General features: G+C 48.1%; 35 protein-coding genes, 1 pseudogene and 1 riboswitch (1 of these 37 running past the window's edge). Of the genes and pseudogenes, 16 read left to right on the top strand and 20 right to left on the bottom strand.

Annotated features, from left to right (window positions below):
• Window positions 1-519: 519 nt before the first annotated feature.
• From QNM19_RS11705 to QNM19_RS11690, 4 genes are all read right to left on the bottom strand, one after another.
• Window positions 520-1,491, bottom strand: a complete 972-nt coding sequence (locus QNM19_RS11705; protein ID WP_284026732.1) for a transposase — start codon at window positions 1,489-1,491, stop codon at window positions 520-522.
• 680 nt (window positions 1,492-2,171) lie between these two features.
• Window positions 2,172-2,651, bottom strand: a complete 480-nt coding sequence (locus tag QNM19_RS11700) for a hypothetical protein (RefSeq protein ID WP_049866199.1) — start codon at window positions 2,649-2,651, stop codon at window positions 2,172-2,174.
• Window positions 2,645-15,136 (bottom strand): glycoside hydrolase family protein, encoded by a 12,492-nt coding sequence (locus tag QNM19_RS11695; protein ID WP_284026731.1) that lies wholly within the window; start codon window positions 15,134-15,136, stop codon window positions 2,645-2,647. The genes QNM19_RS11700 and QNM19_RS11695 overlap by 7 nt, the downstream gene beginning before the upstream one ends.
• Window positions 15,137-15,138: 2 nt before the next feature.
• Window positions 15,139-16,377: a hypothetical protein gene (locus QNM19_RS11690; RefSeq protein WP_284026730.1), complete on the bottom strand. Its 1,239-nt coding sequence runs from the start codon at window positions 16,375-16,377 to the stop codon at window positions 15,139-15,141.
• Window positions 16,378-16,748: 371 nt separating this feature from the next.
• On the opposite strand from QNM19_RS11690, the pseudogene QNM19_RS11685 reads away from it, so the two are divergent.
• Together QNM19_RS11685 and QNM19_RS11680 are read left to right on the top strand one after the other, a co-directional pair.
• Window positions 16,749-16,937: pseudogene (locus QNM19_RS11685) on the top strand (EAL domain-containing protein); the annotation flags it as partial.
• Between the two features lie 164 nt (window positions 16,938-17,101).
• Window positions 17,102-17,305 carry a hypothetical protein gene (locus QNM19_RS11680; RefSeq protein ID WP_010383280.1) on the top strand — a complete coding sequence of 68 codons (204 nt, stop codon included), beginning with the start codon at window positions 17,102-17,104 and terminating at the stop codon, window positions 17,303-17,305.
• Window positions 17,306-17,372: 67 nt separating this feature from the next.
• Here the strand turns inward: QNM19_RS11680 and QNM19_RS11675 are convergent, their stop codons facing one another.
• From QNM19_RS11675 to QNM19_RS11640, 8 genes are all read right to left on the bottom strand, one after another.
• Window positions 17,373-18,293 (bottom strand): hydrogen peroxide-inducible genes activator, encoded by a 921-nt coding sequence (locus tag QNM19_RS11675; RefSeq protein WP_284026729.1) that lies wholly within the window; start codon window positions 18,291-18,293, stop codon window positions 17,373-17,375.
• A gap of 77 nt (window positions 18,294-18,370) precedes the next feature.
• Window positions 18,371-19,639: an inorganic phosphate transporter gene (locus tag QNM19_RS11670; RefSeq protein WP_010383282.1), complete on the bottom strand. Its 1,269-nt coding sequence runs from the start codon at window positions 19,637-19,639 to the stop codon at window positions 18,371-18,373.
• A 50-nt stretch (window positions 19,640-19,689) separates the two neighbouring features.
• On the bottom strand, window positions 19,690-20,367 hold the full coding sequence (locus QNM19_RS11665; RefSeq protein WP_010383283.1) for a TIGR00153 family protein: 678 nt from the start codon (window positions 20,365-20,367) through the stop codon (window positions 19,690-19,692).
• A 303-nt stretch (window positions 20,368-20,670) separates the two neighbouring features.
• The gene (locus QNM19_RS11660; protein WP_156202153.1) at window positions 20,671-20,823 is read right to left on the bottom strand and encodes a hypothetical protein; all 153 of its coding nucleotides are present in this window, start codon (window positions 20,821-20,823) and stop codon (window positions 20,671-20,673) included.
• 94 nt (window positions 20,824-20,917) lie between these two features.
• Window positions 20,918-21,619, bottom strand: a complete 702-nt coding sequence (gene phoU / locus QNM19_RS11655) for a phosphate signaling complex protein PhoU (protein ID WP_010383285.1) — start codon at window positions 21,617-21,619, stop codon at window positions 20,918-20,920.
• Window positions 21,620-21,705: 86 nt separating this feature from the next.
• Window positions 21,706-22,533 (bottom strand): phosphate ABC transporter ATP-binding protein PstB, encoded by an 828-nt coding sequence (pstB, locus tag QNM19_RS11650; RefSeq protein WP_010383287.1) that lies wholly within the window; start codon window positions 22,531-22,533, stop codon window positions 21,706-21,708.
• A gap of 29 nt (window positions 22,534-22,562) precedes the next feature.
• A complete protein-coding gene (gene pstA, locus QNM19_RS11645; RefSeq protein ID WP_049863217.1) occupies window positions 22,563-24,212 on the bottom strand; it encodes a phosphate ABC transporter permease PstA in 1,650 nt (549 codons plus the stop codon).
• Window positions 24,213-24,227: 15 nt separating this feature from the next.
• Window positions 24,228-26,462, bottom strand: coding sequence for an ABC transporter permease subunit (locus QNM19_RS11640; RefSeq protein ID WP_284026728.1), 2,235 nt, complete (start codon window positions 26,460-26,462; stop codon window positions 24,228-24,230).
• A gap of 453 nt (window positions 26,463-26,915) precedes the next feature.
• On the opposite strand from QNM19_RS11640, the gene QNM19_RS11635 reads away from it, so the two are divergent.
• The 3 genes from QNM19_RS11635 (at window position 26,916) to QNM19_RS11625 (ending at window position 31,214) form a co-directional block, all read left to right on the top strand.
• A complete protein-coding gene (locus QNM19_RS11635) occupies window positions 26,916-27,419 on the top strand; it encodes a glycine cleavage system transcriptional repressor (protein ID WP_049863216.1) in 504 nt (167 codons plus the stop codon).
• A gap of 209 nt (window positions 27,420-27,628) precedes the next feature.
• The gene (gene ppk1, locus QNM19_RS11630; RefSeq protein WP_049863215.1) at window positions 27,629-29,716 is read left to right on the top strand and encodes a polyphosphate kinase 1; all 2,088 of its coding nucleotides are present in this window, start codon (window positions 27,629-27,631) and stop codon (window positions 29,714-29,716) included.
• Between the two features lie 10 nt (window positions 29,717-29,726).
• The gene (locus QNM19_RS11625) at window positions 29,727-31,214 is read left to right on the top strand and encodes a Ppx/GppA phosphatase family protein (RefSeq protein ID WP_049863214.1); all 1,488 of its coding nucleotides are present in this window, start codon (window positions 29,727-29,729) and stop codon (window positions 31,212-31,214) included.
• A gap of 24 nt (window positions 31,215-31,238) precedes the next feature.
• On the opposite strand, the gene QNM19_RS11620 is transcribed toward QNM19_RS11625, so the two are convergent.
• Window positions 31,239-32,516, bottom strand: coding sequence for an EAL and HDOD domain-containing protein (locus QNM19_RS11620; protein ID WP_040644771.1), 1,278 nt, complete (start codon window positions 32,514-32,516; stop codon window positions 31,239-31,241).
• A gap of 149 nt (window positions 32,517-32,665) precedes the next feature.
• Between QNM19_RS11620 and QNM19_RS11615 the strand changes: the two genes are divergently transcribed.
• Entirely contained in the window at window positions 32,666-33,469 is an 804-nt protein-coding gene (locus QNM19_RS11615; RefSeq protein WP_049863213.1) for a substrate-binding periplasmic protein, read from the top strand.
• 3 nt (window positions 33,470-33,472) lie between these two features.
• Here the strand turns inward: QNM19_RS11615 and QNM19_RS11610 are convergent, their stop codons facing one another.
• On the bottom strand, window positions 33,473-34,309 hold the full coding sequence (locus tag QNM19_RS11610; RefSeq protein WP_049863212.1) for a 23S rRNA (adenine(2030)-N(6))-methyltransferase RlmJ: 837 nt from the start codon (window positions 34,307-34,309) through the stop codon (window positions 33,473-33,475).
• Between the two features lie 223 nt (window positions 34,310-34,532).
• On the opposite strand from QNM19_RS11610, the gene QNM19_RS11605 reads away from it, so the two are divergent.
• Genes QNM19_RS11605 through QNM19_RS11575 form a run of 7 tightly spaced genes read left to right on the top strand, consistent with a single transcriptional unit; the run spans window position 34,533 to window position 39,669 of the window.
• Window positions 34,533-34,760 carry a cell division protein ZapB gene (locus QNM19_RS11605; protein ID WP_010383296.1) on the top strand — a complete coding sequence of 76 codons (228 nt, stop codon included), beginning with the start codon at window positions 34,533-34,535 and terminating at the stop codon, window positions 34,758-34,760.
• Window positions 34,760-35,047, top strand: a complete 288-nt coding sequence (locus tag QNM19_RS11600) for a cell division protein ZapA (protein WP_049863211.1) — start codon at window positions 34,760-34,762, stop codon at window positions 35,045-35,047. Before QNM19_RS11605 ends, QNM19_RS11600 begins: the two co-directional genes overlap by 1 nt.
• Window positions 35,048-36,013 carry a hypothetical protein gene (locus QNM19_RS11595; RefSeq protein WP_284026727.1) on the top strand — a complete coding sequence of 322 codons (966 nt, stop codon included), beginning with the start codon at window positions 35,048-35,050 and terminating at the stop codon, window positions 36,011-36,013.
• Between the two features lie 49 nt (window positions 36,014-36,062).
• A complete protein-coding gene (locus QNM19_RS11590; RefSeq protein ID WP_284026726.1) occupies window positions 36,063-37,556 on the top strand; it encodes a transglycosylase SLT domain-containing protein in 1,494 nt (497 codons plus the stop codon).
• 41 nt (window positions 37,557-37,597) lie between these two features.
• Window positions 37,598-38,092, top strand: a complete 495-nt coding sequence (locus QNM19_RS11585; RefSeq protein WP_049863208.1) for an FKBP-type peptidyl-prolyl cis-trans isomerase — start codon at window positions 37,598-37,600, stop codon at window positions 38,090-38,092.
• A 9-nt stretch (window positions 38,093-38,101) separates the two neighbouring features.
• Window positions 38,102-38,830, top strand: a complete 729-nt coding sequence (locus QNM19_RS11580; RefSeq protein WP_049863207.1) for an SDR family NAD(P)-dependent oxidoreductase — start codon at window positions 38,102-38,104, stop codon at window positions 38,828-38,830.
• Complete coding sequence (locus tag QNM19_RS11575) at window positions 38,827-39,669, top strand: amidohydrolase family protein (protein WP_049863206.1); 843 nt, start codon at window positions 38,827-38,829, stop codon at window positions 39,667-39,669. The genes QNM19_RS11580 and QNM19_RS11575 overlap by 4 nt, the downstream gene beginning before the upstream one ends.
• On the opposite strand, the gene QNM19_RS11570 is transcribed toward QNM19_RS11575, so the two are convergent.
• From QNM19_RS11570 to QNM19_RS11550, 5 genes are all read right to left on the bottom strand, one after another.
• On the bottom strand, window positions 39,656-40,381 hold the full coding sequence (locus tag QNM19_RS11570; protein ID WP_049863205.1) for a YggN family protein: 726 nt from the start codon (window positions 40,379-40,381) through the stop codon (window positions 39,656-39,658). The genes QNM19_RS11575 and QNM19_RS11570 overlap by 14 nt on opposite strands.
• 176 nt (window positions 40,382-40,557) lie before the next feature.
• Complete coding sequence (locus tag QNM19_RS11565) at window positions 40,558-41,097, bottom strand: Lcl C-terminal domain-containing protein (protein WP_049863204.1); 540 nt, start codon at window positions 41,095-41,097, stop codon at window positions 40,558-40,560.
• Window positions 41,097-42,782: an Lcl C-terminal domain-containing protein gene (locus QNM19_RS11560; RefSeq protein WP_284026725.1), complete on the bottom strand. Its 1,686-nt coding sequence runs from the start codon at window positions 42,780-42,782 to the stop codon at window positions 41,097-41,099. The genes QNM19_RS11565 and QNM19_RS11560 overlap by 1 nt, the downstream gene beginning before the upstream one ends.
• 141 nt (window positions 42,783-42,923) lie before the next feature.
• The gene (locus QNM19_RS11555; protein ID WP_010383311.1) at window positions 42,924-43,256 is read right to left on the bottom strand and encodes a hypothetical protein; all 333 of its coding nucleotides are present in this window, start codon (window positions 43,254-43,256) and stop codon (window positions 42,924-42,926) included.
• A gap of 12 nt (window positions 43,257-43,268) precedes the next feature.
• Window positions 43,269-43,985, bottom strand: a complete 717-nt coding sequence (locus QNM19_RS11550; RefSeq protein ID WP_049863223.1) for a DUF2982 domain-containing protein — start codon at window positions 43,983-43,985, stop codon at window positions 43,269-43,271.
• 245 nt (window positions 43,986-44,230) lie between these two features.
• Here QNM19_RS11550 and QNM19_RS11545 point away from each other — a divergent pair, with 245 nt between their 5' ends.
• Genes QNM19_RS11545 through msrA form a run of 3 tightly spaced genes read left to right on the top strand, consistent with a single transcriptional unit; the run spans window position 44,231 to window position 48,927 of the window.
• Window positions 44,231-45,280 (top strand): efflux RND transporter periplasmic adaptor subunit, encoded by a 1,050-nt coding sequence (locus QNM19_RS11545; protein ID WP_284026724.1) that lies wholly within the window; start codon window positions 44,231-44,233, stop codon window positions 45,278-45,280.
• Between the two features lie 3 nt (window positions 45,281-45,283).
• The gene (locus QNM19_RS11540) at window positions 45,284-48,394 is read left to right on the top strand and encodes an efflux RND transporter permease subunit (RefSeq protein WP_049863203.1); all 3,111 of its coding nucleotides are present in this window, start codon (window positions 45,284-45,286) and stop codon (window positions 48,392-48,394) included.
• A complete protein-coding gene (msrA, locus tag QNM19_RS11535) occupies window positions 48,394-48,927 on the top strand; it encodes a peptide-methionine (S)-S-oxide reductase MsrA (RefSeq protein WP_284026723.1) in 534 nt (177 codons plus the stop codon). Before QNM19_RS11540 ends, msrA begins: the two co-directional genes overlap by 1 nt.
• A 59-nt stretch (window positions 48,928-48,986) precedes the next feature.
• On the opposite strand, the gene QNM19_RS11530 is transcribed toward msrA, so the two are convergent.
• Window positions 48,987-50,858 carry a TonB-dependent receptor domain-containing protein gene (locus QNM19_RS11530; RefSeq protein ID WP_284026722.1) on the bottom strand — a complete coding sequence of 624 codons (1,872 nt, stop codon included), beginning with the start codon at window positions 50,856-50,858 and terminating at the stop codon, window positions 48,987-48,989.
• 38 nt (window positions 50,859-50,896) lie between these two features.
• Window positions 50,897-51,018, bottom strand: a riboswitch (cobalamin riboswitch) (it continues 60 nt past the right edge of the window).

The following is a 51,018-nucleotide window of genomic DNA, read 5'->3' as shown; positions in this document are numbered from 1 at the left end:
AATTCACACACCAATTGTGGACAATTTCAAAGTCGAAATGCAAGACTATTGAATGCCAGGCTTCCAATAGTGAAACTTGTAAGTTTAAGTATGAAATGCTGGTAAATAATCAGATTCGGACGAAAGCATTGCAGAGACACCCACCAGTAAAGTTGTCAACTGCAAGCCAATCTTGAATGGGTGTCTCTGAAAATCCTTCTATTCAACCTATTCAAAAACCCAGACTGAATGTCTAAGGTTTTGGGTGGGTGTCCTTATAACTTGTCTTCTCTATTCAACATATTCAAAAGCCTATTCATTTGGGGTGCAATTTTATTTTAAGTGACACCCACCAGTAAATTCACACACCAATTGTGGACAATTTCAAAGTCGAAATGCAAGACTATTGAATGCCAGGCTTCCAATAGTGAAACTTGTAAGTTTAAGTATGAAATGCTGGTAAATAATCAGATTCGGACAATACGAGAACATACCCAAGCCTGAGCTTGGATAAATTTAAATGGCACTAAAGGAAAAGTGTTAACCCAGTAACCGCTCGCACTGAGTCAAATTGGCTCGTCGCCTTTTGCGAAGATGTTCAGAGTAATCGGTCATCGCTTGCTTTCGCCCCACAGCACCATGAAAGACCTTCGTAAATTGCGTAGTGAGCTTGAGCCAGTTGTCTGGCTCTATTTGCAATCGTGTCAGCAATGGCTGACTATCGCTGATATAACCCCGCTTATCTGCACGCATGCATCGGCCTGTTAACTCAACCAGTTGAATATAATAAGCCAGCTCAAACGGCAGTCCTTTGGGCATGTGCTTTCTTGGATTACCTGCAAAACGCAGTAAGCTCTTGGGTTGCTTGCCTTGCTGTGCATGCTCAATACGCTTTTTAATGCTGGTGTAGTCTGACGTTTCCGGTGTCTCTGCCATTTTGGCTCTGACTGGGTTCAGGTCAACATAAGCCAGGCACGCTGCCAATGCCGCTTCATCCAGCAAGGCTTGTGACTTAAATCGTCCTTCCCAAAACCGACCTGTGCAACCATCTTCTTTATTGGCCCTGCGGGCAATGTCTTCATTAAGCACCCGCATAAACCAGCTGATGCTCGCAAGACGGTGTCTGAATTCAGCAATATCAGCTGCCAGCATACTGTACTCGGATGCACTCAGCTCATCTCCATTTATGAATTTGTGCGTCAGCCAGTTCCCTTTAAACAGTTTATGCCAGCGAAGTACGATTGCTCTGTCTGATATCCTTTGCGCTTTCTTATCATCCACATACAACACAACGTGCGTATGATTGCTCATAACCGCGTAGCCACACACATCAATGCAAAACACCTTAGCAAGGGTCAGCAATTTTTCCTCAACCCAGTCTCGCCGATGTTCATAAGACTTGCCCGTTACGCAGTCTGCGCCGCACAGAAATGCCCGGCGAACACACCGGGATATACAGTGGTAGTACTTAGTGTCTGATAAGCTGACCTGCTTCTTCCTTGCAGTTGGCATAATTTGTCATCCTCAATCCATTGAGTATCACCTAAAGGTAGACGGCGTAGCTTCCCCATGCCAGTTTAGGGTGGGTGTCCATTCAACCCCTTAGGTGGCTGTCCATTCAACTCCCAGACGGCGTAGCTTCCCCATGCCAGTTTAGGGTGGGTGTCCATTCAACCTAATCCCAACGCCGATTTCGAAGCGTCTATCTCAATCACCCACCCAAAAATCCGAACTGAATGTCTACGATTTTGGGTGGGTGTCCTTGTTAATTCTAGTTTTATTGTGCAGGATTCGACGCTATGTTCTAAATTGGTACGACAGTTTTAGCTCGGTGTCTAATCAACCGCCGTCTTCCTTGCCATTGGCATAATTTGTCATCCTCAACCCATTGAGTATCACCTAAAGGTAGACGGCGTACATTCCGTACGCCACTTTAGGGTGGGTGTCCTTATAACTTCCCTAGCATCCTCAATCCATTGAGCATTACCTAAGGTAGACGGCGTACATTCCGTACGCCAGTTTAGGGTGGGTGTCCTTATAACTGCATGGCTGGTCTGTTGTGCATGCCAGCGCTGATTTACACTGCACACCGCGCTGGCGTGATTGCACAGAAAAAAGCGCTCACTGAGCGCCAATTTTGAATGGGTGTCACCTTAAGCTATTTCTAACTGCCTTGTAACTTGTAGCTTTAGTTACTTGTTAGAATCATTTTTTCTGAGAGTATAAGCCCACCCATCAAACAAAAACAAAATTCTATCGCCAATTACTTCTAGCCTTATCAAGGGTTCATCACCAGTATCTTCAGGCTCAAAAACGCTTAGAACCTTTATTTTCTGTCGATTCAAGCCAATCCCATAGAAATTACTTAGTTTTATTTCTGGAATGTTCCCTTCCAAACTTTTTGGGTACTCTACAAATTTAAAAATAGGATTTACGATCTTAATATCCAATATACATATAACTTCATTCGAGAGAGTAGCATCAGAACCAACTCTTTTCCAAGCCTGCTGCTTAGTTGTCAGGCCACCTCCATACCTTTCTATTGATTCAACCTTGTATTTACCAAGCAATGGCGTTATCTCCTCCAATTCAACAGCGGAAAAACAATGTACAGATAAGAAAACAGAAAAATTAATAAGTAAAAAGTAAAAAGCCCTTGTCAAAATCACCATTTCTTATAAACCCCATTTGAATAAATATTCCACTCAGCATTTCTCCTATTAATTAAGCCGTTACTTTCTTTCCCCTGAGAAAATTTCCAGGCTTTCCACGCAGACTGTAATCCAGAATATTCAGTACTCGCGTTAGGGTTGTTCATCAATGCCAAAGCTGAAGAATTATAAAACCCATCCACACCTATGTTATAAGCGAGCATTACTGCCGCATCAAATTGTTGTTGAGAAAGAGGGACGACCACAGAGTCATTAACAGCAGTCACAAATTTTGAAAGATCTGCTAAGAATAAAGCTTCAGCCTGTGCAGCTGTAATACCACCTTTATATAAAGACCATTCACTTTTACTTATTAAGTGTCCATAACCAATTGTTGCCCCTTTAACCCAAGAAGTAATCGTTTCATTGGTTTGATCATCATACGGAATAAGACTTAATTCCTCTACACTTTTCAGTAGAGCTGCTCCTTTAGCACTCATAGCCATTTCACTTCGGATTCCAAATGCCGCATAAATCTCCCTAACCGACTCCCCAGCCTGATTCAACAAATACTGCATGGCCCCAGTACGAGCACCATTGGCAAATTTACCGCCCGTAATCGCCGAGACTGTACCACCAATAATCGACGAGACTACCGTGCCTTTTGCTATCTGGGTAGCACTCAGGCCTGCGCCACCTGGCAGGAACGCACCACCCGCAGCCTTGGTTATACCTGCGCTCACAAACCCATGACCAAACTTGCCGCCACTCAAAACGGAAGATACCCCCCCAACCACAGCATGCGCTGTAATTTGTGCCGCTATTTGTCCTGAGGTCAACAGATTTCCACCGAATTTTGTTAATAACCCCTTGTTTATATGCAATTTATTAAATTGGCCTAAAGCAGAAAAATGTTTGCCAATTTGATTAAAGGCCTCTGCCGTAAAAGCGGCTATTGCACCTGCTCTAAATGCTTGTGATGGAGACCCACCCATCGCACGAGTAAAGTTGTAAGACCACCATGCTGAGCCTAATGGACCGCCTGCATTATACGCAACCAAGCTACCTACTATATTTGTTAGCTCAGGACCAAATACGTCGGCAGAGGATTTCATCGCATTTCGAGTTGCAAATCCATTCGCAAGCTTAGAGAACAAATACCCACTAGGATCCGTATACGACAAAGGATTATTCAACACATAAGAATAAGCATTGTAATTCTGCAAGTTCGAAGGCGCCTGAATAAACGGATCCGCCTGCATAAAGCGTCCGGTATCTGCATCGTAGATCCGACCATTCATATGAATGATGCGGTTGTCCCCACCCAGTGAAACTGGCTCATGGCCGGTATAGCCGCGCAGGTTCGGTGGTACGGAGTTAAATACAGATAAGGTCAGGTGTAATGCAACATGCCCGCTATTGCGCTCCTGGAATGTAAAGGCCGATGTCGACTGTTTACCAAATACGTCATAGCTGAATCGTTTGAGCAGTTTATAGTACGCATTGGTTACCGCGACAATGGAACCCTGGTGATCTGTAAACAGCCACTGTAGCTTACTGGTACCTGAGCTGTAATAGATTTGCATTGCGTCATTGCCAATGTAGCGTTTAACGTAATGCTCATCTGTACTGTTGTCGACACTTAGCTCCAGCGCACCAACATAGTACACCGTTTGATGCTTATCCGTGCGTTTATAACGACGGTTGTGCGCATCGTAGGCAAATTGCACCGTCTCTGAGTTGCCCGTCACTTCGCTGACTTTATTTCTCGTCGTGTATTTCAGCGTCCGATAATCACGCGTATCCACAATCAGCCCTTCTGCTGTTTGCATCTGCGTCTGATTGCCGTTGGCATCATATTTAAAACGCTCGTAAACCGTGACCTTTCTGGGTTGTGTGAAACCACCAGCAAACGCGCTGGTTTCAGTCGCAGTGTGTACAGATGTGTTTGCTGAGCCACCGAATACACTGAAATTACTCGACGAGTGCACCTGTGCTCCACCACCAAAGGGGTTGTCTATCGGGCCACCAATACCGTCTTGCGAAACAGTTTTCTGATATTCCCGGGTCGTCAGGGCATGTTTCGCAATACCAATGCCACCATAGTGGTGTGTCCACTCTTTATTGCCATCAAGCTTGGTTGACAGGTTACCGCTGGCCGAATAACTGAAGTGCGGGCTACCATTGATATGTGTTATCCGATTAAGCTTGTCATAGCCAAAACGCTCTGTGTCCCGGTTCGTTAACGTCCGCTTGGTCAGATTGCCCAGGCCATCAAATTCATAATGCTCGTTTTGTACATAGCTGTAGTTGCCTTGTGTACTGATGCTCGCAATCATGCCATTGCTGGCATAGCCCAGTTTTACCGCGATATGCCCTTTCTCATAGCTGCTAACCTGTCCTCGTGCTGTAAGCCCGGTCAGGTTGTAATACACCTCACCATGTGTCCCTTCTCGCGCCTCCTGACGAGACTTAAGCTGGCCATATTGATAGTGGTTGCGTATACCTCTGGCTTCATAGTATCGCCCTGCCCCAGAGCGACGATAATCATCAAGCTGAATACTAACCCGACCATATTCGTCAAACGCCGTTTGCTGAATAACACACAAGCTGGTTATTGGGTTTATGAGCGGGTTGTTCGGCTCTGTTTTAAGCCTCAGGTCATTCGCCCGGGTATTGAATGTGACATGCTCATCACAGCGAGTGGTGCCCGATAACCCTGTCAGGGTTGACACCAGCCTGCCAAAGTGGTCGTAATAATAATGCTGTTTCCAGTCGTTGCCCTGGGTCGCAGTTTTAAGCTGGAAGTAAGTCTCTGCACTGCCTCCATACAGCCATTCACTGGCCCCTTCGTTGATAATATCCGTTTGCAAAAACACCGATGTTGAATCACGGTAAGCGCTGTCCGGCACAGTTTGCCACTGGCGAGTTTTACGGCCCAATGAGTCATACTCAAAATGGGTCTTAACCTGTCTGGCGTCGGTTTGTGACAGTAGTTCACCAAAGGCGTTATAGGTATAAGACCAGGTACCCAAATCAACGGTTTTTTGCTGCGTCTTACGCCCCAGTTGATCGTAACTGACTTCTGCTACCTTACTGTTGCCATCTGCTGATGAGCGGGTCCACACGCGCTGATTTAACACGTCATACCCGTAAGACAAGGTATTCCCGTTGGCATCAACAACGGATATAACCTGCCCAGACTCATTGTAGGTCGTACTACTGAACTGGCTATTTTCAGGCACATTGCCTGTCAAAGTAACCGTCGATGTCAGCCCAAACTGCTCATTTACCGTCGTAATATCTGCGTTAGGGTCTTGTACACGTGTCACTCTGTCAAAAACATCATACTGCGTGGTCACAGCCTGTTGATCTGGCGCATTGACAGTCACAGCACGGCCATATTTGTCAAAGCTGTATCGTGTGCTCAGCCAGTTGCCAAGTACTGTACGCGTTTGTGTTTCAAAGGTGCGCCCAACCCTATCGACCCTATCACGCTGAACCAACTCACCATTTACATACTTCTCAAGCTGAATATCACAGCCAGGCAAATCACAGGCAGTTGCATAGCGATAACTTTGTGCGCCCGTATTCTGATAGCTACCTATCTGGCTGCCAAAGGTGTCATAAATAAACTCCGTCCGGCTGCCACCGGGAGACTCAACGACCAGGGGCTGGCCAAATGCATTGCGCTTTGTGACCTCATCACCTGTGATTTCCAGCTGCTTGAGCGGGTCATACTCACCACTTTTGTAGTAATTCTGCTTCGTATGTTTCGGGTAGCGCTTTTCGTCATCGTAAACGGTCTCCAGATAACGTACCTGCTTGCCCTCAGTACACCCGGAGTTTTCCGTTGACACCTTTGTTGTATTGCCCACCTCATCATAGCTATAGGTTTTAGTCAGCTCCAGATGGCACCCTTGTCCCTTTGCCGTAATTGCTTTTTTGAGCATCCATGCATGGTCACTACTTTCATCGTAGTACTCAAATTCAGAGCGCCTTGTCAGTGCCGTCATCTCTGGCTGTTCATGGGTTACCTCACTTAAAATCAGACGCCCCAGCCGAAGTCCTGTGTCGCTGCTTTCATAGGTATTTACGGTTGTAACACTGGAAAGTAGAGTGGCATTCCCCCCACTGGTTACAAACCGTTCAAAATCAATATCTGAATCATACTGTGTCGTAATTGTCTGAGTAACATTGGCATATTCGTCCTGAGTAATCGACGTGGCGTTGCAGGCATAGCCGCTGATGAACATATTGCTATCGATCCGCGCGCTGCATTCTCTGCTCAATGACTGATATACCTGATGAGCACTTGCCCCGCTGGCTAACGGCGCAAAGCTTCTTACTTCATAGGTATTCTGCGCCGCAGAAATCACCTCATTCCCCTGCCACTGTTTTCGTGTACTACTTGGCATTCCGGTTAATGGAAACGCTTGATGGTACTGCGTTGTTGTCGTAAAGGTGTATGAAGTACCCGTGCTATCCGCTTTGTCCGTCGATGTCTCCAATTGCTTAAAGCCCAGCCAGCCCCGGCCACCAAACTGTACCCGTGCGCCCCGGTAATGATAATCTACCGAACTTCTCAGCAGGCTGTTGTCAGAGGCAGGGCTGTCTGAGGTAACACGCTGCACTAAAGGCATAGCCGAAATGGCTTTTGTTACCAACAACCCCTGTTGCTGAAACAAACGCGCATCTTCATCAAGTACCTCATCAAGCTCAGAGTACACCGCAGGCTCATTCATCAGCCCGTAAGTAATGTTGGTTTTATTTCCTGCGCCTTGTGTGATCTCAGCGAGCATGCCTTCATAAGGGTTTTGCGTTTGGTTAAAACGCATTTTGAGGTGCTTCTTGCTCTTGTATAGTATTTCTGCAACGCCATCCCCATTGTGATCAGCATAAAAAGCATAGTCACCTTGTTCAGGGGAGATGTCCGGAGTACTAAAGTGGTGGTCTGACTTTACAAAAGTTTGCAGCTCCGGTGACCACTCATAAGCGAACCACAGTGCACCATTATTGCTTTTGAAGTACAGTTCAACACGGCCATTTTTATCAACATCCGCGACGATGGGAGCAAACTTATCCGTTGCAAGCCCTGCACCTCCTGTGTCACTGCGTGCTTCCTGCACGAATACCGCTTCAAACTCTACTCGCTCACTGGACTGGTTAATGAGCACTTTCCAGCGTTTCACCTCCTCATCGCTGGCGCTGGTGTCCATATAAATCAGGTCTACCAAGCCGTCGCCATTAATATCAGCAGGGGTCAGGTGTTTTAATTCAGTCCCGGTGGTTACCTGACTGGCAGTAAAGGTATTGAACCAACTCAAATGATTGAGTGCAGACATGCCCTGATTGTAATGCACATAGAGGCGATTCACTTTGTTTTCATCGCAGTGAGTGAATTGGCGACATTTGAACGACACGATGTCCGCCAGACCATCAAAGTTCATATCCAACAGCACCCAGTCGCTGCCTTTTTCGGTGAAGTCGGCGTTCACACTCGTTATGTCTGCATCCAGTATTTCAGGTTTATCAAAACGTTTAGTCTGGGTGTTAAATACACTCGCGTAGATATACTGATCCGCTGCATCCTGCTCATTTTTGAACACCGCATCGGCGTATCCGTCACCATTCATATCGGCCAGCTTCAGCTCACGCATAAACCAGTTTGGTTTTTCAAAAGGTAATGTTTGCTGCTCCCAGCTGTGGTTCTCAATACCAAATTGCTGCCAGTAAGGTCGATTGATACCGTCTTTACGCGATTTAATGTTGATCAGGACACTCTGCCGCCCGTCATTGTCATGGTCGTAAATAGCAATCGCCACCGATTCATCGTGATCTTCTCTGTTTACATCCCGGCAATCTGTTTGATGCGTGCCTTCGTAGGCACACAGTACATAACGGTGTGTGGCGGTTCTGTATAGAACCACCATTTCAGGCTTGCCATCACCTTGTAAATCCGCCAGTGAAAAAGCGGCTATAGTGCTTGCCTGCCCTGCAGAAAGAAGCGTAGTGGCGCTGTCAAAGTTGAGCGCCGTCGCGGCGTCATTGTAGCGAAATTTCACGGGACGCTTGCAGATCGTTCCACGACACTGAGCCACCTCATCCAGTGTACGGCGGCCATCCGCTAAGGTACTAAATGTGAACTGATACTCTGATAGTTCATATCCATGATGGTTAAGCATCCGGATATTAGACAGCCTGGCCAGCTGGCTTGTGATCGCCGTATCGACATATGCCGAGGCTCTGACAGGCCCACTTTGATAGCCAAACTCAATACGATTGTCACTGTAGGTTATCTTAGATAAAACTGTTTCGTGATGATCATTATCAGCGATGCGTTTATAGTGATATTCAATGGCCGTTTCTTCATTTTCCAGATTGTCATACACCTTGTGTAACAACCAACTAAGCGTTTGATCATTGTCATCAGAATCTTTCAAGCGAATTTCAAGATCCGGACTTCCTCCATATTGTTTAACGGAGCCATCTTTACCCTGCACAATAAATTTAATGCCCGAATTAGTACTGATTTTCACCACTCTAATTTGGCTATCTATTTCTGTTATGTAACTGTCCAGCACAGCAAAGCCACTGTCATAGTGCTGCTTACCGGTACTGATGAGCCGCTGGCCGTCCAGGCATAACCTGTCATCTGTGTCCAGGGTAAGCCCTTTAAACTGGCCATCTTGTGCCTTTGTCTGCCTGCATCGGCTAATGGCAGACCCCGCTTCCAAACTCCAGCCAAGCGCCACATTTGAATCACCACTTTGACTACTGTAATTCAGCGATACTTGTGGAGTCACACCTGCAATCCCTTCAGGAACCATCAGTGGCAAACTATAATTCGCGGCACCGGATTCACTGACTCTGAAACTGCCTAACGTGGCGGCAAACCGGGCGCTGGCTGTCAAAACTTCGTTCGACGGCGCTGATTTACCTGCCTGGTGATAGGGCATGACTAAACTAATGGGCGCATCGACGCCACTGTTAGTTAAGTGTAAGAACTCTACGTTTGAGTAATTCAGGCTACAGTGTCTATCCTGCGCACTATTCGGCAGAGATATGCGGATACAAGCTTTGACCCTGAAACGATACTCACCATTCGCCAGCGCATAATACAGTTCACTTTGGTCGCCGGGTAAAGATGATCTGCTTGGGTGATTATCCTCTGCTTCAAAGTACCGCGTTAAATTAAAACTCTGGTTATTTACGCTTAATTCAAACTGATACTCGTCAATATCACCACTCGACTCCGCCTCAAAGACCAGGTTTCCACTGATGTTTTGAGTCAATTTCAGTGTTGGTGTTCCCAGGCCATCGGTTGGATCCAGAGGATTGCGGCCCGTTAGCAGCTCAACTTGATCATTCAGGCCATCTCCATCGCTGTCTGGATAATATGTACAACCTTTTGAGGCCAGACAATAACCATAAAAATAATACAATGAGCTATATACCACCTGGCTGTACTCGGCATTTGCAGTGTTGAGTAACAGGTAGACCAGCTGCGCTCGGGTTACCCCGGAATTCAAAGCCTGGACCCATTGTGCCTGAGTTTTGCCTCCCAAAGATAAACTGCTATCTAACGCAAGCTCATTACCGGTCAGGTACTCGAACAAACGATTCACAAACCCGGCATTATCGGTATTGGCCAGTTCAGGGTTGCCGCTGATCAGTGTAAAAATAATTTCATTTAACGGATATCCCTTGGTCAGCAGATACGTCAAAAAGCTAAGCTGCGCCTTAGTCGGCGGCCTTTGCATCAAAATATAGTAAGCTTTGGCCACAACAATCGCATTCGTATCAGATTGCCCCGGATGCCAATATAGAGATTCCCATTCAGCCAGTTCGTCTGCAAATGCTTCAGCGAGTTCATCCAGTGATTGCCACTTAATTGCATTGGCTTTGATCATGCTACGATCAATCTCATGCATGTTGCCATCGACTGTCGTCACATAGATGTGCCCGGATGCGGAGAGCTGAGGAGCCACATCAATGCCGCCGGAATAGGGAAATGCGTAATGCCAGTTCGCCAGACCCGTATCTGTATCCAGTGAATACAAAGCCTCGTCCATTGAACCAATATAGACATTATTATCAGTATCGAGCTGCGCTGGCGCTAAAATTGCTCCACGGGTCATAAATCGCCACTTTTCAAGATGTCGGTCGGCGAAGTAACCCGCATTGATTTGGTGGCGAACTTTATAAAAAGTGTGGTTTAGCGCGCCAAAATATAAATCATCAAAACCCTGGCTACTAACCACAACAGGCGTGGCCGCGACTCCCTTGATTGTATTTATCTCATTGGCTAGCTGAGGATCGGTCAGATGAGTCCATTGATGACTGAGGCCTTTGTTTTCAATCTTAAATGCTGATAACCCCATCTCAGTACCGGCATACAGAAACCCATTATTACTGACAGTCACAGAGCGCCCCATTAAATCTGAGGTTATTTCCAGGCCACTGCCGTCTAACACCGTATCTGTAATCACCTGTTCACCATTCTGGTAAACACCGTTATTCACAGCCAGATATAAGCCACTATCATGATATCCGTCGATGATATGCTGTGAGCTAATCTCAGTCTCAACTTTATTTTCGGTGACAGTCAGGCTGGCATTATTAAAGCTGTATGTTTCTCCGGTGCTGCGCAATCGCATGAACAATTCTGACGATTGGGGGTCAAAATACCGTCCATTTAGAGTGAGCGTTGCGCTCTTTTCACTATGTACCTGCAAGGTTGCCTGCTCTAACAATGGTACAACATTAGAGACGGTTATCTGATGGCCGTCACTACACAAGTCCTGAATATTGCAGGCTGAGAGCTCATAACTGAACTGACCCAGATCCGGCTTGTTAATTCGGTGCTGTAACTGCTCTTTGAATTTAACCACGGTCAATTGGTTATCATCTTTGAACTTATCCGCAACGCTCCCTTTCCAGGAGGTTACTTTGAAATATGCTCTGGCTGCATCTTCGCTGTTTTGCCAGCCCAACAGAAAGTCCCCGGCAGCCTTACCGTCTTGGGGAAAATACGTGAACCTGGGAACACCTGGGATGGGTAGTTGATGAGACACAACGGTGGAGTGACACACAGCTTTGCCCTCTTTGCGGGCATGTTCATCATACTCGATGCGTCCATTTTTAAGTATTTCACGATACCTAACTAAATAAACACACGCAGTCAGTGTTGCGCCATGATGCTGATACTTGGTTGCGACACTGTGATTGTAAGAAACGCCCTGAAACTTTATTTCAGAACCCTTAACAAGTACTTCTCCATCCATCGTTGCTTTGATGTTCAGGGCATGGGCTTTGCTCAGATTGCCTACATCTATAGAATAAACACCCACCTCAGCCTGAGTTAAGGTAATTACTGGCTCTCCGGGGTCGTCAGGCTCACCATAGTCAACGCGTTCACTTTTACAGTTTTGCTCGCCAAAAACGAGGTCTCTTTGCGCTCCGTCAATGCTATGGTAATTCACAGCTTTAACGCAGACTTCAAGCTTTTTGCTGTGGTCATGCTCAACTGTCGCTATGTCAAAACTAAGATCAGATACTGACTGCTCGGTAACAGGGATCCTGTCGGAAACGTTTATAGACACATCATCCAATGACGCAACGATATCCAGTGCTTTGGCATGCTTGAGTGCTGCGGGTCGCTTTACTGTTAACCTATACTGACCTGATTTATTGACCGGTTCGTCTAGTTCAACAGTCGGTTTATCTGGCGTTGCAGGCGCGGGATAAGTAATGGTGTAGGTGTCTGACTCCGTTGGCCCGTGTAGCTCAGTATGCCAATTTCCATCGTCTGTTTGTACGGTCTTATACCCAGCGGCCTCAACTTCCAGCTGCATCCCTTTTTGGTCGTAATGGGTGTCCAGATAGCCCGTCCACTTCCTTGTATTTTGGTCGTAGTCACTACCTGAAATGGTCACTGGCTCCCCGTCCAAGGTAGCCTGCACATTCAGACGCTCTGTATTTGCTCCACCCGTGACAGTAACATTCACTCTGTTCCAGTTTTTTTGATCTCCCTGAATGGCAATATCAGGCTTGCCTGGCGCGCCTGAAGTAAATTTTTCAGGGTCTTGCACAATTTTGTTGGCACACTGTTGCTCACTGAAAGTCGCCTGAAACTGCTTACCGTCTTCAGGATGATAGTTTCTGCCTTTAACACATACGGACAGCTTCTTACCATGAGATCGGGCAAGGTCTACTCTGATTGTGTCTGAGAACAGCTCATTGCCAGTGACCACTTCTTTGCTAGCAGGCCTGTAAAGTACTGTCTCGGTTTCAGCAATTTCCTCAAAAATGAGCTCTTTCGTATCACTGTGCTCTACAGTTAACACGTACTGACCCGGCGTGCTGCTGTCTTCTCTGAGCGCAACTGAAACCTGTGACTTGTCGGGCAAAGTGTATTGAATAGTGTGATCATGAGTGACAGCGGGTCCTGCTAATTGCCGTCCATCTAAGCTACGTTTTCCCTGAGCTGTTACAACCAGGTTCTGACCATGATTCTGGATGCTGGTTGTGACCCGGCCTGTCCATACTTCTCCACTGCTGTAGCCTGTGCCTTCAATCGTTACAGACTGGTTACCTATCTTTGCACTAACTGCCAACTCAGCGGTGTTGTAGATATTTGACAATGAGATCACGCGAGTGCGAATGTTGTCAGGTGCTTGCTGTACGTTAATACGTGGGGCCGAAGGGCTCACGCTTTCACGTGACACAATATTCAAAACAGTGGAATCAGAGCGACTCTCGTTACCCACATTATCCACCAGTTGTGCAGAAATAGTGATATTTTGGTATGCCTGCTCAGGCGTCCAGACCAGATCAAAGCTACTATCACTATCTGTACAGAGTCGGATCTTATCCTTCGGTTGCGGTTTGTTTACGTCACAATGCCTGACATTTTCAATCTTAAGGTCTGTGTTATCGACCGGCGAACCATCCAGCAAAAATTGCACATCTTCATAGTCTATTGACTCTGACCGTGTGCTCTGTGAAAAGGCTGTTACGCTAAATGTTACAGGGTCACCTTCAAGAACAGAGCTATTGCTTGGCTGGACATATTCAATTCGGGTGCTCAAATAGGGCTGAGCATTGACATTAACGGATGCCTCGCTTCCTTGTAATCCTTTAAGATTTTTGACATAGGTATAATAGGTATATCCACCTGGAGAGAGCGTCTGATCTGGCTTGGTATTTTCTGTATATTCACAGGAGTACACATTATTGTTGCCCGCAGCATCATTGCAATCTGCCACTTTGCTACTTCCCGCGCACGCCTGATTCCTGGGTAGTCGACTACCGCTCGGAACACGACATAACATCAAAGCTGAATTTTCAGCGTTGAACCCGTGTCTATCAGTGACTTCGGCTTTAACAGTGAATGCTTGATCATAAAACGGTGCGTCGTTACTCACACTGATTTGTACTTCAGGCGCGGTCACATAATTAAAGGTAAGACCAGAGGTTGCTTCAGCACCTGCTGCATCTCTCACCTTCACCTCAACAAGGGTAGTCTGGCTAATCTCCCCGATATACTCACGGCATCCAGATTGGCTGGTGCACAAATCGCCACCACTAAAACCAGTGAAATTTCCACTTCCGACTCTGAACACCGCTTCATTCAGTTCATTGTAAGACTCCTGATCTGCATCACTGGCTTTAACAACAACCGAAACTTCGTCTCCCTGTCCAACATCAATGAAGCTACCTGTCTGCTCTACAGAATTCACGATCCCTTTAATCGTTACTGTGGGCTCGGTGTTCCTTTTCAGAACAGTAAACTTAACACTTTTTGAAAGGGCCTTATTATTTTGATTATCTTGAACTGATGCCCAATAGCTGTAATCCCCAGCCGGTGGTGATGACAAACTTAAATTACAGGTGAGCGTATGATTTTTATCATACGTATCGGTGCTACACGCCTGATCAGCTTGTGCGCCGACCAGACCGCCTGAAATTGTAAATTTATTTATATCTCTCCCTTCATCCTTCACCTTGAAGCCAATACTGATATCCATACCTGCAGCCAGCTTTCCATCACTGAGCGTGCCATCAATAACCGGGTCAGAAAATACAGGGGAGGTTCGTTTGGCAACAATAACGGTAATTTTACACTGCCCTGAATAAGCCCTGCTGGACTGGTTAGCGTCGTTTTTTTCCCAATGATCAGTCCAATTCAGAATGAGATTATTGGTACCAGGCTTCAGATCAGCGATTGACACTGTCGGGGAGCTAGCTTGCGAGCTCAGTCCATTAACATATCGCTTGGTGGTGTCGCCGTTAATCTTCAATTTACCGCCCTGACGGAAATCGAAAACAAATCCCCCTCCCGGGTTCGTGGTAAATTCATCAATATTGGGGATTGTAAAGCTGGCGGCGTTCCCTTGAATAATGGTCAGACTTGGAACAGAGCTGTTACATTGGCTAACGGCCCATATTAGTGGACTGTTCGCAATTAAAAATACAGCGATTAAAACTCGAATAATGGCCACAATTACAGCTCCTGTTTCCACAAAACATCCAAAGTGACTGGCTGTGCCAGCGGCAGAGGTTCGCTCTGTTCATCCTCGCCAAATAAAGATGACCACAGGCCATAAATGGAGAACTGCTGCTGGGCCTCCACCAGTGGCATTTGCAATCCAAACACACTCTTTCCTTCACGATATATAAATTGAGGAGCTGAATGCTCTGCGAACGAAGTTCCTGTGATTGCTACTGGGGCAGTGAGCACATTCATGGAAATCTCTTGGGGGACTTGAAAGCGTGCAACGGTTCTAGCATGCTGAGCAAAGTCTAATACTTCGATGCTGCCATTGCGCAAAAACGCATAGACACCTGCTAATTCCTGTTTAGCTGGCTGCGTGCTGAAGAATGAAAATACACCGGAATCAGGCTTCGCAGCCTTTACCAGAACAGGGCTTGCAATAATATTGCTGTTTCGAATACCCGAGCATACATGCTGGTCAACGTCATTGATTTGTGTTCGACAAACCTGCCCTCTTTCACGCAATAAGCTCACCGAGTAGTAGACGTATCCATCACTGAAAACAGGACGATTTGAAACTACGCCGCTAAGCGCAACCTCCCAATCAAATGCCCAACTTCCGCTCTGATTAGAATATTTCACCAGTTTGTTATCATGTGTAGCAAAGAAAATACTGTCTAAGTGGTGTACGACGGTCCTATGGTTGATGTCTCTATTTTCTGTATCAAACAGCAGTGCAGCATCCCCATTCAGAACTTCATCACCTACAGCATGATTAAACTGATCAACAAAAACTTTATTCTTACCATTGATTGCTACCAATCGGTAGAAGTGCAAACCTGCGGACATTGCAGTTAAGTCGGTAAACGTTCCCTGACGGGCAAGCTCAACCCCGCGCGTATCCAGCAACAAACAGGGACCATTGGCACTGTATCTGAATAACCTCAGATGGGACGTTCCCGTAACGCTCCAACTCAGCGTTAAGGCCCCCTCTGACTCAGCCACGCTGATATCAAACTGTTTGATGGTCGGGACCCATAGTGACCTGAGAAACTTCAGACTATCTGGATCTGGATGGTCACCTCCCGGGCCGATATCCGGATCCAGTGGTGCGCCAGAAGGTGCTGGTGGCCCGGACGGTGAAGGCCCACAGTGGCCGGGCAGGGCATTTGAATCAAACGCTAGTGCATATGAATGCAAGAGCATAGCAATAAAGAATATCCCGGTCACAATTGTCTGCCGAACCATAACGTCTCCATACAAGGGTCAAAAATCGGCGCGAATAATAACTCTAAAATTACATTATTTCAAATAACGAAACATAGAAAACACTTTAAAAAACAAAATAATCACCACTAAAACAAATAGGCAATAAACCATTGGGAATTTATCACTCCATTTTGTTAAAGAAAGCTTTCCAAGTTGCATATCGTATTTGGGTTGCAGCAATTATGATATGACCCTGTGAGGCCAGATAGCACATATGGATTCGCAGCATATCTGAAAAGTTAAACCAACCCGCACACTTAATTAACCAATCTCGAGACGAGTACATCTCTCTAATTGGTTAGTGCATTAATGCGAATTAGTATTTAATAATAGAACTATCCTGTGAGCGCATAGATGACATCAGCCACTCGCTGGATAAGCGTTCAGTGGCTGAATATGTAGAGAGTAAAGAGATCTTTGATGCACTCAAGGAGATAGGCATTGATTACGGTCAGGGCTACTACATTTCGCGCCCATTGCCCGTCGAACAGCTCACTGCCGTGCTGCAAACTATTTTATCTGAGAAAACAGCCTGCTAGTCTTTTTGTGCAAAATTCGACTAAAATATAGCTGCCTATTGGGTAAATCTCATCTATAATTAAGCGTACATTTTGACGTGTCACTTTAAATACCTGAAACACAGGTATTTACAAGACATTCAACGGATTTGGACACGTCTGGCTATGGAAATGGAGGAATCGCAATGGTACAGCTGTCTATTATATTGTTGCTCATATACGTTGTTATCGCCGTACAATGTTACCGAAGCGCAAGCCACAAAGGCTACCCTAAACTATTTTTTACCTTACTGGGCTTAGTGCCTTACTTTAACCTGGTGGTGTGGGTTTATTTGTTATTCTTACCCGACCTCAAATCAAGCCGCCAGTTGGGTTCTTTGGAGTCATAACCGCACTTCACGGCCCACCTCAGCACTGACTATCAGACATGAAGGGCAACTGCCCTTCATGATTTTGTTACGAGTTTTTCGCTTCGTTGCAATGCTGTGCAACAAACTCGCCCGCTTTGTCACTGAACAAACGAAAATCACGGATCCGTCCGGTGGTTTTACGCCATAGCAAGCCAATCTCACGATAGGCATCTGGTTGCGGCGCCGTCGCAACCATAGGTTTACCTTCCAGGATCCCGGCGTTGAGCGCCATCTGTGGCAGAAAAGTCACGCCGTTTTGATATTCCACCATACTCAGCAAGGTATGCAGATTGGCTGCTTCAAACGGGTTGATACAGGCACTGCGATTGAGGTGACACGCACTGAGCGCATGATCGGTCATACAGTGTTCCCGCTCCAGTAGAAAGACACTTTGCTCGGGCAACACATTAAAATCGTCCAGCTGCTCAGGTACCTGGTAGTCGAGATGACGCACTAAAGAAAAATGGTCCCTGGCAATGACCTGAGTGTGAAATTTTTCTGTCCGGTAGGGCAATGCCAGCATGCCCATATCAATATGACCCTGCTCCAGCTTGTCGAGTAAGCGATCGCTGGTATCCTCGACCAGAACCAGTTGCAACTCAGGGAAAGCATCTTTACAAAAGCGATATAGAGGCGCAGCAATAAAGCTGGCAATAGTAGGAATGATCCCCAGAACCAGTTTGCCCGATAACGGGTGTTTAAAGCTCTTAGTCAATTCCACTACACTGATGGTATCACCAATAATGCGCTTAGCACGCTCGACGACTTCTTCGCCCACATCCGTAAACATCAGACTGCGGTTTTCACGCTCTATCAGTTGGCACCCCAGCGTTTCCTCCAGATTCTGAATGGCACTGCTCAGGGTTGACTGGCCAATAAAACAAGCCTCCGCGGCGCGACCAAAGTGCTGGTGCTGATGTACGGCAATTAAATACTGTAACTGTTTAATGCTTGGTAAGTTATTCACTTTTTATACCCACAAATAAAAAGACCCCAACACCAAAGGCATTGAGATCTTTTCAAGCTAAAAGTCTGTCCTTTCTGTTAAACGCCGAACGCGCTTCTCAGAATGTAGAATATAACAATAGCAAGGGCAGCGCCAACTGGCAACGTGATAACCCACGAAACCACAATGTTTCTGATCACACCCATGTTCAGAGCGGCAATACCGCGTGCCATACCAACACCCAGTACCGCACCAACCAAGGTTTGCGTGGTTGAGATTGGCAGGCCTGTGCCCGATGCAATTACTACGGTCGATGCCGCAGCCAGTTCAGCAGCGAAACCACGGCTTGGTGTAAGGTGCGTAATACCTTCACCAATGGTCTTAATTACTTTTTTACCCAATACAGCCAGACCGACCACGATACCTAAACCACCCAGTGGCAAGATCCACCAGGCCAGTGCAGCTTTCTTGGCAATTTCACCATTGTGCTCAACGATGTTTACAACTGCAGCCAAAGGACCAATCGCGTTGGCAACGTCGTTCGAACCATGGGCGAACGCCATACAACACGCCGTTAGTACCATCAGGATAGCAAACACTTTTTCAACGTTGTTAAAGTGCATTTGCTTGTCCGCATTCGGGTCAATCTTCAGGCGGTTAATGGCCATTTTACCAATCAAACCAACAATCACGGCAATACCGATAGCCAGTGCGTACCCTTCTACCGCACCCAGATCAACACCGATGTGCTTCAGGCCTTTTTTAATAGTAACCAGTGACATCACGAAACCAGCCAGACCCATGTACACAGGCACATAGCGCTTGGCATTTTCCAGCGGCTTGTCCGTGTCAAAAATCAGCTTCTGCGCACTCATAAAGATCAGGTAGGCAATAAAGCCTGAGATGGCTGGGGTAACAATCCAGCTGCCCACGATACCAGCAACCTTGCCCCACTGAATGGCTTCGCTGCCCACAGCAACTAACGCAAAACCAATGATGGCACCAATGATGGAGTGCGTGGTCGAGACCGGCCAACCTAACATTGAAGCCAGTAATAACCAGGTACCTGCGGCAAACAGGGCCGAGATCATACCCAGTACCATCAGCTCAGGTACGTCCATAAATGGGGTTGAATCGATGATCCCCTTACGGATCGTTGACGTTACCTCACCACCGGCCAGATAGGCACCGGCAAATTCAAAAATCATCGCGATGATGATCGCCTGCTTGATGGTCAGTGCTTTAGAACCAACCGATGTACCCATTGCATTGGCTACGTCGTTCGCACCAATACCATAGGCCATAAAGAAACCAACTGCGGCCGCTATAATGATCAATAGCGTGCCATAGGATGCAATGATATCCATTGTAAAACCTTTAATTCTTAACTAATTGTGTGAAGGCAGATGGTGCACGCTTAACGTGCCAACATCAGCTCCAGTCGTGAACCTACACGCTCAGCAATGTCTGCCAGCTCACCAACCCACTCGATGATCTTGTATAAGAACATCACATCAATCGGATTGAGTTCACTTTCAATACTGCGTAATCCCATACGAATACGGATCTGCATCTCATCGGTATCTTCCTCGATGGCATCCAGTTCAACGAGCATTTTTTCGACCAGTGCAACTTCGCGACCACGGAAACCAGTTTCCAGCAGTTCATCGAATTCGTTGATGGCTTCTGAGGCTTGTTTGGTCGCATCAACACAACGTGTCAGATACGCCAAAAAGTCGGCTTGAATTGATTCAGGGATCTCCAGTTCGCGACCAATTACGCGTCCAGCGATGTCTTTGGCTTTGTTGGCGATCTTGTCTTGGTGGGTAATGAGTTCCAGTAAATCTGTACGTTCTACTGGCATAAACAGACCACGTGGCAAGTGCAGGCGCACTTCACGTTTTAATGTATCTGCTTCTCTTTCCAGGTTACGGATCTGCACACGAAGCGCATCGGCCTCGGTCCATTCCCCTTTGAAGGCATGATTAAAGAACGGGATCAAGGTTTCACTGGCTTGATGGACGATCTTTATGTGCTCTTCAATCGGCTTAATAGGAGACTTTGCGAACACTCCTAAAAATGCATTACTAGGCATAACTGACCCTTAAATCATATTAATATGCATGTGCAGGGCGCAATTTTACAGTATTAAGCCAAATTGTGAACGCTTTTTCGTGTGAAGTTCTGATTAACGGCACAATCACGTTTAACAAACAGTCAGGTTGTCACGTTAATACAGCAGCCATCCGTTTGCTTAACTCTACAATAAACATAGAAAAAATAGTCAAATAAAACCTATATAGTGATTGGATAATGTTGTTACGTATGAGCAAGCCTGGGCGGAATTAACTCGAACAAAGCGAGCATATAGCTCGCTCATGTTCATGCCCTAACCAAATCATACTTCTTTTACAAAGCAATCCTGATAGCAAGTTAACTCCGTATGCCTGGGCCCGACTCCCCCGGCAATCTGGGGCGTCATTTTGTCATTGAGTGACTTACTGTTCATCGCAAGTTGTTTCATACTTTTTTTGTTCAGAGCTAGTTTCATAGTTCATTCCTTCTATTGATTACTTTTTGCTCACAAACAGTTATAGATAAAAAACAACACAGTGTCTACTATTGGGACTTGCTTATTTTTAGTACTACAATGACTTTTCGATGTCTTCCTGAGAAGTATGGCGAATATCTTTGCCATTAACGAAATAAATTACGTATTCTGCAATATTCTGACAACGATCACCGATGCGCTCCAATGAACGAACCGACCAGATCAGGTCCATAATTTTAGGAATTGAACGCGGATCTTCCATCATGTAAGTCATGATCTGACGCGTCAGCGCTTCATATTCACGGTCTACCTTGGCGTCTTCTTTATGTACCTCAAATGCACGCTGCGCATCCATTCGGGCAAAAGCATCCAGCACATCGTGTAGCATCTGAGAAACCAGGCGGCCCATATTTTCAACATTCACCAGTAAGTCTTGCTGATCTTTGGTGAACGAGTCCAGTGCTACTTTCGCAATGCGTTCCGCTTCATCGCCAATACGTTCCAGGTCAGCAATGGTTTTCGCAATGGCAACAACCAATCGCAAGTCACTGGCTGCCGGCTGACGCTTTGCAATAATGCGCGTACACTCTTCGTCAATGCTCACTTCCATGGCATTCACTTGATAGTCGTTCTCGCTGACTTTGCGTGCCTTAGTTTCATCACAATGAGCTACGGCATCAAGAGCCAGATTTAGCTGTTGCTCAACAAGTCCGCCCATACTCAATACATGGTTACGAACGTTCTCCAGCTCTTCGTTAAAGCGGCCAGAGATATGCTTATTAATATTATGTTCCATAGTCAGTTCCTAATTTGTTTCAACACTCGGTAAACGCCGCTATCGCGACGCTTGCGCTGACTCCGCACTGTGCAGAGCCAGATGAATTAACCGTAACGACCTGTGATATAGTCTTCGGTTTTCTTCTTAGTCGGTGTTGTAAACAGAGTATTAGTATCTGAATATTCGATCAGCTCACCCATATACATAAAGGCTGTTTGATCGGATACCCGCGCCGCCTGCTGCATGTTGTGAGTAACGATCACCACGGTGTACTTTTCTTTCAGGTCATTGATCAGCTCTTCAATAACCAAAGTCGAGATAGGGTCCAGTGCCGAGGTAGGTTCATCCAGCAATAATACCTCCGGCTCAATCGCAATTGAACGTGCAATAACCAGACGCTGCTGCTGACCACCCGACAGACCAAATGCACTGTCGTGCAAACGATCTTTCACTTCATCCCACAAAGCAGCACCACGCAGTGAGCGCTCCACCACTTCATCCAGCTTACGTTTGTCTTTTACACCCTGTAAGCGTAGACCGTAAACCACATTCTCGTAAATAGACTTAGGGAATGGGTTTGGACGCTGGAATACCATGCCAACATTACGGCGCAGAGCCGCTACATCGACACTTTTATCATAAATGTTGGTGCCATTAAGGTTAATCTCACCCTCGATACGACACGTGTCGACCAGGTCATTCATGCGATTGATACAACGCAATAGCGTCGATTTACCACAACCCGACGGACCGATAAACGCCGTTACCTGACCGCGTGGGATCAACATGTTGATATTGCTCAGAGCCTGTTTGTCACCATAGTAAAGGTCAAGGTTTTTGATCTCTAACGCGGTTAGTTCCGGGCTCAAGTTTTCCAGATCCAACTTCTTGCTGGTATCTGCATTATTTACCTGTGGCGCTACTGTAATCATAAATGTTTACCTATTTAAATACTTTACTATTAGTGCTCTAAAGCTCTGAATTTTTCACGTAGGTGGTTACGGATCCCAATTGCAGTGATGTTCAGTGCAATGATCACGGTTACCAGTAAGAATGCGGTCGCATAAACCAAAGGACGTGCCGCTTCTACGTTCGGGCTCTGGAAGCCCACATCATAAATATGGAAACCTAGGTGCATAAACTTCCGGTCAAGGTGAATATACGGGAAGTTACCATCCAGCGGCAAGGTCGGTGCCATTTTCACCACCCCCACCAGCATCAGCGGTGCAACCTCACCGGCTGCACGGGCAACCGCCAGGATCAGACCGGTCATAATTGCCGGGCTGGCCATAGGAATAATAATACGCCATAAAGTCTCGGCTTTGGTCGCGCCCAGTGCCAGTGAACCATGGCGCACTGTGCTTGGAATACGAGATAAGCCTTCTTCAGTCGATACAATCACCACAGGCAGCGTCAGGATTGCCAGTGTCAGAGCTGACCAAATCACGCCGGGCGTACCAAATACCGGACTCGGTGCAGCTTCTGGGTAAAACAGGGCATCAAGTGAGCCACCCAGCATATAGACGAAGAAACCTAAGCCGAATACGCCGTATACGATAGACGGTACACCCGCCAGGTTGATCACCGCGATGCGGATCATCTTAGTCACCGCGTTTTTAGCCGCATACTCGTGCAGATAAATCGCAGCAACCACACCAAATGGGGTCACAATTACCGCCATCAGCATCACCATGAACACAGTACCAAAGATGGCCGGGAATACCCCGCCCTCAGTATTCGCTTCGCGTGGGTCATCGCTAATGAACTTACCAATTTGCGACATATAGTGACCCAGTTTAGCAAAGAAACCCATGTCATTCGGGAACCAGAAGTCTAATACCTGATACAAAGGCAGCGTTACTTCTTCACCACGCATGTCGCGCACCACGACCTGGTCACGTTTCGCTCCGTTACGCAGTTCAAACAGCGTCTTCTCCAGCACTTTGTATTCATCACGTAAGGCAGCACGTCGTGCTTCCAGATCAGCGATGATTTCAGGCGTCAGCTCATTATCCAGCTGATAAGCACGTTCTTTCAGACGTAAACGCTCCAGCTCGTAGTTAATGTGGCCAATTTCACCATTTTGCAGGTCAAGCGCTTCATCGTTCAGATCTACAGCACGTTCAACCATCTCTTCCAGCGCTTCTACCGGGTTGTCAGTGACAACCTGACCGTCGCGAATAACACGCTCAACGTAGCCGTAGAAGTTACCATTTTTAGTACGTTCAAAGACCGCTAGCTGCGCCGGTTTTGACTGACTTTGGATATCGGTGGACAAGATCCAACGGAAATCCAGCTCAACGTACTCACGGTTACCCGTTTTTACCAATAAGCGCTCGATGTACTCGCCTGGGTGATTAGAAAAATCCAGGCCAGTCGCTTCCAGTCGCGATTTAGGCACTAACTCTCTGTCATAGATCTCACCAATGACGGTTTGTTTCTGAACCGAGCCTTGCAGGTGCATTTCCACCACTTCAGAAGGCCAGAAAAAGCTCAGCCCTTTCCACGCAATCATTGCAAGCAGACCCAGTACCGAGATCAAACTGATGCTGACCGCACCACCTGTCATCCAGATCCACGGAGATCCTGACTTAAACCACTGTCTTACCATGTCATCTCACTCCAGTTACATTGAGCTATATTTTTCACGCAGCTGCTGACGTACAAACTCAGCCATCGTGTTAAATACGAAAGTAAAAATAAACAATACAAAGGCTGCCAGGAACAGGATCCGATAGTGTGAACTGCCCACTTCCGATTCAGGCATTTCTACCGCAATGTTCGCCGCCAAAGTACGCATCCCCTGGAAAATACTCCAATCCATAATCGGTGTATTACCCGTCGCCATCAGTACAATCATGGTCTCACCCACGGCACGACCGAGGCCCATCATCACTGCGGAGAAGATACCCGGACTGGCAGTCAGTAGCACAACACGAACTAAGGTTTGCCACTGGGTTGCCCCCAATGCCAATGAACCATTGGAGAGGTGTTTAGGCACGCTAAATACCGCATCTTCAGCAATCGAGAAAATCGTCGGGATAACCGCAAAGCCCATCGCAATACCCACAACCAGAGAGTTACGCTGGTCAAAGGTCAGGCCCAGTTCGTTGGTCAGATACTGACGTACGTTACCGCCGAACATCCACCCTTCAATCACATCACTCATGGCAAATGACACCCAGCCAACCAGCAGAACAACCGGGATCAGCAAGATTGAGTGCCAGCCGTCCGGGATCAGGTGACGAATAGCTTTAGGAAGCTTAGTCCAGCCCAGCGCCGTGCCCAGAATGGCCAATGGCAACAATAACAGTAAAGCGACAATCGCTGGTAAGTGGCTCTCGATCAGCGGCGCTAACCACAGACCTGCCAGGAAACCCAAAATAACGGTAGGCAGTGCTTCCATGATTTCAACCGTTGGCTTCACCACACGACGCAACTCGCTCGACATAAAGTAAGCAGTATAAATCGCCGCAGACAGGGCTATCGGAACCGCAAACAGCATGGCATAGAACGCCGCCTTAATCGTACCGAACGAAATCGGCACTAATGAGAATTTAGATTCGAAGTCATCACTGGCAGACGTGGACTGCCAGGTATACGCTGGCTCCGGGTAACCTTCATACCAAACTTCCTGCCACAATGCCGACCAAGTTACTTCCGGGTGCTCATTGTGGATCTCAAACACACTCACCTGATTGCCGGTTAGCAATAGCGCAGCATTGGCACGCGGTGAAATCGCGAAGGCATCAATGGCCTGCTCTGCCACTTTACCGCGCCATAACTCGGCTTCACTGGTGGTGTAGTAAACACCCAGCTCACCTTGCTCTGTGGTGGTAAAGAAAGTACGACGATAAAACTCACTGTGCACTGTCATGTGCTTACTCTTATCGCTGTCAAAAGCGCGAATCTTGGCGAACTCACGGCCATCGTCCGTGTTCACTTCAAACCACTGCGACACTTCGCCATTGTCGTTTGCCAGCATCAGCGAGTTGGCACCTGCCAGCAACGCCATGCTGACCAGGTTGGCATTTTCTTCGTTGGCTGCCAATAACTGGAATTGCGTGACATCGTCCGCAAAGCGGGTGTCAAAGATATAAATCTGATTTGCAGAACGTACAAAAGTACGTGTTGTGTCTGGTGAAATAAGCAGGTCGTCAATGCGACCTTCAATAGGTAACTCAGTGCGCGTTACCTGCCATTCCATTTCACCCGAGAACATATTTTCTTCGGCCGCAAACGATGCGAAGATCACACGCTTGTCGGCAGTCAGTGCAACCACTGCGGTTTTATCTTCATAATGACTGAAGGCAAACTTTTTCAGTGCCTGGCGCTGTTCATCAACCAACAACTGCTGGCCATCCAGCGGATAACCCAGACGTGGCTTCATCACACGCTGATTACCCGGAAAAGTCACCACAAAATTGGGCTTAAGGATTTGCACCTCACCATTATCAAGGCCGTACGCGTACTGACCTAAAAATGGTGCGCTTTTCGCGAAGCTAGTGATCTGGCCATCAAGCTGTGTTTGCAAAGTGCTCAGCAGCGCGCCCGTGTTGTCGCCTTTTACCTGATAAAAATCAACCTGACCGGTGTTGTCCAGCAGATACGCAATCTCTGTTTGCTCTTCTACACCCAGCGCGAAGTAGCGCTTCTCGGCAGACAATGCAATATCAACCCGTTTTTCGACCTTAGCGGACTCAAAAATAGGCTGTACAACATAAAGCAAATAGAAGAATATCAATAGCAAAGCGACCAATACCATTACCCCACCTGAGGTAATGCCAAACTGGGCAAAGCGGTCCTTTAAGAGACGGCTTCTATCCGTTTTAAAGGATGGTTTTTGCGGATTGGAAGTCATCAAAATACCCTTTCATAATCAAACTGCGGCGCATTATATTTCATCAAGATGACAGTTGTGTTACACCTCAATCCAAGTCTGCCCGCTTTTACAGACTGGCGGTGATTCGGTACTGTCCTTGGCGTATTTTCTCAGTCTGACCGCATCAAAGCACAGACAAACCGTTCCCAACTTTACACCAAAGTCCCGATATTGCCTCGAAAAAAATCTCCCATGCACAGAGAAAGACATGGCACAGTGCGTCAGGAAATAATGGTATTACGTGCTGTCAAAGGAACTTAACACCCGAAGTAAGGTCTGGATTACAGTGACACCGGTGATTTTTGCATTTTTTTACATTGTATCCATTATCGGAAGTAGACAAATAAGTTTCATTTACTAGGCTTATAGAGCGATTATTCGCTTTCATTCAGGGCTTAGATACCGAGCCACCAATAATAAGAGACATGTGATATGAAGCAGTTAGTACTAACACTTATAGGCAAGGACCAACCAGGTCTCGTTGAAAGGGTTTCCTCAACCATTCTTAACCACCACGGTAACTGGTTAACCAGTAACTTAAGCCACTTCGCCGGACAGTTTGCAGGGATAGTGCAGGTTGAAGTAGCAGAGGAACACTTGCAAGAGCTACAAAACGCCGTACTTGATATCCCGGAGCTGGAGGTGCGGATTGCAAATGGCGAGCAAACCGACGGCACAGAGCCGGAAACATTAAATCTGGTGATCACGGGTAATGACCGACCTGGCATTGTACAGGAGCTGGCAGCTGTGATCCGACATAAGGGGGCGAATATTACCCACCTTAACTCTAAACAACAGAGCGCACCAAATTGGGGAGTACCGATATTTAGTGCATTTGCCACCGTGAGCTTGCCTGCCGGCATGCTAAAAGACAACGTTGTCGAAGCGCTTGAAGCAATCACCAGCGATCTGATCGTGGACGTTGAACAACCTTAATAGCGTTATCCGGTAAGGTCATTACAGTGCCTTACCGGCCATTCCACCTATCTGCTTTCAATGTACAGACACTTTGATATCAAACAAAGCAAACCAGGCAGATTGGTCTACACTTTGTTGATAATTTGGTGACATGACAGCGCATGTCATATAAGTGTCACACTACCGACATATTCTACGCGCAGCTTTAAATTACCATGGACAGAAAGATGCAGGCATTATCTAACGATCCCATTACCATCAGCTACTTTGCCAAGGAGCTGAGCTGGCTCTCTTTTAACGAGCGCGTGCTTCAGGAAGCCAAAGACAAAAGTAACCCAATTATCGAGCGGATCAGATTCTTAGGTATCTTTTCCAATAACTTAGATGAATTTTTCCGTGTCCGTGTTGCTGACGTAAAACGTCGCATTTTATTGAGTAACCTGCCCGATACGGACTTTGACGAAGACGAAGCCCTGCTCAACCAGATGAATAAGAAAGTGCTGGAACTGGGCAAGAAGTTCTCACATATTTATGATCAGATCCTGGTTGATCTGAACGAACACAACATTCATATCAAAAAACCTGCTGAGCTATCGGATTTTCACCAGCAGTGGCTGGCAAAGTATTTTCAGGATCAAGTACTACAGCACATGTGTCCGATTTTGCTTAGCGAGAGCAAGGATTACTCTGATCACATCAATGACGCGCTGACCTATCTGTTTGTCGAAATGCGCGGTGATAAACAACATCACGCTTTGCTTGAGCTTCCCACAGATCGTCTGGAACGCTTTATTCTGTTGCCACCGGAAAAAACCCGTCGTCACAAAACCATTGTCATGCTCGATGAAGTCGTACGCTTCTTCCTTAACGAAGTGTTCAGAAACTTTCTGAGTTTTGACAGCATTGAAGGCTATGAGATAAAACTGACCCGGGATGCCGAGTACAACCTCGATGACGAAATTGAAGAAGGCCTGCTGGATAAAATGTCGAAGGGTCTCAAGCAGCGCTTATATGCCGAGCCTGTCCGCCTGACTTATGACGAAGCGATGCCTGAAGAAATACTCAAGGTGATGAAAAAACGCCTTGGCGTGACCAGCCAGGATGCCCTGATCCCGGGCGGTCCGTACCGGAACTTCCGCGATTTCATCGGCTTTCCTAATGTCGGCCGTGGCTACCTGGAAAATAAACCACTACCACCTCTGCAAAGTGAAGCCTTCAACGCACACCAAAGCATCTTTCGGGCAATCTCCAAACAAGATATTTTGCTTTATTATCCCTATCACACGTTCAATCACATGCTTGAATATGTGCGCCAGGCCGCCTTTGATCCCAAAGTAACTCAGATCAAGGTCAATATTTATCGCGTCGCGTCCCGCTCGAGATTGATGTCTTCGCTGATCAATGCTGCCAAGAACGGTAAAAAAGTCACCGTAATGGTCGAGCTCAAAGCCCGCTTTGATGAACAAAACAACATTGAATGGGCGAAAATGCTCAGCGACTATGGCATCAAGGTCATGGTAGGGATCCCGGCACTGAAAGTACACAGTAAACTGTGCGTGGTACATCGTAAAGAGAAGGGCCAGATAGTGAAATACGCCCACATCGGCACCGGTAACTTCCATGAAAAAACAGCACGTATTTACACCGACTTCAGCTTATTCACAAAACACCCGGAGATCTGTGATGAGTGTGACGACGTGTTCAAGTTTATTGAGAGCAGCTACCGGCCCTTTAACTTTAAGCACCTGATGATTTCTCCGCTCAATGCGCGAGAGAAAATCCTGGCTTTGATTAATCAGGAAAGCAAAAACGCTCAGGCGGGTAAAACGGCCAAGATCACCGTCAAGGTTAATAACCTGGTAGACAAAGAGCTCATAGACGCCTTGTACAATGCGTCGATGGCTGGCGTGAAAGTCCGCATGATCATTCGCGGTATGTGTGCCCTGGTGCCCGGATTACCCCGCTTTAGCGAAAACATCAAAGTGATCAGTATTGTCGACCGCTTTTTAGAGCACCCGAGAGTGATGGTCTTTGAAAATGCCGGTGACCCGCAGGTCTACATTTCTTCTGCCGACTGGATGACCCGTAATCTGGATCACCGGGTTGAAGTGGGTGCGCCTATCTATGACGAATCACTCAAGCAACTGATCATCGATATTCTTGAATTGCAGTTCAAGGACAGGGCCAAAGCTCGGATCATTGACAGCGAACAGAAGAATCTCTATGTTCGTCGCGGTAATAAGAAGAAGATCCGCTCCCAGATAGCTATCTATGACCATCTGAAAAAGTGGGAAAGTAATCAATCCAATACATAAGGGCAGCTTTATGACCACATACCCTTCCATCGCGGCCGTTGATTTAGGCTCGAACAGTTTTCATTTAGTCGTCGCGCGGGAGGTCGATGGTCGTCTGCAATTGTTGCACAAAGAAAAGCAGCGTGTGTTTCTGGCCGCCGGTCTGGACGAACAGTTCAACTTAAGCGAGGAAGCCATTGAGCGGGCGCTGCACGTTCTGCAACAGTTTGCCGCCACTTTACAGGATTTTGATAAGCACAGTGTACAGGTTGTCGCGACCTACACGCTGCGCAATTGTCGCAATATACGCGATTTTCTGGCCCGAGCAAAAAAAGTATTTCCTTTTAAAATCAACGTCATTTCTGGTCAAGAAGAAGCCCGCCTTATCTATCAGGGCGTAGCGAACCATATTCATAGTGAAGATAACCGCCTGGTCATTGACATTGGTGGTGGCAGCACCGAACTTATCATTGGCAAACATCTGGATCACAAATTACTCACCAGTCGTAATATCGGCTGCGTCACGCTCAGTAACGGGTATTTTCAAGACCTGAAAATGACAGCAAAACGCTTTGCTAAAGCCGAAATTAAAGCTGAACAAAACATTGAGGCCATCTCTGCCAGCTACCGTAAAGCCGGTTGGCAAACCTGTATTGGCACCTCCGGCACCATCAAAACCTTGTCTGCCATTGCCCAGGAGTTATTTGCGCAGGATACCCTGACCCTGGCTGTGCTGGAGCAAATAAAACAACGTCTGATTGAGGCCGACTCACCTCATACACTCAACCTGAAAGCGTTACCCGAGGAGCGTTATGCCAGCATTGCCGGCGGCCTGGCGATTCTGATCGGGGCATTCAGACAGCTCAATATTGACGAGCTAACCTATTGCGATAACTCATTGCGTGAAGGTCTGTTACAGGAGATGGCGCAAAATGATGAGTTTGATATTCGCACCCGCACCATCAGTGCAGTCGGTGATCATTATGCCGTTGATAAGCAACATGCTGAACATATCTGTGAGACACTTAATCAGATGGTCGACATGGTGCGCCAGAACTGGGCACTCAGTGAATTCGACCTGCAAATGCTGCGCTGGGCCGCCAGATTGCATGAAGTAGGGTTAGCGATTAACTCTTCAGGGATCCACAAACACAGCGGTTACATCGTGCTCAATGCACAGCTGCCCGGCTTTACTCAGGAGCAACAACAGCTGCTGGGCACCCTGATCCGTTTTCATCGTAAAAAAATCAAACGCACTGAACTGTCAACTATGGTCGAGGCCGATCTGACCCATTTTGCCCGCCTGCTGACCTTACTGCGACTGGCTATTCTGGTACACCAAAAACGACAAATCGATCAGGTTGCCAAATTCACGCTCGAGGCGATGGACGACAGCTTACTGCTTACATTCGAGCCTGACTGGCTCGCCCAACATTCGCTGTTTGTGGCTGATCTTCAACAGGAGCAAGCCTACTGGAAAACCCTCAATATGACGCTGATGTTCCCCTCCGTGGGCTAACAGACTCAAGCCCGGTTAGCGGGCTCAGGCGACTTCTTCTTTTACCACAGCGTAAATTTCATCAGCATAGACCCGGCTGTCCAACGCCAGTGAGAAGAGGAGTTCAAGACTGGATGCCGGGCGGATCGCATTGAGGATCAGCTCAGCTTCCTGAATATTATTGCGCTCAACTTCAATCGCCAGGCGCAATGCGCCACCTATCAGCCCTTTATAACTCAGCAACGCACTGCTGAGATCGGGATCCAGTGAAAACTCATCGACAATAACCGACAACTCCACGTCCAGCACCGCATCTAGCACCGACATCAGACCAATCAGATAGCCTTGTTGTGCCATTTCATCGCCACCCGGCAGCAAGAATTGCTCAAGAAACTTCGCCCGCGCCAGACCCAGCTTAGTCAGTTCACTGGGCTTATCTGCGCCCAGTTCACTTAAAGCCAATACTTTGACGAACTGACGGATTGCATCCTCACCCAGATAGACCACGGCCTGCGCAATCGAGCGGATCTCGATTTTATCTTCCCCGGCTTTGGCATTGGCCAGTTTTAGTACCCGTGCTGTCAGGCTAAGATCTTTGGCAATTCTTTGTTGGATTTCTTTGAAGCACAGGGATTTTTTGGCGGTACAACGTAATAGGTCAAGCACCACCAGTTTAGAGGGCTCGACATTGCCATGATTGAGCATTTCGGGCACAGCAAAGAAGAAGCCCTGAAAGTAATCAGCCCCGGCACTTTTGATAAAACTGTAGTGCTCCAGAGTTTCAATACGCTCAACAATCACTTTGGTAGTGGGGAAACGTCGCTTGAGCTTTTTCAGCATCATGGTGGTTTTAATCACTGGCTCAAGTACTTCGATTTTGATGTAATCCATCAAAGGCAACAAGACTTCCCAGCGCTCGTCACCGTCGTAATCATCTAACGCAAAGCGATATCCTAACTTTTTCAGTTTAGTGACAGTCATCACCAGCTCATCGAGATTGGTTGAACGTTCAACGATTTCAATCACCAGTCCCTGAGGCCGAAGTAACTTTGGAAGCTCCTGAAGCAAGGTTTCATCTGACAAGTTGATAAATGCAGGCACGCCTGCGGCAAGCCGTTCTACACCAATAAAAAGCAGAGAGTTAAAAAACAACCGTCCTGTCGCCTGGCCATCACTGACCCCGATTGGAAAGGCGTTATTATGTGAGTCCCGATACAACAATTCATAGGCAGCCACGCTCTGTTCACGATTGAAAATGGCCTGGCGTGCAATATATTGCACCGCGTCTTTTTTTGACTTGGCAATATGACCGCTCATTAACATCCTTAACTCTTGTACTTTAAAGGCTTCCATTGTCCCAGCATATGAAAACTCACGCCCCTGAGCAAACTATTTTCTCACTACTTGGGGGAACATGAAAGTGTGCATCAGGCAGTTGCCGGAACAGCCTCTCTTTTACTATCATAGGTCTTATGAGTTTTACACTTATTTCGCCTTTTTGCATCCTGCTTTTACTTACTTCGTGGCTTTTATCTGGCCAGGGCGTCCTCGCTGCACCTGTTGACCAGCGTACTGACACACCCGCCACTCGCGAAGCAGTCACTTTAAAATACAGTATCAGCGGCTCAGGTACCTTCTACCCCTACTTTACCAACGACTCACAGCACCCAGGTATCCTGCCCGAGTTAGTGTCACGGATCCTCACCCAGTCGGCACTTGAAGGCGAAAATATTGTATTACCTACAAAGCGTACTAACCGCTATCTGGCATCAGGCAAAATTGACTTTGACCTGATCAGCCCAGCCTGGCTGAAAGCCTCACAGCTGACCGATCCGCAGTTTGTTTTTTCTGACCCCATGCTAACCATTCGTGAGTATGTGGTGACACGCGTCGCCACGACCCCAATTAACAGTTTGGCTGGCCGGATGGTAGGCACAGTAAGAGGTTATTATTATCATGACGACAATGAGTTTGTCCGGGTTGACTTTGAGTCGGAGCGCGCCCTGATCCAAGCGCTAAACAAAGGGCGGATCGATATCGCTATTATAGGCGATCTGCCCGCTCAATATTGGTCTGCTCAGGATAATGTAGCGCTGCATTTTAACCAGCTGCATTCTCATGGCGCCTTACATATACGCCTGCGCGCAGAACACGCCCACCTGTTACCGATACTCAACAAGGCGATCCAGACATTGCGCGATGCCGGGCAAATCACCCGGATCGAAACCGATTACCTGCAACGCGTTGCTACCGGGCAGGCACCGGGCAACAAGTGAAGTTTATTCAGCCACCAGTTGTTCGCTGCGGAAAAACCCCGTTTCTGAAGACAGGTGCTGAACAAGCTCAGGCAGCACTTCATCCATTGTTGCTTTAAGGGTCCAGGGTGGGTTGATGACTATCATGCCCGACGCCGTCATACCCCGTTCCTCAGTGTCGGCTTCAGTAGCCAGTTCAAACAGCTGAATATTCCGCACCCCGGATTCAATCAGGGTTTGCTCCATCTGATCGATCCGGGCGCGCTCCACCACTGGATACCAAATCATATAAGTACCTGACGCAAAACGTTTGTGCGCTTTGATGATTGAGCGAGCAGCCACTTCATAATCCGACTTTATTTCATAAGGCGGGTCCATTAGCACACAAGCACGACGAGATTGAGGCGGTACCAGCCCCATCAGGCCTTTAAAGCCATCTTCGCCTTTGACACGCAAAGAACGCTTATGCCCGGTATTTTTTTCCAGCAACTTCAGATCCTGCGGATGCAACTCGAAAAACCAGCCTTTATCCTGTTTACGCAAAAACTGCTCGGCGACTTTTGGTGAGCCAGGGTAATATGCCAGCGTGTCCTGGTTCAGTGACTTGACGACACCCACATAATCGCGAATGGCATCGACCTGACCGGCATACGCCCACAACTTGGCAATGCCTTCTAAATACTCTTGTGTCTTTTGTGCATCTTTGGCCGCCAATTCAAACAGCCCGGCACCTGAATGCGTATCTATGTAGTCAAAAGGCTTGTCTTTGCGTGTCATGTACTCCAGCACTTGTGCCAGTACCAGATGTTTAATGACATCGGCAGGGTTACCTGCATGAAATGAATGTCGATAACTGAGCATTATCCGTTCCTAATTTAGGTGGGCATTGTTCATCGCACAGGCACCTGTAGAGGCACTTTGTTACCTCAATAGCTGAACCATAAATGAACAAAATAGTTAGTATTTGTCATTATCGCTCAAAACGAGACAAAAATCAGCATAACCTGCCCTAATCACTAGCTTTGCAGCCCACTTTGCTTTACATTTGCATGACATAAACACAGTGATAATGAGCGCATTTAATATGAAAGAAATTCTCCCTCAACTCGAGCAACTGATTGATCAACTTATTGCACAAAACAATACACTGACCGAACAGGTAAACTCACTGAAAGAACAAAACAGCAAGCTAATTGACGAAAATGAGACACTTCAGCTGGAAGTGCTAGAAAGCGAAGAAAAACAAAAAGAAACCAGCTCAACGCTGAGTGGGCTGCTAGAAAAACTGCAGAGTGCTAGTCAGGCAGGCTAATGTCAGAGTCGCCCGAACAGGTCACCGTCACCCTGCTGGGAAAAAGCCATCAGTTTTCCTGCACGCCAGGACAACAACAAGCGCTGATTGACGCCGTCGACCTGCTAAATGGCCGGGTTGACGAAATGCGTCAACGCGACACCGTGCGCAGCGATCACAACGCCCTGTTGCTTGCTGCATTGCACTTGTGTCATGAGTTGCTGGCACTGCAAAGTGATACTCAACAAGCCCAGCAAACGCTGCTGCAACTCACGCAACGTATCAGTACTCAAGTAGAGAGCAATTAGGTGTTTCGCCTGCTCTCTGTTTTCGTTCTCCTGTTAACACTGACGCCCCCCGTCATCGCCGCCAGTTGGCACACGGTTTCCCCACAGATCACACTCATTGCCCCCGAAGCCAAAGCGCGCAATATCTTGCCCAATATGGCTTTAATCGAAGGCAATACTTGTAGTGCGCTAATTGACAGCCACGGCGATTTTGTTGCACTGGAGCAGCTGATCAATGAACTTAAGGCGCGCCTCACTACCCCGCTCTGTCATCTGATTGCGACGTCAAGCGAACCGCACCAGCTCACCGGGCTGGCATTGCTTAAACAGGCCTTTCCGGATGCCAGCGTCCACCTGCCAGACGCACCACAGCTGAATGAAACTACGATGCGTACAGCACTCGACGCACAGCTTGCCAACTTTGCGAAAAGCATCGAGCTCAGTGAACAGCGGCTCAGTAAACTTCCGGCAGAGCAACAGGCTCCATGGCAAAAACGCGTGGCGCTGGCCAAGCAACGGCTGACCCGCTGGCAAACGCTCCACAGTATTGCTCTGACAGCCCCGTCGGTGCAAGCCAGAGCGCTTGAACTCGGCGACCTGATACTCCAACTCACCCAGTTTCAAGGCCAAAGTGGCCATGATCTCAGTGTATTCAGCGCGCAACACGGCGCATTGTTTGCCGGACACAGTGCAAACCTGCTTCCCTATGTGCGCCACGTCACCTGGCAACGCAGTTTACAAACCCTGCAAAGCATGCCCGCATTAAAATGGGTCATGCCCGCATTTGGTAAGCCCTACAAAGCACAACAACTGGCACTGCCGATCACATTTATGGATCTGGCACAACAACAGGCCCAAAGCAACACTCAGATGCTGCAGCGTGTTATCACCCTGTACCAGAACCAGGCCTACAATGAAGTGCAACTGACGCAACATTTTACTCAGGCTATTAAAGTACTCAGCCACAAGAAGGCTTTGAATAAATAATCGTCAACCAGTATAGTGAAGCTTATGAGAATTTCAGGCCGGTTTTTCTATGTCTTGGTGGCGCGTATTTAGCCCGTTACGCTGCGGTGTCATCGTATTATGCTCAATGCTGCTGACGGCATGTCTCAGCACGGCACCTCAGCACGCAACCCCCACTGAGATCACTGAGATATTGAATCAGCCAGCCCAGGCAGCAGCCCCCGTTGTTACAACACAACCGGAAACTCCGCCCCCTTTACCAGCGATCACCGAGCAGCCACAAACATATCAGGAGTTATGGCAATACATCGCGGCGAATCTGAGCTTTGATATCTCGCCCAATGCACGGCTGCAAAAACGCGTCGAATGGTACCTGTCACAGCCGAATTATCTGTTAAGTGTCAATGAGCGCGCTGCTCCTTATCTCTACCACATAGTAAAGAAAGTCGAACAACGTAAGTTACCTATGGAGCTCGCTTTATTGCCCTTTGTCGAAAGTGACTTTCGACCGACTGCACGTTCTTCCCAGGGGGCTGTTGGTGTCTGGCAGTTAGTCGATGCTACCGCTTACCACTTCGGGTTACAAAGTAATGACTGGTATGATGGCCGTCAGGATGTACTGGCTGCGACCGATGCAGCTCTCGACTACTTGCAGTATCTGCGACAAAGGTTTAATGGCAACTGGTTACATGCATTGGCGGCCTATAATAGTGGCGAGGGGCGCGTCAAAGCGGCCATTCGCTACAACCAAAAGCACAATCGCAGTAGCCACTTCTGGCACCTGAAGTTGCCCAGAGAAACCGCCGACTATGTCCCCAAACTGCTGGCGCTGAGCTACCTGTTACAACACCCCCAGACCGGGCTGCAACGCCCCAGTCTAGCGAACCAGGCACAAACAACGGTATTGGATGTCGGGCAGCCATTCAATTTTGGTATTCTTGCCGGCTTACTCAATATTGAGAAGCAACGGCTACATCAACTCAATCCCGGATATCTGCGCCATCAAAGCCCGACCAATGGCCCATTTAAGGTCCTGTTGCCCATGGATCAGCAACAGTTGTTTGCCACTGACTTCTATCGTCGCCAGTTCAGTACGCATTATCAGGTTAAGCTCAATGACACTTTGTATGGCATCGCGAGACGCCACAATACCAGTGTGGCACAGCTTAAACAGCTCAATAACAAAACCCGGGATCTGATCCGAGTTGGCGAAATGCTCCTTATTCACAGAGCCCGTGCGAAGGACGATCTGACAGTGGATTATGAGATTAGCCCCTATCTGCAGCAACAACGACCAGCAAAAGTGGCAACCTATGAAAAGCACCATGTGATCCAGGATGGCGATTCTTTGTGGGCTGTCAGCCGTCAGTACCAGGTACCGATGAAAGATCTGCTCGACTGGAATCAGCTGACTACGCAAAACTTGCTTTCTCCCGGCGATACACTGATCCTGCACTTGCCGGTTGAAGCCGCTTCAACACCACCAGCAGGTACCGGGACTGACGCTTCTAAAGATTACCTGGATGAGTTAAAAACGCTGGTCAAGCCGAAACGCGATCCGTAGAATGCCTGTCACTACAACACTACGAAAATGAAGAGATTACTATGCAGATCGCAAAAAATACGGTGGTTGAGTTCCACTACACGCTGAGCGAAGCAGATGAGCAACTGGAAACCAGCACCGGACAAGACGCACTGGTTTACCTGCACGGTGCCGAAGGCATGCTACCTGGACTGGAAGCGGGGCTGGAAGGCAAAGCCGCGGGCGATAAACTGACCCTGACGCTGGAGCCAAAAGACGCCTATGGCGAATACCAGGAAGGACTGACTCAGCGCATCCCAATCAAACACCTGCAAGGTCTGGGCAACAACAAAGTCTGGAAGCCAGGTATGACCGCGATCGTTGAATCAAATCAGGGTCGTCACCAGGTACAAATCATCAAAGTGGGCCGCTTCAATGCAGATTGCGATCTGAACCACCCGTTTGCTGGTAAAACACTGACATTCGACATCGAGATTCTCTCTGTGCGTGAAGCGACAGCCGAAGAAGTCGCACATGGTCATGTGCATGCCGAAGGCGGTTGCGGTCACAGCCATTAAGGAATAGATATGCAAAAAGTTGCCATTGTAACCGGTGGCAGCGTCGGCATTGGTAAAGCCATTGCCGAACGTCTGCTCAATCAGGGTTATCAGGTTTTTAATCTGGACATTCAAAGCGCACCGCATGGTGACTATCGTCACTGTGACGTCAGTGACGTCGACGCTGTACGTCGCACCATTGCTGAGATTATTGCCACCACTGGGCGCGTTGATGCGCTGGTCTCGAATGCCGGCAAGCATCTCAGTGCGACCATAGAAGACACCGATGAAGACACCCTGGATCAACTTTTTGCCCTGAATGTCAAAGGCGCATACAGCGCCATTCAGGCAGTGCTGCCAACCATGAAGACACAAGGCGATGGCAGTATCGTACTGATCTCTTCGGATCAGGCGCTGGTTGGCAAACCTAACTCTTTTGCATACAACCTGACCAAGGCAGCGTTGGCGTCTATGGCAAAAACCACCGCACTGGATTACGCCAGCTACAATATTCGGGCAAATGCAGTGTGCCCGGGCACCATAGAAACCCCCCTGTTTCATCAGGCCATCGACCGATACTGCGACAAAAGTGGGGCGGACAAGCAAGCGATTGTTGCCGAAGAAGCCGCGCTTCAGCCTCTGGGCCGACTCGGTCAGGCGGATGAAGTTGCAGCACTGGTGGCGTTTTTACTCAGTGCCGACGCCAGCTTTATTACTGGCAGCTTGCAAACCATAGACGGCGGATATACAGCACGATGAATAAGATTATTGACCCGCACCTCCATTTCTTTTCACTCCAGCAGGGTCAATATCACTGGCTGAAGCACTCCCCGCCGCCCTGGCCAAACCTGGATCTGATCCGTCAGGACCACCTCCCCGAAGCGCTATTTAACCTGAGCGGTTTTAGCCTTGAGGGGTGTGTACATATCGAGGCGGGGTTTGATAACGACCAGCCCCGGCGCGAGCTCGACTGGCTGGCTGAGATATTACCAGCCCCGCGCTACAAAGCGGTAAGCTACGCACAGATAGATGCCCCGGCCAAACATTTTCGCACCCAATTGGATGCCCTGAAACACCCTAACCTGGTTGCCATTCGGGATATTACTGAAGGTCAGGATGCACTACGCCTGCTCAATCCCCAGGTTGCCGATAACCTGGCTTATCTCAGTGAGTGTGGGTTACACTTTGAAGCCCAGTTTGAGCTCACCCGCCAGGACGTAGCGCAACGTCTGTATGACATTGCACACCAACTGCCACAACTACGGATTGTCCTTAACCACAGCGGCTTGGTTGGCCAGGGCGATGATTGGCAGGACAATGCTAAAAGGCTGTCACAGCTTCCGCACTGCGCCATCAAATTTTCCGGGCACGAATTGCTGAACCAGTCCTTGCCGTTGCAAGCCCAACTAGACAGTTTACTGGCCCTGTTTGGCCACGAGCGGGTGATGTTTGCGTCAAACCATCCGGTATGTCTTATTCAACATAGTTATGAAGCGCTTTGGCAACGCTACCAGGCCTTGTGCCAACACGATGAGCAATTGTGGCATCAGCTCAGTTATGCCAATGCCAAATACTGGTATGGATTTAACGGATCTTAACTAAATCGTAGGCCGCCAGACTGGGCACGATGCTTTGCAGACGGGTTTCTGTTTTATCCAGCGCATTCAGGCACTCACAGTATTCGTCGGCTTTTTCTTCCAACTGATAGGCCTTCTTTTTCAGAGATTTATCTATCTCACTGGAGATGATCTCCATACGCTGACCCATATCACTGAAACGATCTTCTATGTTACCTTCCCGAGCTTTGAATGCGTCCCCTACCGACACTAAAATTGCTCCCAAAGAACCATGTACAGCAGAGTGGATACGCTCGCTGATCTCTTTAGTAAAAAAGTCATCAATTTTGGACAGCGACTGAGGGGCAATAAAATAGAAGTCCTCGCCCCGCTTAAACTTATCCATCAAGGCACGCTCAACATATTGCAGCTGAGTTTTTAACACCTCAGGGTCGTTGTCAGACATCCCCTCAACGACCTGCTCTATTGCACTCAGACCCAAATTCACACCGTCGGTGGCCAGATTAACCAGCTCAGGCACAGTATCGCGGATCCCAAGCGCATACTCGTTCAGCAATTGCGTATCCTGATCACTCAGGCGGATCCACTTTCCCTTAATCAGCAGCTGATTGTCATTATTGATCTGCACCCGGGTCTGGTTTTTATCCACAATCCGGATCTCTGAATCCGTGATGATCAGACCATGGCCCAACTCAACATCACATTTTCCGGCAGCCTGAAGCGATGTGGACATCAGCCACAATACGGGTAGTAATAGGAATTGTATTATACGTAGGGAGAACACGTGCTACCTCCACCTTAAGATAACGTGAGCGTAGCAAATTTAATGCGGCCAACCCACCAGTTTGCGGCAGGACTGGCCAATTTTTGCGCCTAACGGCATGAACACAGGACGATTAACCGTATCTGCTATTCACAGAAGGCATACCTGGCCAACCTGACATAGGCCTGAGCGCTTTTGTTAAACACATTACTGACCTTGCCATCCCCAAAAGAAAACAACCAGGCATTCGTTGGTGTCCCTTCAACGGTGGTGCTGGACCAGTAATTTTTTTCCAATGTCGCCAGAAAAATGGTTTCATTAATGGAGGGCTTCACGCAGCGATGCTCCACGATACTGGCGAGCTCCTTCACATTCGGTAAATGCCAGTCATTGTAACCTGCAAATTCCTGGGCACTGGCGATTTGTAATGCCTGCTGCCAGCTTAACTCCTGTGCAACGTTATCGCAGCTGCTACTCTCGCTATTGTACACTTGGCCAAACGTACAACGTTGCCACATCAAATTAGTTTGTTTATCACATACCGTGCCATCTGCATTGACCACAAACTGCTCCGAAGGCGTTGTGTCTGGCACTGGTCCCTCAGAGGCACAAATTTGCGATGCACTGACAACCTGACTGACGCTCACACTACCCAGCGCGACGATAGATAGAATCACTTTATTCATTAGTCATCCTCCCCGTAACGACGGACCAGCCTGACATAGGCAGTCTGTGACTTATTACGTGTTACATCATTACCTGTTTTCATATCAATGACGAGCGCCCTGACCAGGTTATCATCTTTACCATCGGTGCCGTCCACACTGGTTTGCGTAGTCCAGTAATACTGGTGGCCTAATAAAGCTTCAGCCGGAACATGCGGGAAATAATCAGGGTCGAGTAAGTAATCACCACTACTGTTGTGATCCAGCAAGTTAGCCAGTTCCATATAGGTCGGTAAACGCCAGTTGTTACCACCACAGAAACTGGCATCATTAACGGCACTAATCAAAGCTTGTACACCACAGTGTGTGTCTTGTGGACACGTTGAGTTTGCGGCGCCCGGTGTCACATTGGCCCCCTCGGTGAGATACCAGGTATAGTGGTTTTGCGCATTGCGTTCACTGGTATTGGGCAAAATCCCTGCTGTGACCTCTTTGACCTCCCAGATCAAGCCTGTCACATTGTCCAGTACGCAACTGAAGTCTGTGGCATCGGCGGTCAACGGCTCAAATTCCGCACTGAATTTGGTAAAGTCGAAGGCCTGATTACCCTGCCCGCTTTTAGGTAAAAACTGCACCACAGCGTCACGTCCGAGCTCGGCGTCCTGACCAGGGAAATCGGTGTCCCCGCAGCTGATCTCTGTACTGTTGTTATAACACTTGGCGGTCCCGGTATCATTCAACTTGCCCAGCGGTTTAGGCAAAATTTCAACGTTCACCATATCTGATCCAGTGCGCTGTGCACTGTCAGTGACCGTCACTTTAAAATCAATTGAAGTGGCCTGATTGCCACTTTTGAGCGGCGCCATAAACGTGGTTTTACAAGCACGTTCATCAGCCAGTGTCACTGTACTGCCATTGCTCACCTGCTCCCACAGACAAGAAAACTGACCATCAACCGTGACACTTTTGGTGGCATCAAGCGTTACGGTGTCCAGCTCCTGCACCTGTTGATCACTCCCGGCATTAGCCAGCACTAATTCATCATTGGCCACCAAAGAGAGTTGCGTGCTTGAGGTTGCACTGGCACCTTCGTCATCTGTGACAGTGAGTTGCCACTTTACAGTATCCGCCTCAGCTAATAAGGGGTGAACAAAGCTCAGCGTAACCTGATCGGTGCGTTCAGCTTTAACCGTGGCGGGTCCTTCAAGCATTTTCCATTGGTACGCCACGATGCTGCCGTTTTCGTCATTATCACTGGAGTCTGCCGCAGACAAGGTAATGGTATCGGCATATTTAGCAGCCCCGCCTTCGGGTGCAGTTTGGGTAATTTTGGCGCTTGGTAGTAAGTTTACAGACAGTACCTTCACGATCAGAGTGTCACTGGCCGACGTGCCATCAGGCGCCATATAGCTCACCTTAAGCTCTATTTCGCTGTCACCCTTTACATCTGGTGCAGTGACCGCCAGCTCTTCACCTTCTTGCGGAAAACCCTCCACAGCCGGGCCGGAAACGACCTGCCAGCTAAATACACCACCGGAAGGAGAGCCCAAAGGTTTGAGTGTAAATTCAGTCTTTTCATTGACTGTGATGTCCGAGCCTGCGTTAACACTCACGCTGATTGTCGGGTTTTCATTGCCATCAGAGCCCCCGCCGCATGCACTTAAGACACTTGTAAGCCCCAAAGCCAGTACTGATTTCTTCAGCATGGTAACTCCTAAAAAAGTTACTTATTCGTTGTACAGTGATGTATTCACTGCCAACAAAGTAGTTGGACTATGCCAGGGGTGTGTGCGCAACAGCCGAGACTTGCCTCTGCTGTGCGTGCAAAGTGGTGAACATTGAAAAGCTTAGAGATAACTATCCTGGTGGATACGAACAAACAACTTAGTGCCAATCTTACTGTAATCCACCTTATATTCACGCCCATCAAGTGCCTGAATAAACAACAGCCTCTTTACTTCACCGAACACATCCACGCTGGCCACGTGAACTACCTCTAAGTAACGCTCTTTTGCCTCGCGACGGTTTCTTGGCAGTTCTTCTTTAAACGGCACCAAACCTGTAGGAGTCACCTTTATTTTCGGGTGATTCTCTCCGTTCACGATCACTAAATCGAGCTTTTTCTCTTTATGGATAAGGGTATTGCGACCACTTTTAATAAAAGCTTTATCAAAGCTCATGTATTTATCCTGTTACTTCATTGCTGAGGTAGCCAACTCACTATGCAAGTTCTTGACCACCTCTTCGGGTGTTAACTTCCAACGATTCATGACAGTGGCAAATTGCCAGATATCCCTGTCCAGTACATTGGCAGGCAACATTAAATCGTAGCCTGTCAGTGTCTTAAAGTTTTGCATCCGATTTGCAAACATCGCCATTAATCCAGAATAATGCTGACCGTTTTCTGAGGTGTAACTCGCCTCTTCTATCAGCCATTCTGATGGGCAATTGCCATTACTGCAATGTATTTTAACAGCTTGTAAAAAAATATTCCGCTGTTCTATCAGTAATTTTCCAGCCAACCTGGGCGTCAGGCGGGATAAAAATACATCAATATCCTTTAGTTTAATACCTACGACATTTAACTCAAGCGTTTCAACTCCTTGAGTGACACTTGGCACCCCACTGGAATGAAAATTACTATGCTCAAGCAAGAGTTCACCAAATTTGTGGTGATACACCAGCTGCCTGGGGCTCATTTCAATACTATAATAAGGTTGCTGGCTTTTCAGAAAGCCCAGCATAATCGCAACAATCGCGGCACTCGCCAGTGCAATTTCAAGCACAGAGATCGGCGTCGCCCGTAAGGTGACAAACACCATGATAACAATCAGCGCTATTGCACCAACCAGCATAAACTCAATGCTGTGGCGATTAGCCAGCGCACGTAATCTGACCGGCTCAACCATAACTATAAAACCACAAATAAAAACCGTACATAATGATCCCCCAGAACACCATTTTACGTATTTTCAAACATCTTGGGCATGGCTTGGATTTTTTCATAATGCCTTAATTTTTGGGTACAAAATTCCACATTCAACAAACCTGACAACTCGCTTTTCGGTTAACGCACAAATATACAGGACGTTCGACGATTTGCTCTATTTGGAATTTTTGTACACTAAAGCCCCGCAGTCAACGAGAATCAATTATGCGCGCCAGTCAATCGGGTAAAGCCCTCTTTCCTTTTATAATTTTAGTGCTTATTGCCCTTTGCGGCTATCTCTATTTGCCTGCCAGTAATGGTAATAGTAAATCATTTTCTGGCGCGCCAACTCAAGTAGCCGCTGTCACGATAGAAAAACAGAGCCGGGATATTACGATTAATGCCATTGGCTCAGCACGCGCCAATCACGCTCTGAATGTTACCAGTGCACAAAGCGATTACATTAGTGCGTTGTACTTTGATGATGGAGACAGAGTGAAGCGTGGCGATAAACTTGCCCAACTGCAAGATCTTAAAGAACAATTGGCAGTGCAAGAGTTAGAGGTCAACCTTAAAGAAGAACGCCGTCAGTTAACACGTCTGACAGAATTGGCCAAAACCCAGTCCGCAGCCCGCTCCCAGCTCGACAGCCAGCATGCTGTCGTCGATGCGCTGGAAATTCAGTTGCAAACAGCACGGACTAAACTCGCCGAAATGGCCATTTATGCCCCATTCAACGGTATATTGGGTCAGCGTTTGGTGTCTGTAGGTAGCTTTGTTGACAACAACAGTGTGCTGGCGACACTGGATGATATCAGCATCATCAAAGTCGACTTTCAGGTTCCGGAAAAATATCTGGCACAGCTCCAGCTTAAGATGCGTGCATCGGCCGCCAGTGATGCGTACCCTGATAAAACGTTTGAAGGCATCATTACACATATCGACCCGCGTATTGATGACAGCACTCGCAGTATTCGCGTCACAGCCAGCTTTGACAACCCGCAAAACCAGCTCAGACCCGGCATGTTGCTACACGTATCGCTGTTTTTGGGTGAGCTGAATGCACTGATGGTACCGGAGAAGAGCCTGATCCCAAGACAGGACAAACATTTCATCTATACCATTAGTGAAGGCAAAGCCAAACAACAACAAGTTAGTGTACTATCTCGTTTCCAGGGCTGGGTTGCTGTCGATGGCCTGTCTGCGGGCCAGCAAGTGATCACCGAAGGCACCACCAAAATTCGTAACGGCAGTGCCGTTGTGGTTAAGGGGTAAATCGTGCGGATCACAGATACTGCCGTAAAGCGGCCCGTTTTTGCCATCGTAATCAACCTGTTACTGCTCACCTTTGGTTTAGTGGCCTTTACCATGTTGCCGCTGCGCGAATATCCCGATATCGAAACCCCTATTGTTAGTGTGAGCACCGATTACACCGGCGCGTCTGCCGAAGTGGTTGAGACCAAGATCACTCAGGTACTGGAAAATCGCATTTCAGGCATTGAAGGCATTAAAAGTATCACGTCTTCCAGCCGCAATGGTCGCTCGAATATCACCATTGAATTCAACATAGACCGCAACATCGACGCCGCAGCCAATGACGTGCGAGAGCGTGTATCACGTGCTCTGGACCGGCTACCCGAGCAAGTGCGCCCGCCGGAGGTGTCCAAATCGAACAGCGATGAAAGTCCGATAGCCTGGTTTGTGCTCAATAGTGAGACCATGGATACACTGCAACTCTCAGATTACGCTCAGCGCTTTATCGTTGACAGACTGGCGGTGGTTGATGGTGTTTCAAACGTGCGTATCGGTGGTGAACGTAAATATGCCATGAAGATCTGGCTGGATCGGCGTGCTATGGCCGCCCGGGACATCACCGCCAGCGATATTGAGCAGGTGCTGCGTAATGAAAATGTCGAGCTTCCCGCCGGGGAAATTGAGTCTCTGGATCGTGACTTCGCGGTACGTATTGCGCGTAGTTACAAAACTCAGGAAGACTTTGATAACCTGGTGATCAAACGCGGGGCACAGGGTTACCTGGTCAGACTGGGTGAAGTCGCCGATGTGCGCCTGGAAGCGGCTGACGTGGAAAGCACCTTCCGTGGTAACGGCAAAAACATGATAGGTCTGGGCATCGTCAAACAAGCCAAAGCCAATACCCTGGATGTAGTCGACAATGCCCGCAAAGAGCTGGAAAAAATCAAGCGCAACTTGCCTGAAGGGACCACCATTCAGGACAGCTATGACTCATCGGTGTTTATTCGCGAGTCCATCATCGAAGTGTATCGCACCCTGGGCATAGCCATGGGCCTGGTGGTACTGGTGATATTTCTGTTCCTCGGTAATATTCGCGCCACACTGATCCCCGCCATCACAGTGCCGATTGCCCTAATCGCAACCTTTACCTTCCTGTTCGCAATGGGATATTCCATCAACCTCCTCACCCTGCTGGCACTGGTACTCGCCATCGGCCTGGTGGTTGATGATGCCATTGTGATGCTGGAAAACATCCATCGCCGGATCGAACTGGGTGAACCCAGGTTGCTGGCCGCCTACCGGGGCGCCCGCGAGGTCGGATTTGCGATTATTGCTACCACACTCGTATTAGTTGCGGTGTTCGTCCCGCTGGTATTTATGGAAGGCCGCATTGGTGCCTTGTTTACCGAATTTGCCTTAGCCGTCAGTGCAGCGGTGATTTTCTCCAGTATCACGGCATTGACCCTGTCACCGGCCTTGTGTTCTAAAGTATTGAAGGCCAGTAATAAAGAAAGCAAATTCTCGCAATGGATGGACAGACAGTTCGGCCGTCTTGAATCTGGCTATCGTAATGTGATCAGTGACAACATCACCCGTCGCTATAGCCTGCTGCTGACCCTCGCACTGGCCGGTTTTGCCAGCTATGCGCTGTTTCAACAGATCCCCTCAGAACTGACGCCCAAAGAGGACCGGGGCACCTTCTTCATCATGATGAATGGTCCAGAAGGAGCCAGTTACGAAAACAACGCGGCCAATATGGCTGAAATTGAGCAGCGCTTGCTGCCTTATGTTGAGCAGGAAGAACTGAGCCGAGTGCTGGTCAGGGTGCCTGGCTGGGGAGGCCGTGGCGGCGTGGCGATTGTGGGTATGCCGGACTGGGATGAACGTAAACGTTCGACCTGGGAAGTCATGGGTGAAATCAGTGGTAAAATGCGCGATGTCACCGACGTACGCGCCTTTGCTATCATGCGCCGCGGCATTGGTGGCGGGGGTCAGTCTCGTCCCATCGAGTTCGTGTTGCAAGGCAATGACTACGACGAGCTGGTCGACTGGCGGGATCGTATCCTAAAACGTGCACGCACCAACCAGGGCCTGGTCAGACTCGACCACGATTACAAAGAGACCTTTCCACAATTTTTAATCAGTATCGACAAGCTAAAGGCCGCCGATCTGGGCGTTTCTGTCAGTGACATTGGCCGCACGCTCGAAACCATGCTGGGCCAGCGCCGTGTTACCACTTTCATAGATAGAGGTGAGGAATACGATGTGATCCTCAAAGGAACTAAGGCCGATTTCAGCGCCCCCCATGACATTGCTGACATTTACGTTACCTCGCGGAGCGATCAGCTGGTACCGCTGGATAGCCTGATCACCATTCGTGAAGAAGCCACGGCCTCTCGCCTGAATCGCTACAATCGGATGCGTGCAATTACCATTACGGCTAATCTGGCACCTGGCTACACACTGGAGCAGGCGCTGGACTTCCTGAATCAGGTCGCCGCAGAAGAAAATGACATTGACGGAGCCATCGACTACAAGGGCGAATCCCAGCTGTTTTATGAAGGTGCATCGGCCATGACCTATGTCTTTATTTTGGCCCTGACCGTGACTTTCCTGGTGCTGGCTGCGCAGTTTGAAAGCTTTGTTCACCCTCTGGTGATCATGCTGACGGTGCCACTGGGCCTGGTGGGTGCCATGTTTGGTCTGTACGCCACTGACAGCTCATTGAATATTTACAGCCAGATAGGCATTGTCATGCTGATTGGCCTCAGTGCTAAAAATGGTATTCTGATCGTTGAGTTTGCCAACCAGCTCAGAGACAAAGGAGTTGCATTCGAACAGGCCATTATTGATGCTGCTGTACAGCGACTCAGACCCATTATTATGACCTCTCTGACGACGGTAATGAGCGCCATCCCACTGGTGCTGGCGTCGGGTCCGGGCTCAGAAAGCCGGATGGTGATTGGGGTGGTGGTGTTTGCCGGGGTCAGTGTCGCAACCATCTTAACCCTATTTGTGATCCCCTGTGCGTACAGCATGCTTGCACGCCGCACTCAGTCACCACAGGCCACCAGCGACAAACTGCTTGAACAACATGATGCCCACCCTCAAACACAACAGGAACGGGAGATTTAATGATGAATCAGTGTATTGCCACCTTTGGTGGAGGCTGTTTTTGGTGTATCGACGCCGCCTTTCGCAGAGTCAAAGGCGTTACGCACGTGGCTTCTGGCTATGCAGGCGGCCACACCGACAACCCCAGTTACGAGCAGATCTGCACCGGCCAAAGCGGTCATGCCGAAGTGGTCCAGATCAGCTTTGATCCTCAGCAGATCGATTTTTCAACTTTATTAGCTATGTTCTTTGCGCTCCATGACCCAACCCAGCTGAACCGTCAGGGCAATGACATTGGCACTCAGTATCGCAGCGTAGTGTTTTATCATTCAGAAGAGCAACGGGTATTAACTCAGCACTATATTGAGCAATTAGCTCCCTCTCTGAGTGCGCCGATAGTAACCGAAGTGACGGCCCATACACACTTTTACTCTGCTGAACAGTATCATCAGGATTACTACACCAATAACCCCAACCAGGGTTACTGTAGCGTGATGATAGCACCCAAACTCGCCGCATTCGCTGACAAGTTTGCTGAGCATCTCGACTCGTGAGTTCAGTGCTTTAGATCAAAAAAAGGAGGCTAAGCCTCCTTTTTTATGCCCCCTCTATATTAGAAGGTGATCCGGGTGCCCACATAAATCTGTCTGCCCGGCGGTTCATAAGGTAACAAGGTACCCTCGGCCGTTTTACTGGCCACTGAGGTGAAGTATTCCTTATCAGTCAGGTTTTCCAGTCTCAGAGTCAGAGCAACGGGTTCAAGCAACTGATAATTGGCACTGAGATTAAAGACAGTGTAAGACGGCAGATCGGTATCAAAGTAGCTGATCGACGGACGCTTATCACGGTATTGCATTGCCAGTCTCACATCCAGCTTATCCCACTGCTTAGACAGAACATAGTTAAACGCTTTGCCAGCGCGGCGAGGCAAGTCTTCGCGCTTTTCTTTGTCTCTGGCATTCAGCAAGGTCAGATTGGCTGCATGCTCCAGGCCCAGCGCCGAAAATTGTGCACTTAACTCAATTCCTTTCATGTGCGCACGGCCCACATTAGCAGGAATGTACTTGTTTGTTTGCGCGTCAAACTCGTTGCTGATCAGGTTATCAATGCGGTTATCGAAGATGGCCACATCATAGCGTACCGAGGCCGTTTCCACCGTCACACCTAACTCATTGTAGGTACCTTCTTCCGGCTTGATTTCGATGTTAGGCAAATACCAGGGGCTGTCTTTGACAAACGCATTGGTCAGACTGGGAGCACGAAATGCAGTGCCATGATTTACCCTAAAGGTGACGATGTCGGATGCTCTGAAGCCAACATCAGCCGTATACGTATTCGCACGTCCGTGATGTTCATAGTCATCACTGCGCACGACAGCATTCAGTAACCAGCGCTTGTCATCGTAAAAAGCAGCCGCAAACACAGCGGTATTATCGCGCTCTGCAATCGAGAATTGCGCGCTTGATGAAGATAAGTCCTCATTCAGACGACTCACACCGCCCATCAGCTGAACAGCTGGTGTCATTTTGTAGCGAGCGCGGTATTCAATTTCATCCCGCTTGGTGCTGTAAACATCATTGGGTGGTGGTTGTGTGCCCTCTGGTACAACCGACAGGAACTGGGTATTTTCTTCCTGGGCCAGACTGATAGACGCTTCCTGGACCAATACGTCCGATTGCTTCTGCCACGCCAGCTTAGTGGTGTAATTATCAAACTTGTACGCATCGTTGCCAAATGATGAGTCGTAATCCGCTTCTCCCTCACTGTGCTGTGCGTATAGCGCAAGTTGGCCGTATTGCGCCAGGTCGTAACCCAGTTTAAAGCCCATGTTGGTGTTGTCATAAGCATCACTGTCATGCTCTTTAGTACGCGGTGCTGCGGGGTCTTTGGCTGTCACGTCATAACCATCTGTGCTCTCATAACCAAAGTGATAATTCACTGTCAGCTTGTCTGCCTCAAATTGGCCAGCCAACTGAGCGCCGCCATAATTACGGCTGCCCGAAGTCAGTGCCAGTTGATGGCCCTTCTGTTCACGGGTAATGATGTTGATCACCCCGGCAACTGCGTCAGAGCCGTAAATGGCCGCGCGTGCGCCTTTGAGTACTTCAATGCGCTCAATGCTGTTTACCGGAATATTCGTAAAAGATACATCACCCGAGTTGGCATCACTGATCCGCACGCCGTCCACTAACACTAAGGTATATTTAGTGGCTGCGCCACGTACAAAGACACTGACCTTCTGGCCATAACCACCGCTGCGCACCACATCAATGCCTGCTAAATTGTTAAGCAAGGTGGGCACATCACGCACATTAGCACGCTCAATTTCAGCACGCTCAACCACCGCCACAGAGGTCAATGTATCCACACTGGCTTGTTCAAATTTGTTCGCTGTAATCGTGATATGTTCAATGTCTTGCGCTGACAACACAGAGAAAGGCAGCACAGCCAGCATGGCCGTGGTTAAAGTAGATTTTTTAAACATGGGTTCCCCTGATCCACGCCCACCGCGTGAATTACAACTATTGAGTGTGCTTCAGGGCCGGTTTCCGGACTTACTTACCACAACCTCTTGGTTACGATAAGCTCACCGTTGCGGGGGCAGTGCCGGACTAATGCCTGTTCCTATGGCATGCACCAGCTTC

It is taken from the genome of Pseudoalteromonas ardens (assembly GCF_030125445.1).
GTDB classification, from domain to species: Bacteria; Pseudomonadota; Gammaproteobacteria; order Enterobacterales; family Alteromonadaceae; genus Pseudoalteromonas; species Pseudoalteromonas ardens.
The sequence above is the reverse complement of the archived record's forward strand: the minus strand, read 5'-3'. Positions and strand labels throughout refer to the sequence as shown.

Coding starts and splice junctions, on each gene's coding strand:
- QNM19_RS11705 (WP_284026732.1), bottom strand. CDS start 1,491: ATGCCAACTGCAAGGAAGAAGCAGGTCAGCTTATCAGACACTAAGTAC.
- QNM19_RS11700 (WP_049866199.1), bottom strand. CDS start 2,651: ATGGTGATTTTGACAAGGGCTTTTTACTTTTTACTTATTAATTTTTCT.
- QNM19_RS11690 (WP_284026730.1), bottom strand. CDS start 16,377: ATGGTTCGGCAGACAATTGTGACCGGGATATTCTTTATTGCTATGCTC.
- QNM19_RS11680 (WP_010383280.1), top strand. CDS start 17,102: ATGGTACAGCTGTCTATTATATTGTTGCTCATATACGTTGTTATCGCC.
- QNM19_RS11670 (WP_010383282.1), bottom strand. CDS start 19,639: ATGGATATCATTGCATCCTATGGCACGCTATTGATCATTATAGCGGCC.
- QNM19_RS11665 (WP_010383283.1), bottom strand. CDS start 20,367: ATGCCTAGTAATGCATTTTTAGGAGTGTTCGCAAAGTCTCCTATTAAG.
- QNM19_RS11660 (WP_156202153.1), bottom strand. CDS start 20,823: ATGAAACTAGCTCTGAACAAAAAAAGTATGAAACAACTTGCGATGAAC.
- phoU (WP_010383285.1), bottom strand. CDS start 21,619: ATGGAACATAATATTAATAAGCATATCTCTGGCCGCTTTAACGAAGAG.
- pstB (WP_010383287.1), bottom strand. CDS start 22,533: ATGATTACAGTAGCGCCACAGGTAAATAATGCAGATACCAGCAAGAAG.
- pstA (WP_049863217.1), bottom strand. CDS start 24,212: ATGGTAAGACAGTGGTTTAAGTCAGGATCTCCGTGGATCTGGATGACA.
- QNM19_RS11640 (WP_284026728.1), bottom strand. CDS start 26,462: ATGACTTCCAATCCGCAAAAACCATCCTTTAAAACGGATAGAAGCCGT.
- QNM19_RS11635 (WP_049863216.1), top strand. CDS start 26,916: ATGAAGCAGTTAGTACTAACACTTATAGGCAAGGACCAACCAGGTCTC.
- ppk1 (WP_049863215.1), top strand. CDS start 27,629: ATGCAGGCATTATCTAACGATCCCATTACCATCAGCTACTTTGCCAAG.
- QNM19_RS11625 (WP_049863214.1), top strand. CDS start 29,727: ATGACCACATACCCTTCCATCGCGGCCGTTGATTTAGGCTCGAACAGT.
- QNM19_RS11620 (WP_040644771.1), bottom strand. CDS start 32,516: ATGTTAATGAGCGGTCATATTGCCAAGTCAAAAAAAGACGCGGTGCAA.
- QNM19_RS11615 (WP_049863213.1), top strand. CDS start 32,666: ATGAGTTTTACACTTATTTCGCCTTTTTGCATCCTGCTTTTACTTACT.
- QNM19_RS11610 (WP_049863212.1), bottom strand. CDS start 34,309: ATGCTCAGTTATCGACATTCATTTCATGCAGGTAACCCTGCCGATGTC.
- QNM19_RS11605 (WP_010383296.1), top strand. CDS start 34,533: ATGAAAGAAATTCTCCCTCAACTCGAGCAACTGATTGATCAACTTATT.
- QNM19_RS11600 (WP_049863211.1), top strand. CDS start 34,760: ATGTCAGAGTCGCCCGAACAGGTCACCGTCACCCTGCTGGGAAAAAGC.
- QNM19_RS11590 (WP_284026726.1), top strand. CDS start 36,063: ATGTCTTGGTGGCGCGTATTTAGCCCGTTACGCTGCGGTGTCATCGTA.
- QNM19_RS11585 (WP_049863208.1), top strand. CDS start 37,598: ATGCAGATCGCAAAAAATACGGTGGTTGAGTTCCACTACACGCTGAGC.
- QNM19_RS11580 (WP_049863207.1), top strand. CDS start 38,102: ATGCAAAAAGTTGCCATTGTAACCGGTGGCAGCGTCGGCATTGGTAAA.
- QNM19_RS11575 (WP_049863206.1), top strand. CDS start 38,827: ATGAATAAGATTATTGACCCGCACCTCCATTTCTTTTCACTCCAGCAG.
- QNM19_RS11570 (WP_049863205.1), bottom strand. CDS start 40,381: ATGTCCACATCGCTTCAGGCTGCCGGAAAATGTGATGTTGAGTTGGGC.
- QNM19_RS11565 (WP_049863204.1), bottom strand. CDS start 41,097: ATGAATAAAGTGATTCTATCTATCGTCGCGCTGGGTAGTGTGAGCGTC.
- QNM19_RS11560 (WP_284026725.1), bottom strand. CDS start 42,782: ATGCTGAAGAAATCAGTACTGGCTTTGGGGCTTACAAGTGTCTTAAGT.
- QNM19_RS11555 (WP_010383311.1), bottom strand. CDS start 43,256: ATGAGCTTTGATAAAGCTTTTATTAAAAGTGGTCGCAATACCCTTATC.
- QNM19_RS11550 (WP_049863223.1), bottom strand. CDS start 43,985: ATGGTTGAGCCGGTCAGATTACGTGCGCTGGCTAATCGCCACAGCATT.
- QNM19_RS11545 (WP_284026724.1), top strand. CDS start 44,231: ATGCGCGCCAGTCAATCGGGTAAAGCCCTCTTTCCTTTTATAATTTTA.
- msrA (WP_284026723.1), top strand. CDS start 48,394: ATGATGAATCAGTGTATTGCCACCTTTGGTGGAGGCTGTTTTTGGTGT.
- QNM19_RS11530 (WP_284026722.1), bottom strand. CDS start 50,858: ATGTTTAAAAAATCTACTTTAACCACGGCCATGCTGGCTGTGCTGCCT.